Genomic DNA, 50,665 nt, shown 5'->3' on the forward strand with positions numbered 1-50,665 from the left:
ATTTTCGGAACTTTTCACCTCGATCGTAGGCTTCGGTAGAGGGCGAAAGAACCTCGACAATCAGTAAAGGATTGAGAATTTCATCCGTGCGAGATCCATTGAATTCCGGTTCGCCATCAATTACCATAACATCGGGATAAGTTCCGTGATTGAAGCTAGGAATCCAAATTCGCAAGTCGCCGTTATAGGTTTGAAAATTGGTGTCTCGGAGAGCCACATTGAGAAAAGTCGTAGTGTCTACGGCAATACGGCTGTGAGCGGGGGAACCTCCGGGCATAGCAATAATCTCTCCGTTACAATATTCGTGACGTTCTTCGGCGGTTTCCTCCATCGCCCGGTATTCATCTGGAGTGCAGCGAGTTGTGGTATCTGAAGCAAGGTTTGGCGGATTGGTTGAAGCAATGACCACGATCGCACCTCCTAAATAATTAGACCTTAAATAATTATGACTTACAGCTAGATAATTGTCCTAACCCAGAGGCGATCGCTTTTTCGGGATTTTAAGAATCTGAGCGATCGCACAATCTCCTGACATCGCGTCATAAAAGTTTAGTTTCTTCGTGATTTGACTGCTGGCGCTGTGCAATCTGGATTAGCATCTCAATTTTGCAAAAAGCATTTTTTTTATTTATTATAGTGCTGTCCCCGCTCGCGTCTGCTACCAATCGCGAGCGGGGACAGCACTATAAATGCAAAACAGAGATGCTACCATCTCGATTAACATCCTCAATGCCTCATTCACTGCTGCATCATTGGGAAAAGCTTGCACAATATCTGGATCTAAAAGCACTAAGTTTGTCCCTGCACGATATCGCTCAACATACTTACCTCTAACACCTCCTTTCATCTGAGTAAAGTCATACTCAGCAAGTAATTCGTCTTCCATTTCGTTCTCAATATCCTTCTTCATAAAACTTCTGCTGCTAACCTATGACAGATAAGAAAGCTAGATAAATCGCCCTTAAAGACTAATCCGGCGGTAAATTTCAGCCATCGGCAGTTCTATATTTAAGCTGTGCAGGACGATCGCCCCTTCAACCCGATCGTACACTTGCCATTGCCAGCGATCGCCCGACGGGCGATCGAGATTGTGATATTGTTCAATATATGGTTCAGCTTGACTGACCAGCAGATATTCACAGGCTTCGGTAGAGGGCGAAAGAACCTCGACAATCAGTAAAGGATTGAGAATTTCATCCGTGCGAGATCCATGGAATTCCGGTTCCCCATTGACAACCATCAAATCAGTGTAGGTTCCGCAGTTATATTCGGGAATCCAAACCCGCAAATCGCTGTTATACAAGCGAAAATCGGTGTCTCTGAGCAAAAATCCCAAGTGAATTAACAAGTTACAGGCGATCGCGCTGTGGACTTCTGAACCTCCGGGCATAGCAATAATCTCTCCGTTACAATATTCGTGACGTTCTTCGGCGGTTTCCTCCATGGCCCGGTATTCATCAGGAGTGAAGCTAGTCTTTGTTGCATCTGAAGCAAGGTTTGGCGGGTTGGTTTGAGCAATGACCACGATCGCACCTCCTAAATAATTAGACCTACAATAATTATGATTTACAGCAGCTAGATAATTGTCCTAACCTAGAGGCGTTTTTCTGATTCCATTCAAATTATATCAAGAACTCTCCAGGGAGCATCTCATTTTGGTAAAAAGCTTTTTTTCTAGTGCTGTCCAAGCTCGCGATCTATATAAAACTCGCGATTTCCCGACAGCAATACAAATCAAAAACTGAGATGCTCCCGCTCTCCATGCCTTTATCCGCTGCTGCTTCACAACCGCTAAATTCTAGCTTTCCTTTTACTTTTCACATTCAACTGCTTAGTGATTGATGTGTAATAATGCAAAGCAAACACCATATTGATTCCAAAGAATACCAAGGTTAAAACAAACACAAAAAAAGACGTAAACGACAGCCCGTAAATCATCGTAAACATCGCCAAAATGATTGAGCAAAAACCAAAACCGGAAGCAAAAGAACTTAAAACCAGTAACCGCACCTTAGACATAGTTTAATGTAAAAATTTTCAGTAAAATGCACTCTTGGCACCTCAAGATGAGTGCCAAATGATACTTATTACTATATAGCCAAATTACTCAGTTCCGCTAAGGGCAGAACGGCTATTTTCCTAAAAAGGTTTGAATTCTACGAAAAAATACAGCCCGCGCTCTTGCCAACTCCTCTCGCCCGATTTGATGCCAATCAAAGGAATGCCCCAGCCGAACCGAGAATTCTACCTCTCGCCGTACTGCCACCGCAAGCCCTATCCCGCTGATAGCAGAGTATTTGCTTCCAGAGCCACCCTTCCCCCGCTATTCCAAACATTGCCAGCATCCACAAACGGCGTCACCTGCAAAAGACCTTTTTTGTCCCCGGTACGCAAAATCGGATACCGCAACTCGGCGGAAGCAAAAAGTCCGCTATCCGCAAGCATTGCATCCTGACGGTAGCCCCGCACTGTATCCGGGCCGCCCAAACCAAATTGTTCGATCGGCAAAAGCTCAGCGATTGCCAACTGCGCCTGGGAGCGCACAACCAGCAGCGTCTGGGGAGCCAACAACCGCACGTACTGCAATTGACCGCGCCACGTCAAAAATTGACCGTCAGGCTCCCTGTTGCTCGCGGTAGCGCCAAATGCTGAGACTCCCAGATTGAACTGCGATCGCGCCGCCAAGACATCCCTCTCTCCCCGCTGAGTAAAATCCTGAAACAGTCTCAGCGCCGAAACCCGAGTTCTACCGCGAGCATCCGCCCCGGGCGACAGTGGAAAACCGCAAGGGTTTGTGGGGGAATCAGGGCATCCGAAGTGATAAAACCTTTGCTGATGTAGAGTTGGCTCACCACAGAACGAGCTTCCAGCAGTGCACCCGAAGTGATAAAACCTTTGCTGATGTAGAGTTGGCTCACCACAGAACGAGCTTCCAGCAGTTCGGCGAAAGTCAGCGGGCGGCCTACAAAGTTTTTGAGTGCAGCATCTAATTCTTGTTTGCTAAAGACGGTACTGCCAACTACTTCACATCGATCGACCGTTATTGTACCGGAATATTCGGCAATTCTTCAGTCCGTCTCGGTACGGGGACGGGTGGCAAAAGCTGTTCTATCGGAGGTAGGGGCTTTCTTGGCGCGGGTTCTGGGAGGGGAGCCGGATTTGGCAGTACAGGATTGGGAATGGGAATTTCTTGTCGGTTGTCTCCTCGGTTGGGCAATTGGGCGAGAGTTTCAGGTTCCTGACTTGGCGCTGCTGCTGCAAATTCCGGGATGTCGGTTTCTGGCTCTTTACTGTATCTATCTAATTCTGAGCCTGAGTATAAATCGCCAGAAAGTCGATCGCGATCGTCTGCTGTTTCTGGATTAAGTTTTAATTGAGACTGTAAATTGTTATTAACAAAAGGCGATCGCCCGCCTGATTCACCAGCAACGATCGGATCGCCAACACTTTGAGCTGCTGACGATGCGAAGCAAATAGCTGTAATTGAACAACCAAGTGCTATTGCGCTAAAAAACTTGATTTTACAAAACCCTCTGGAATGTGGCAGGGGCATCATTGATTAATAATAATTGATAGTTATTTACACTTACGAGCAGGGGTTCCTGGCGCAATTACAAAGATTAAAGTAACTTTATCACTTTTGTTTAAGACTTAAGTCATTAAATTCAACATAAATATACTTGACAAAAAATATTTTTTGTGATTTGCTAAAAAATCCAGAAAAAAGCTCCGACTTACCCAAGCTAGCGCTGTAGGTAGGCGGAGCGTTCTATCAAAGTTATCAGTCGATTTTAGATTTTGGATTTTAGATTTTAGATTTTAGATTTACTCTCTCATGCAATTTGGGAGCTTGAACCTTAGTCTAAAATTTTGAACTCGACCCTAAACGAGGGTCGGGGGCTGGTACCCATTGTTGGGCGGGGTTATCTGAGAAATCGGTGAATTTTGATAGAAATTACTACATTTTATTGAGCTGCGATCGCAATTCTTCCAACTCCGCGTCAATCACCGGACTCGACTCCGAGCTACTAGGAGCCGCAGCAGTTTTACCCGCAGCCGGCAATTGACCTTGAGACACAGAACCTCCGCTCAGTTGAGCCTTCATCTGAGCTAACTCGTCGTCAACATCGCCACCACTTTCAAGCAAGCGGAACTGTTCCTCTAAATTGCTCCCGCCAGCCGCCAGCTCTGCGGAAGCTCCCGCGCGGGCTTCTATCTGCAAAACTTTTTCTTCCATGCGCTCGAAAGCTGCCATTGAACTGCCAGTATTCAAGGTGCCAATGGTATTGTTGAGCTGTTCCTGAGCCTTAGCAGCAGAAATCCTCGCCTTGAGCATATCCTTCTTAGTCTTGGCTTCGGAAATCTTGCTCTCCAAACCGATCAAGTTGCGTTTGAGGCTTTCCACTTGACCCGATTGCTGTTCCAGACTCGCTTTCAGCGTAGCAGCCGTTTCAGCGTGAGACTTTTTGCGTACTAGAGCTTCGCGGGCTAAAGTCTCGTCTCCTTTTTGCAGGGCGAGTTGAGCGCGCTGCTGCCACTGGTTAGACTGGGATTCAGCTTGATTGTACTGAGTCTGGGTGCGTTTTTGAGTGGCGATCGCGCTGGCAACGGCCTGACGCAACTGCACCAAGTCTTCCTGCATATCCGTAACGGATTGTTCTAAAATCTTTTCCGGGTCTTCAGCTTTGTTGACCATATCGTTAAGATTGGCTCTGACGACTCGGCTAATGCGGTCAAATAATCCCATAATGCTATTTTTCCTGGGTGAGGTGTACGAAGTAGGCCCAAAGCAGGCTTGATAGCGTTAGCCCGCGATGGTGAGACTCAGTTGGTCAGATTTTTAGTGCGATCGAGCATGAAGCAATTTTGCAAACATAGTAAATACAGTTTAAAGCGATCGAGTCAGTGGTGCAGCCAAGCTAATTGATGCACCTATCTATTGAGTTTAACTTCGATCCGGGAATTCCCCAATACGCTGATGGGCCATCTGTTGAGAAGTTTGGCCAATTATCCCAACTATTGTTGTGTTGAGTGGGGTTTAGGATGTGGGTGGCTCGCCCGACGGCAATTTTGGTGTATTCTTGCTCGGAAGCATTTGTGTTTTCATCGCCGCCAACTCGGCATCGACATCGCCGGCAGCTTCGAGAGAGAGAAACTTCTTTTCTAAATCGTTTGTTCCAAGTTCTGCGATGGCTTCGGAACGAGCTTCTAGCTGCATAACTTTCTCTTCCATTTTTTCAAAGGCGCTCAAAGCACTGCCGGTACTGAGATTTCCCATCATTTCTTGCAGCCTTTCCGACGCTTTGGCCGATCGAGCTCGGGCAATGTACATATCTTTTTTTGATTTTGCCTCAGAAATTTTACTTTCGAGCGATCGCATATTTTCTTTAAGTTGAGTAACCACAGCGTTTTGCTGTCCGAGACTGGCTTTCATCGCCGTTGCCGTTTCTTGATAGGATTTCTTGCGCGTCAGAGCTTCCCGCGCTAAATTTTCCTCGCCTTTTTGCAAAGCTAGCTGCGCCCGCTGGTACCATTCTGCGGCTGTGGACTCAGCTTGGGAACACTGGCGTTCGGTGCGTTTTTGAGCGGCAATCGCTCCTGCTACGGCTTGTCTGAGCTGGATTAAATCTTCCTGCATATCCATTACAGCTTGTTCCAGAATTTTTTCTGGATCTTCGGCTGCTCCGACCAAACTGTTAATATTGGCTCGAATCACTCGCCACAGGCGATCGAATAATCCCATTTTACCTATCTCCCGATTTTCTTAAATTTTAGATTTAGGACTGGAAATTAATATTATTATTTGCGATTTTCGATTGACCAGCCCAAAAATAGGTACAAGCCCCCAACGCGAGCGTCAGGGTCGATTCCCAAATTTTAGACTAAGAGTTCAATCTCCCAGATTCACTGCGCTGTCAGCAAATCTAAAATCTAAAATTTAAAATCTCAAATCGATTGACTGGTCAGCGTAAGGTTTGGATCGGGCGTCTACAGTTGCATTCTGTGTGGGAACTTGTCTGAGTTAAAAAACCAATTGTGTGTTAGACAAAACATTCATCATTGTCTAGCTTTGTCTAACAATTTCGTTAAAGTTTTTGAACCTTTACCAGAAATAATTGGTTGAAAGCCCGCCCGCCTGCTCGGGAGAAATTAAAATCAGACTATTCATTACTCCAATCCTCGGACTTAAGGGTAGAAGTCGCTCTCAAACTGTCAAACTGTCAAGCGGTCAACTGTCAACTGTTGAACGAGTTTACGGCTGATAGTATTGCGGCTTCATCCCTTTGGCTTGGAGTTCCTTTGCCAAACGTTCTGCTGAGGCAGCATCGTTCAAAGCCCCCATTTGAATTTTGACACCCTTTGAGAAGTTCCGCACGTAGGCATCGGGAACTGCGGTTCTGGCTTGTTGCAGCGCTTTTTCATTGGTGTAATCGGTGACAACGTAGTAAAAGCCGTCGCTAGCCCGTGTCGGTCTTCCTAGCGGGGCTGCTGCGGCCGGGGCTGCTGTGGCTGTCGGGGCTGCTGTGGCAGGGGATGCGGCGGCTGGCTGGGCTGGGGAGGGTGTGGGAGGCAGTGTCGGCAGTGTCGGGACTGTCTGGGTGGCGCTGGGGCTGGGACTGGGAAGCAAAGCGGTACTAATATTGTTGAGTCCTTGTTCCCTACCTCTGGCCGGGTTGCCGTCTTCTGTCGGAATTGGGACAGCGCCGATGGGGGCAGGAGGTGCTGGCGGATTGGGGGGGATTGATGCTTTGGGCGACGGGGAAGCAATGGGGCTGGTTGTGGGATTGACGTTGCTGAGAGTGTTCAAATCTAGCTCGACAAATTCTTTGGATGCCAGATTTGGAGCTTTCGGCAGTTCCTTGCTGCTGCTACTGCTATCTATGGTTGTAGCTGCCGGACTTTCGTTAGTAGAGGGGGTTGTGCGATCGAGAAAACGGTTCAGGCCTGCCATTTTAACCAGACTTGACGGGTGCATCACTGCATAACCCAAAGCTGTGCACGACAACAGAAACAGCAACATCGAACTCAGTCCCAAGGGAGTTAACAGACTCGCGGCCAAACTGCGTTCTTGGGCAGGCTCAGCTTTTGCTTCGTCCAAACTTTCGATCAGTTTTTCGCTGGATTCGAGATAATTGTTGGGTGCAAAGGTATTGCTAGATATTTTTGTCCCACCCACGGTAGTTGCTAGCGGGGAATCGCCCTGGACGCCGCCAAGGGATAGGGGCAGCGACAGCGGTTGCTGGGCTTCCTCCGCAGCCTGCGGTAGGTTTTGGCTTTTTTGTGGCTCGGTTGTGGCTGTTGGCTGGCCGCTGCGAACTGATGGCGACACCCACTGTTCGGCGCGCCGCCTGTGTCTTCTGTATGTTGTCAGTTCTGCTTCTAGGTTGACATCCAAACACCCGAGGACTGCTTGCAAAGCAGGTTTGATTGGGGTTGATGAGGATTGACTTGGGGATTCCACTGAAGAACGCTTACTCATTAGCAAAACTCCTACCGCCTCTGAATTGATTTTAATGTTTTGATTCTAAAGTTGACACTCTCAGCGCTCTTGGCGACTGAGATTCTTAAGAAATTTCGTTCTTAATATCCCTATTACTAGGGTTCTTGGGCGCAATCCTCTTGCCAAAAAATGGTGGGCTGCTATCCTTGCCTTTCAGCAAGCTCCTCAAGCGTTTAAGGGGCTTAGCCCTTGGTTCCGTGGAGTCCCCGCGTACCTTGAATATATGGTAGGCATTTGCTTCCCAGGTTTACACCTGTGTATTCATCCCAACAATAGAGTGTAACGGCAAAAGCCCTTTTTACACTGCTAAAAATTTTAAAAATCAAGAAAGATTCACGGCGGTTTGAACCGCCCGTGCCGCTTTCATGGAAGGTCTAAAGACTCGCTCGTTTTCCGCTTGCCGAACTTTTTTTATCAACAAGAAGCTTTAAAACTTGCTTATTCTAGGATTAGCTGCTTTTGGTGTCAAGGCAACTGCTGCCTTTGGGCCCGAAGTGTCGATCGCCATTTGCTCTGTTTTCATTTTCGTTTGACCATAAAGAATTGGTTTAAAGCCCCAAGCCCGATCGCCCTTGATAAATTAAAAGAAGACGATTCATTACTCTAATCCTCTTCCTTCCAGGTAGAGGTCGCTGTTAATTGTCAACTGTCCCTGGTCAACTGTCAACTGAAACCTTAATTCTTACTGTGTCCCGGAGGCTGCTTACCCGACTCTCAGCAGATTTTGGCATCGGAGCAACCGTTTATTTAGAAGATCTCATAGTCGTTCCGTATTTGTCCTTTTGCTTGATCCCTGACCCTTTATAAACTTTTAACCTGTCTTTTTCGCTACAAAATGAGGAAGGACTGAGGTGATTGTTTCTATATATAACAAGATTATAAATAAATCATTAAGGTTTATTATGCTTCGGGGATCGCTATAACCCAGACAGGATAAGGGCTGGGATGCTCTAAAACCTCCTAGCTCTACACAGGAGAATTAGAGATGAAACTGATTTCCGCCAACACTTTTATGAAAACCCCATTAATTTCTGCTTGTCGTCACTGCCGCCACTATACCCCTGAGGGGAGACGCGGAGGAATTTGTGCTCTGTTGACCGTGCCGGTGCAAAGTCAGTGGAAAGCTTGTTCTTTGGCAGTTTCGCCTTTTGGGGGATCTTGGGAAAACATCACAGAAATTGAACTGTGGCAAGAACAGACTGCGACTCCGCATGAGACCGCTGTTCCTGTTTCTGAACGCAACGCCTGCCAGTTAACAGGCACAACATTAACCGAAAAATCAGCAGCAGTCTCGGTTTAGTCCGTCGGCAACAGGACAGATTGTATCATTTTCGATTGGCGATTGGGAAATCACTGATAACTATTATCTATTATGATTTGGATCTGGCAAAGCAGTTTCATTCTTTTTGGCAATTGGTATCCATACTGATACTTTTGGACGATCGACTAAACTCGGGTCATTCAACTCACAGCAATCAATAATATCTGTAGCTTGAATGAGGGAATCCCAAAACTTATTTCTCGATCGAGCTACGGCAGCCAAGGATATTGACTAAAATCGGGTTCCCGTTTTTCCAAAAAGGCTTGTTTGCCTTCGGCGCCTTCCTGGGTCATGTAATACAGCAAAGTGGCATTTCCAGCCAGTTCTTGGAGACCGGCTTGACCGTCACAGTCGGCATTAAAAGCGGATTTTAAACAGCGGATCGCGATCGGACTTTTTTCCAGAATTTCCTGGGCCCACTGCATCCCTTCAAGTTCGAGTTGTTCGACGGGTACGACGCAGTTGACTAAACCCATTTCTAGAGCTTGCTGGGCGCTGTACTGACGGCACAAAAACCAAATTTCTCGGGCTTTTTTCTGGCCGACAACTCTGGCGAGATAGCTGGCCCCGAAACCGCCGTCGAAACTGCCGACTTTGGGGCCAGTTTGCCCGAAAATAGCATTGTCAGCAGCGATCGTCAAGTCGCAAATTAAGTGTAAAACGTGACCGCCGCCGATCGCATATCCTGCAACTAAAGCAATCACAACTTTGGGCATCGATCGAATCAACTTCTGCAAGTCGAGCACGTTCAACCGGGGTATGCCACCTTCGTCTACATATCCCGCAGAACCTCGCACGCTTTGGTCGCCGCCGGCACAAAAGGCGTATTTGCCGTCTGTATGAGGCCCCGCACCGGTGAAGAGGACAACGCCGATTTTGGTGTCTTCACGGGCATCAGTAAAGGCATCGCACAATTCCTGCACGGTTTTGGGACGGAAAGCGTTCCGTTTGTGAGGTCGATTGATGGTAATTTTGGCGGTGCCGCCACTTTTTTGATACAGAATGTCTTCGTAGGTTTTGGCGGTTTGCCATTCAATTTGCATAATCAATCAGTCGATTTTAGATTTTAGATTTTAGATTTTAGATTTACTCGGCAGATGAATCACCGGAGTAGGAACTTTGGTCTAAATTTGGGGGAGCATCCACTCGCTCAACAGCGTCGGGGGCAAGGTACCCGTTGATGCGGGGTTAAGTTGAGATTTGAGAGCGAGCTGGGGCGATCGATGCAGGAATAATTCGCTTTTAGGATCGCGAATTAAATAATTTACACTCTTAAAAGTGGGATGGGCGTCCCGCCCGTCTATAAAGGACGGGCGGGACGCCCATCCCACAATAATTAAAATTGTAAGTTATTTAATTCTCATTCCTTAGATTTTAGACGGATTCGGTTCAATGGGATACGAAGGTCGATCGACTCTTGGGAAAAAAAATTAAGCGGGACTCGTGGCCCAAACCGACTTCCCCAAATCAACTGTGAAGCGCTCTTGTTGCCGGTTAAACAACCCGGTTTTTAATACAAGAGCGCGCAATTCCCGTCTCCCATCCCAACAGTCTCAAATTTTGACGCAGCAAATAATTTGCGTTGCATTATTTGCGCGTTAACAGAGACAGCAGGTGCTTTGCTGCTTTGGCAAATACCGGATCGCGGGACTCAAATTCGCTGGGAGCTAGTAAAGCTTTAACTTCGGCAAAGTCTTCTTGGTTGAGGGTTCCTTCTTTGGTAAATAAAGTGTCTACGACTGCAATGTGTCTGGAGTCGAGGCCGAGCCGATTGCCGATCGACTGTAAGTACATTTGCTCCCTCAAATCGATGTGTCCGTCTACCGCTGACATTTCGTAGCCGGAACCGATGAGCAACAGCTTTTCTGATTCTGAGAAGAAAGCTGTCAGGGTTAGCAGTTCCGTGGGGTTGAAGTAAACCTGCTGTTTGGAGACTCCTTTGACAAGGCGCTGAATTAGTTCTATCCGATGTGGATCGCCGCTGGCAAAGGCTTTGAGAGTCTTTTGCAGCCGTTCTTCTTCTTCAACTGCGATCGTCCTGTCGATAATCATCACTCCCCGCAGGATGGAAATCAGAGCAGTCACAAACACTACCAAAGGAGTGATATCTTGTTCGCGGAGCTTTTGGCGGCTAATCCGGGACAACAGCTCAACAACTTCAGTGCTAATCAGGGTGGTGTCCATAATTCAAAATTACTCTGGATGGGGCTGTAGTGTAACTTTATTTCTCGATCTTAAGTGTTTTCAGCTAGGTAAGTATGCCATGAATTCCGTAAAAAACTTGTTTTCTTAGCGATCGCACTTACTTCTCTCCACAGCAAGTGGATAAATAAGATTATATTAAGTGTTTTCAGATACTTAGGTATACCGTGAATTTGCCAACAGAGCCGTTGTGTAGTAGTGATTCTAATTATGCTATTCACCGACACTGGATGAGTAGGGCTGTGGAACTGGCACGAGCAGCCGGTGATGCGGGCGAAGTGCCAGTGGGTGCTGTCATTGTTGACGGTGCTGGCAAATTGATTGCCGAAGCGCAAAATCGGCGAGAGCGAGACTGCGATCCGACTGCTCATGCTGAAGTCTTGGCGCTGCGGGCGGCGGGCAAGGTTTTGCAAGACTGGCATCTCAATCAATGCACGCTTTACGTGACGCTGGAGCCGTGCCCGATGTGCGCTGGTGCGATCGTACAAGCTCGGATCGGTTTGCTGGTATACGGAGCAGATGACCCGAAAACTGGCACAATTCGGACGGTGGCTAATCTTCCAGATAGCGCGCCTTCGTGTCACCGCTTACAGGTGCTCGGCGGTATTATGGAGTCTGTTTGTCGAGATCAGTTGCTTGCTTGGTTTGAAGCCCGCCGGCAAATTTAACAGGTAAAGTTTTTTACTCTCCCATAGCCGATGTTTAGTCTAACTTGGCTCTTTAACTGAAATAATAGATCGGTAATTGCCCGATCGAGCTTTCTCGGCGGTTGACCCCGCCTAAAAACGGATACTTGCTTGCCGACACTCGTCGCGGTGAACTCCTGATTTTAGACCAAAGCTCCAATTCCCAGATTAATCTGTGGCATAAATCTAAAGTCTAAAATCTAAAATCCCTTGACGGCTGTGCGGTAGTGCTGTCGGCTGGGATCGTATTTTACCTGCTTACAGATTATCTGTTTTGGGTGCGATCGCTTGCGGAGGCAAAGGCCAATAGCAAAAGTGTCCCCATCGAAAGACTAAAGATTTGCCAAGCAACATATCTTTAGCTAGAACAGACGGGAATCCATCGCGCGAAACGGAGTACCGTTATCCCGCGATGGATGAAAGGCGAGCTTTGCGACGATTTCACCCCACCGGAATCTGACTCTTCGTCGCTCGGTGGCGGGCGGTTGGGTGGATGAGGAGATGAGCAAATCTTCACCCTTTTCTTTGTGCCTGTATTATCATAGGTATGCCGATTGTGATAAATAATATCGTGTTAAAAGCAGTCAAAGTCAGAATCTATCCAAGCGTTGAACAACAGAGCCATCTAGCGCAAGCTTTTGGTTGTGTCCGTTGGGTATGGAATCAGTCATTGGCTACCATGTCCCAAACCTACAAAGAGACTGGGAAAGGTATTTCTGCTTTCACGATGAAGAAACAGATTCCCGTCTGGAAAACTGAGTTTGAATGGCTCAAAGATTGTTATTCTCAATGCCTTCAGTCTTCGGTTTTGAATTTGTCTCAAGCGTTTATCAACTTCTTTGATGGTCGAGCAGCATACCCAACTTTCAAAAAACGTCACGGAAAACAATCGATTCAGTTCCCACAGAACGTTAAAGTTTTGGGAAATGACGAGATTAAATTTCCGGGTAATCTTGGAGTGGTTAAAGCTAAAATTCATCGCGAATTAGTGGGTAGTTTGAAGACGGTTACGGTGTCTAAGATGCCTGATGGTCGTTACTACGCATCATTGCTGATGGAGGATGGTATTGACAAGCCCGCTACAAACAAAGACGGCAAAGCCATTGGTATCGACCTCGGATTGCTTGACTTTGTTGTTACATCTGATGGCTCTAAATACCAAAATCCTCGACATCTGAGAAAACACGAGCGCAACCTGAAGCGCAAACAGCGTAAGTTATGTCGTAAACGGGACAAAACTACCAACAAGCGGCGCAAGGCTAAATTGGCTGTTGCCAAAGTCCACGCCAGAATCTCTAGAGTTCGAGAAGATTTCCGGCATAAACTATCCCGTAAGATAGTCGATAAAAACCAAGTCATTGTCGTAGAAAATCTGGCAGTAAAGAACATGGTAAAGAATCATAACCTTGCCTTATCCATCAGTGATGCTGGCTGGGGAATGTTCTGTACGATGCTCAAATACAAAGCAGAGGCAGAGGGCAAAGTCTACCTAGAAGTCGGTCGATTTTTTCCGTCATCGCACCTTTGTTCTGAGACTTTACTGTTGTTGCCGAAAATGGATCTGTCTGTTCGTGAATTTAATTGTCCCCACTGCTCTAAGCGGCACGATAGAGACATTAATGCGGCAGTCAATATCAGAAATGAGGGCTTACGGATATTGACGTTGGGAACCAGCGTTACTGCCCTTGGAGGCAATGTAAGACCAAAGCGGTATGGGCAAAAATCCACTGTCGCCGAGGCTGTTGCCATTGAATTGGGAAGCCCCCAGCATATCGGTACTCCGATTGCTGGCGGGTAGTTCACACTCTATATATCGATATAGCAGGGTAATTGCCATGCATCATACTGCCGCGATCGCCGTTGAGTTCAGTAAATCCTCTCTAGTGAAGCCAATGCCTGCCAAGGTAGCATCTAATACCTCTCGCGTTTCTCCTTGGTTAACCTCCTTGTTCTATCCGCTAGGTCACTATATTGTCCTACCGTTTTATTTTGGCAAGATTGAGATAACCGGACAGGAACACTTGCCGAAAGACGGGCCTGTAATCTTAGCCCCGACGCATCGTTCCCGGTGGGATGCGCTGATGATGCCCTATTCAACGGGACAGAAGGTGACTGGACGCGATTTGCGGTTCATGGTAACTGCTGATGAAGTCAAAGGAGTGCAAGGTTGGTTTATCAGACATTTGGGAGGCTTTCCTGTCGATATCCGGCATCCGGCAATTAGCAGTCTCCGTTACGGGGTGGAATTGCTCCTCGACAAGCAAATGTTGGTAATTTTTCCCGAAGGTGGAATTTTTCAAGATGGTGAAGTTCACCCTGCGAAGTCTGGATTGGCTCGTTTGGCCATGCAAGCGGAGTTGAACACACCGGGTTTGGGGGTGAAGATTGTACCGATGAGTATTCGCTATCGCCCGCGCATTCCTCGATGGCGTTCGAGGGTTAAAATTGCGATCGGTTCTCCGATTTCTGTGGCAGATTATGCTAATGGTGGTAGTGGTAAAAAAGAAGCAAAATTGTTGACGGCCCAACTCGAAATGGCTCTTAAAACTCTTGATGACAGTTGACAGTTGGCAGTTGGCAGTTGGCAGTTGGCAGTTGGCAGTTGACAGTTGATAGTTGATAGTTGGCAGTTGATAGTTGGCAGTTGGCAGTTGGTAGTTGGCAGTTGGTAGTTGATGGTTGACCGAAGGAAGAAGGAAGAATTAATTAATTGTGATATAATATTTTTTGGTGCTGTTGAGAGTTGCGGCACTTATTTTGCTTGGTTGTGTCTGTATTAAGAGTCAGCATTAATGGATTGTGGTTTGAACTTTAAGCCTGGTCAAATTGTTAGTTTGGAATGTGGAGATGCGTGCCTGCATTCAGAGGTAATTCAAGTGGTTGAAGCACGTCAAATTTGTTGGGTGCGCCCTTTGATGTTGGTTGGATTGGTTTCGGGGAAGGATTTCCCCCAAAGGTGGCCGGAAGAATACACTTTATCAGATTTGCGGGATGGTGCGGATTTGCTGTGGCCACTGAGTTTGTTTCGGGCGGCGCTGGATACGGAGGTGATTTCGCTGTTAACCCAGTTGCAGTCTCTGGACTCCGATCGCAAGGATAGCACGATCGCCTCTCGGCAACTTAGAGATTTTGTCGATCGAGTTTGGGCAGCTTTTCCGAGCGCTTTTCATTAAAAAGACGGGGCGATTGAAACCGCAAAAAGACACGGCGATTGAAACCGTAAAAAGACACGGCGGTTGAAACCGTAAAAAGACACGGCGGTTGAAACCGCAAAAATACCGGGCGGTTGAAACCGCGTCTATACAAACAAAACCTGCCTCCGCAGGTTGAAGAAAACACGGCGGTTGAAACCGCGTCGAGACAAACAAAACCTGCCTCCGCAGGTTTGAATAAGACACGGCGGTTGAAACCGCGTCGAGACAAACAAAACCTGCCTCCGCAGGTTGAAGAAGACTATTATTTTAGTTTAAAATACTTAAAACACCGCGTGCGAAAGTTCTGCCGGATTCAGATTATTATGAATAACTTCACCGTCGCGGAACCAAACAACCCGGCGAGTTTGTCGCGCAACTTCCGGTTCGTGAGTTACCATCACAACAGTCATGCCGGCTTCATTAAATTCTGTAAAAATATCCATTACTTCTTGAGTAGTTTTTGTATCCAATGCACCAGTCGGTTCATCTGCAAGCAACAACACGGGACGGTTAACAATTGCGCGGGCGATGGCTACGCGCTGCTGCTGTCCTCCTGATAGTTGATTTGGTTTGTTTTTCATGCGACTTTCCAGCCCTACTTTGGTTAAAGCTTCCTCTGCGCGTTCGCGTCTTTCTGATGAGGGAATGCCTGCATAAACCATCGGTAACATGACATTTTCTAATGCTGTTAGTTGAGCCAATAGATGAAATTGTTGGAAGACAAAACCTAATTTTAAGTTGCGAATTCCGGCTAATTCTGATTCGGGCATTTGGGCGACATCTACGCCGTCTAGGTAGTAACTGCCGCTCGTAGGTCGATCGAGACAACCGATAATATTCATAGCTGTAGATTTGCCTGAACCGGATGCGCCCATAATTGAGCAATACTCTCCTTGCATTACCGTCAAGCTGATCCCGTTGAGGGCGCGCACTTCGAGGTCGCCGATGCCGTAGACTTTGGTTACGTCTTTGAGACCGAGGATGACGGGTTTTGAGGTGGTTTGCAGGTCGAGGTCTTGGTGGGTCTCGGTTTGTAGTTCAGGCATTTGTTTTTATGTGCGATCGACACAACTTACTACTAAGTTAACACTTCTGAGCGGTTTTCGGGGGTGGAAGGGCGATGTTTGGACGGTTGCGGGACTTACGCACGGGTAGTCAGAAACCGGGTTTTTTGACGAAAATAATTCGTTAGAGCGCGCAGAAACGATAAAAACCCGGTTGCTGTGGTGTTGGTGAGTAAGTCCTAAATTAAACAATTTGTGGCTTAAATGCGATCGGGATCGATGTTCAATTCGCGCAGTTTTGCTGCTAAACGTTCGGCTCTTTGAACTGCTTGTTCGGCACGCTGTCTTTCAAAATCCCTTTCTTCTCTCAATTCTTCAGGAGAAACGAATGCTTCTCCGTCGGGTTGATATATTTCTAGCCCATCCTCGCCCAACTCAAATCGTACTCCCAATCTAGGACTGATCCATCCCTCCATCGGCTCAATTACTTCTAAATTACCTTCAATTCTTTGCCAACCTTCCAACTCATTTCTTTCTGGATCGTAAAGGTAATATTCCTCAACTCCATGACGCTGGTAAAATGAAAGTTTTTTATTCATTTTAGTTTGGCGATCGTTGTGGGAGCGAATCTCAAAAACGACTTGGGGAGCAATATTATCTTCGAGAAATTGCATATAGGAAGGCCGCTCGCCCTTTGGTCTACCAAATATTACCATCGTATCCGGTGCTTGAGAAATGTCTGGTCTACCTTCAACTGGATACCAGAGTAAATCGGCGGCCACAAAAACGTTTGGGTCATTTTTGAACAACGATTCGCAACCTTCTTTGATTTTGACAATTAATTTGTATTGAATTGTGCTTTCTGCCATTGGTTGACCGTCGCTGGATGGATAAATGATTTCTGCGGTTGTGACTTGCATAGTGGTTGTCTCCGAGAATTATCTAGGTTTAATTATACTATTTTTGAGACCGATCGCACTTTTTGCTGTTGGTATTGTAGCAGAGTGTAAAATGGAATCATGTTAACTCCGATCGATTCCGTTACAATATAATGCCAGGTCTTGTAGGGGCGGGTTCACCGACAATAATTGCCTAAAATTCACAATCTCATAAACCCGCCCCCACCCAACGATAAATCCCTAAAATTAGAGGTAAGCATGAGTGGAATATTTGACATTCTAGAAAAGATTAAAGCTAGACCGGGGATGTACATTGGGAAAGCTTCAGTTAGCGATTTGTTTGTATTTTTGGCGGGCTATAAAACAGCTAGGCGAGAATTTGGGATTGAGCCAACTGAACAGGAAAATGAGTTTTATGGGGAGTTTCAGCCTTGGTTGCAGAAACGGTTTCAGGTACTGTCTGTGAATTCTTGGGCGAAAATTATCATGCTTTATTCAGTGGACGAAAAAGAGGGATTTGAGTATTTTTTTCAGTTGCTGGATGAGTTTTGGCGGCGGAATGAAAGTTTACAGGTTGATGAGGTTGAAGTTGAGGGAGAAAGGGCGATCGCTAATAAAGGCGATCGCTCATTTGCCTTCTAATTCAGCCAATTTTTGCTGTGCAAATTCGCGGAGTTTTTGGTCGCGATCGCGTACAATTTCTAGCGTTTCCGGGTCATCTTTCCACCCCCGTGCTAATTCTTGGACTGCTGTACCTCGCACAGTCGAATTATCGTTAGATTGAGCGCATTGTTTGAGCCAAGGTAAGGTTTCCGGGTCATATTTCCACCCCCGTGCTATTTTTTTGACTGCTACACGTCGCACAGCCCAATTATCGTCAGATTGAGCGCATTGTTTGAGGATAGGTAAGGTTTCCGGGTCATCTTTCCACCCCCGTGCTAATTCTTGGAATGCTGCTTGTCGCACAACCGAATTACCGTCAGATTGAGCCAAGTGTTTGAGGATAGGTAAGGTTTCCGGGTCATCTTTCCACCCCCGTGCTAATTCTTGGACTGCTGTACCTCGCACAACCAAATTACCGTCAGATTGAACCCATTGTTTGAGGATAGGCAAGGTTTCTGGGTCATCTTTCCACCCCCGTGCTATTTCTTGGACTGCTGTACGTCGCACATCCAAATCATCGTCAGATTGAGCCCATTGTTTGAGGATAGGTAAGGTTTCCGGGTCATCTTTCCAAGTAAAGGCGATCGCACTTACTGCTTTAGTGCGAATTTTCCTAACTAAATCTGCCTCTTCTTCATAAAACCGATAATGGTAATTTAGATCGTACTTCGTTAACTCTTTTAATCGCTCCAGCAATTGACTATCAACGGCAGCAATCTCCTTTCTATCCCTCACCTCATCCAAACACTTCGCCGCCAAAAACAGATTTGTAAACTTTTGCGCTTCCCCATCTTGCTCAATCAAAAATTGAATCAATTCCCCTGTCAACTTTCCCGCAATCAATCCCGCAATCAAACACAAAACTTCCTGCCAAGATTCATCATCCCAGTGCGGGCCAAAAACTTCTGCTTTCAACTCATCCAGCGATAGTTATAAAGCCTGAACCCTATTCACAACTTGCGATGCACAGAAATATTCCAAAAAAGTCCGGTGTATAAATCCGTAACTATCCGCACCCAAATAACATAAAATAAAGTTGCGAGTTCGCAGTTGATTAATGATTAACTTCGCCCGATTTCTCGGTTGGTCAAAATCTTTATTCTTCAGATATGCTGTCAGAATATCTTCCAAATCTCCCGCACTAATAATATTGCCAGCCAACCCTTCAGGTGCTGCTTGCATTTCCCAAGCAACTCGCCGCAGCATTTCTTGCTTGTCTTTAGCATCAATCGTTTTTGGATCGAGCCTGCTATCCTCTACTAAAGACCTTTCCACATCCCATTGATACAGCAATATCCGCGAAGCTTGATTGTAAAGTTCTGCCCTGTCTCTTGGCAATTCTTGACTGCGATTCAAAATTGCCATAATCGTTAACAATAACGGATTTCCGGCTAAATCTTGAATTGTTGATGAATACTCTAGCGCTCTTTTCATCCGATCGCAAATTCGCACTTTTTCCCTAGCATCAGCAAAAGTCAACTCATGCCAGCGGTGCACAAAATCCTGAATCTGTGCCGGATTCAAGTCTTGCAGGATAAAGTGATGAAACTGGGCATCTTGCAACCGTTGAGGTTTGTAACCAATAATCCGAGACGTGACAATCACTCGCACGCGCGGATACTCGTTGGTAAACCGATGAATCGCGGTAATTAAATCTTCTCGTTTCCCCGAATCGAAAATTTCATCTAATCCGTCGAACATCACTACAGCGTCGCCGGCTTTAAGCTGTTCGTGCAATTGATGCTGATTCAAGTCACAAATAAAACCGGAATCTTTATGGCAAAATTCCAGGAAATTCTGGCAATGTTTTGATTCCACGTTGCGAATGTAAATCCGCAATTCTATTAGCAGCGGAATCGGGAGAGATGTTACGCTATTTAAAGGCGATCGCGCCCAGGTTAATGCTAAATATTGTAACAGAGTAGATTTGCCCGAACCCGGATCGCCTAAAATCACAATGTAGGGATAATTTGACTTGTCATTGATGACATCTACCACGGATACGATGGGCTGAGAAAAATAACCGCGTCGATATTTCTCTAAATTTTCAAGTGCGATCGCCTCTAGTCGATCGCTGTCTTCCAACCGCCGTTGATGTTCCTTGGGAATTTCGTAAGCTTGCGGCAGAAATGACTCGTAAATTAAGCGCACATCTTGGAAAATAAAGATTTGCCAAACTTTCAGCTTTTCGCGATAATCGTAGGTATTGCTATCGACGCTGCTTAAATCCAGATTGCTGTAACGTTCGCACAAAGCCTCTTGATATTGCCTCAAATCAAAATCGGGGATTATCCCAGCAATTTCTTGAGTGTTTTTCTGAATGCTGTCCAGATTTTGAGCATTCAAGATATCCCGCAAGTCTTTTGAGTCAAAAAGAATTTCTTGAACTTCGGCGAGATACTGATTGGCGATGGTTTGCCACTTAAATCTGGCGGGTAAAGCAGCTAAATCTAGTTGAGTCCAGGTTTGTTCGAGAAGTTCTGCATCGAGGGATTCGCGATCGCTCTCAAAGGCCTTACCCAAAATTTCCTTAACTGACTTGTTGCCGATAAACTTTTTAACATCTTTAATATACAGCTTAATCTGTTCTGGGGAAAGTCCGCTGATTTTTAACTGCTGTTGCACTAACTCCAAAAACTTTTTCAGCGCTTTCCCCCCTGCGACTTGTCGCGGATCTTTTTCGCCAAATAAGACGTTTTTTAGGGAATCTTTAAAAAAATCTTTTACTAAATCCTTCGCGCCGTCTACTGCCAACTCTTCTAAGATGGGTTTGACGAGAATGCCGACTCCTTGCGTTACTCCCCACAGCAAAAGCCAATCAATCATAAAGCTAGCCCGACAAATAAATTTATCTCTATAATATAGCAATTTTCAGTGAGTCGTAAATTTTTGACTTCCCCCAACTCTCCCCGTGACTTCGAGGAGGTGGATAGTTTTATTATCAGGATAGGAAATATAAAACTACCAAAAGTATAGCTCAAAGGTCGGCTCGCGCTTGGGCTAATGTACGTTGTTATGCTCTTTGCACTCTTTCCTAATATTATAAAGAGCGCTTAAGCGCAACTACGTACCTAATTTGTTTGACTGCAATAAAACTGCCCTAGCGGCCACCCAAAAATAGTTACATTTTTATATATTTTTTGCCAGTTGCTTGTGCTATACTCTAATAATGGGAGTGTGAGTAATTTTAAATTTAATGCACATATTTCCATTATTAAATGATATCATGTCAACTGCAAAAAGTAAAGCAATCTCCCTCTAAAAAACGAAATTTTTTTTGAGATATCATTAAAAAAAGTAAAGCACAAAAACCGTAAAACTGAGATAGGCAACTAGCGACAATTATGACATACGATTACGACTTGTTTGTGATAGGTGCAGGCTCCGGCGGATTGGCGAGTTCCAAGCGGGCGGCATCCTACGGGGCGAAGGTGGCGATCGCCGAAAATGACTTAGTAGGCGGCACCTGCGTCATTCGCGGCTGTGTACCCAAAAAACTCATGGTGTACGCTTCAACATTTTCGCACCTGTACGAAGATGCGATCGGCTACGGTTGGAGCCCTGTAGAAACCAGCTTCAACTGGGAAAAACTCGTCACCACTGTAGACACAGAAGTGCGACGACTCAGCAAACTCCACATCAGCTTCCTCGAAAAAGCCGGAGTTGAATTAATCTCAGGATATGCCAAATTTATCGACCCCCACACTGTCGAAGTTGGTGACAAAAAATACACCGCTGCTAAAATCTTAATTGCTGTCGGCGGCGAAGCTCACAGAATCGATATTCCTGGCATCGAACACGCGATCACTTCCCGCGAAATCTTCTTGTTAAAAGAGCAGCCGAAACGGTTGGCAATTTTGGGCGGCGGCTACATCGGCGTTGAATTTGCTTGCATCATGAATGGCTTGGGAAGTGAAGTAACTCAAATCATCCGGCGCGATCGCATTTTGCACTACTTTGACGAAGAACTTCGCGCCAACGTCCAAGAAGGAATGGTTAAACACGGCATCAATTTCGTCACAGGAAGCTCGATCGAATGGATAGAGAAAACTCCTGAAGGCTTAAAGTTAAAATTGTGGGGAAAATCTGAAGAAACCTTGACAGTAGACGCAGTTTTGTGCGCTACCGGACGATCGCCCAATTTGGAAAAACTGGCTTTGGAGAATGCCGGAGTTGAAACCGAGAAAGGTGCGATCGCAGTTACCAAAGACAGCCGCACCAATCAACCGCACATTTTTGCTGTCGGAGATTGCACCAACCGGATTAATCTAACGCCAATTGCGATCGCCGAAGGACGCGCTTTTGCAGATACGGAATTTGGCAACAATCCGAGAGCAATTAGTTACGAAAATGTCGCATCAGCCGTATTTTCCCAGCCGGAAGCTGCTACAGTCGGCTTAACTGAAGAACAAGCCAAAGCTAAATTTCCCGACTCAATTAAGTGCTACACAGCCAAGTTTCGGCCGATGTTTCACGCTTTGACAGGTGCAGATGAAAAGACTTTTGTCAAGTTAGTTGTTGAAACTAATACTGACAAAGTTTTGGGCGTGCACATGGTTGGGAAAGACGCGGGCGAGATTATTCAAGGAATGGCGATCGCCGTTAATATGGGAGCTACCAAGAAAGATTTCGATTCGACGATCGGTATTCACCCCTCGACTGCTGAAGAGTTTGTGACTCTGCGATAAATAGGGTATTTCATAATTATGAAAAACGGGCAAGATGCCCGTTCCACAAGAGAGTTTATCTGTTGTGGCACAGGCATCTTGCCTGTTTTTTGTGGCACAGGCATCTTGCCTGTTAATTTTGTGGCACAGGCATCTTGCCTGTTACTGACCTTCTAAGCGGATTCATGCTCAAAATAATATTTTAAACAAATTGAACCTTTTTTGAACTTGTCCTGTCTAAACCCCTCAGATAACGAACAGGTGAGGGATACTTCACAGGTGTTAGGTGTGCCAGCCAATGTTTTAATCGATGATTGTTCCGACTCCGACTTAGTTGATAAATGCTTAAAGGGCGATCGCACTTGCTTTCGTCACCTTTACGGGCGCTACCAACAAAAAGTCAGGTCAACCCTTTACCAACTCTGCGGTTCATCACTTCTAGACGACTTAACCCAAGAAGTATTTCTGCGAGTCTGGAAAGGATTACCCAAACTCAAACAACAGGAAAACTTTTCAACTTGGTTGTATCGCATCACTTGGAACGTGGCATCCGACCAAAGAAAAGCATTTGCCAAACAGCATTCTTTTGACTCCCAACTCAAAAATCAAGAAACAATGGATCGCGTTATTCCCAATAATAACACATCAGACTTGATGCAGTTGCACTATCAAGATTTAGTGCAGCGAGGACTGGAGCAATTGAGCTTTGAACACCGCACTGTTTTGGTGCTGCACGACTTAGAAGATATCCCGCAAAAAGAAGTAGCCCAAATCCTGGGAATGCCAGCGGGAACTGTTAAATCTCGCGTGTTTTATGCCCGAAATGCCATGCGACAATTTTTGCAAAAACAGGGGGTAGACGAACTGTGAACGATGAAAATAGCGACAAAAGATTAGTGAATTTCTTGAAGCAAAATAGCCCAAAAGTTCCGGATGCTACCCCCGATCTTGAGCAAAGAGTTTTAGCAGCAATAGATAGGAATGACAGGGCGAGAGAGCTAAATGGTCTCGGCTATTTGCGATTTACAGAGTCTAGTAAAAGCTCAAAATTCCTCGGTTTTCCCAAGTGGGGTTTTCCGGCTGCAATCTTCGCTGGCCTGCTAGTTTTTGCTTCGGGCTATCGCGTCCTAGTTACCGCACAATTACAGGCGGATGAAGCGGCTCACTTGGAAGCATTTCTGGTCAATAATTGGGAGGGTGTATTGAACGATTCCCGCACGGCAACTATGAGCGATCGCCCACAAACAGATTTATTTGATTTCCCTGTTACTGCTGACACCGAACCGCCAACAAATTAACTAATCTTAAAGAGGTAATTTTTCATGTCAATGCGCCAATTTTCGGCTATGGCAGTTTTAATGTTAACCCTCGGTACTACAGCCGCTGCAACCGCCGCTCCCAGCCCCGCTCAACCGGAAACAATTGCCCAAAACCAGCGTCCCAATCGAGCTGGTGGCAAAGAGAACGGGCTGTTTGACAAACTAAATTTAAGCGCCGATCAAAAGCAGAAAATGCAGGCTGTTCGCGATCGCTACAAAGACCAAGTTTCTCAGCGAATGCAAGCAATCCGCCAAGCCAGACAAGAATTGGAAACAATGATGTCGGGTACGACGGCAAATGTCGGCCAAATGCGCGACAAACACCGCCAAATCATGGGATTGAGGCAGCAGTTAGAAGAGGTACAATTTGAAAGTACATTAGCCATGCGAGAAGTGCTGACACCCGAACAGCGCAGCCAGTTCTCGCAAATGATGCAGCAGCGCAGGGAAGCTGCTAAAACCCGGAAACAAAACAGCCAAAAATCCCAATAATCTACACCGCTACCGACTGCACACCCTACTAAAAAATAAACTTGTCGGGTGTGCACTCGCCAGTTCGATAATTTAAGTTAAAATAATTAGTTGGTAAATCTCATCAAATTTTCTGGATGAATCTACAAAACGATTCTAGTTACATTTATTTACACGGATTTGCGTCAAGTCCAGATTCAACTAAGGCTAAATATTTCCGCGATCGCTTTTATTCCCTAGGAATTGACCTCAAAACTCCCGATCTCAATCACAAGGATTTTTCGCGCCTCACTCTCACGCGCCAATTAGACCAAATAGAAACAGAATTTCTGCAAGCCCAATCCTCCGAATCTGTAGAAAATGTAAAAAATTTAGGGGAAGTTACCATCATTGGGTCGAGTTTTGGCGGGCTGACAGCGGCTTGGCTGGCCCAGCGACAATTATCAATAAAACAAATAGTTTTGTTAGCACCGGCTTTTCAATTTCTCTCCCATTGGTTGCCACAGTTGGGACAGCAACAGTTAGAAAAGTGGCAGTCTGAGAAATATTTGCCAGTTTACCACTACGGCGAACAGCGCTATTTGCCGTTGAATTATGAATTTGTGACAGATATGGCTCAATACCCTGAAGAAAAATTAATGCGCTCAGTCCCGACGTTAATTCTGCACGGCAAGCATGATACGATCGTACCGATTCAAGCTAGCAGAAGTTTTTCAGAGCATCGTCCCTGGGTGAAACTAATCGAACTAGAGGACGATCATTCTTTGGGAAATGTCCTAGCGGAAATTTGGGAAGCAATGCAAAACTTTTGCAAATTCAAAAATTAAAATTTGACAATCCCCAAAAATGGATACAATCCTCCGACTTAAGTCGTGAAAAACAAAAATTTTAGACAACGTTTAAACTCCAAGATTCCTGTGTGGAGTAAATCTAAAATCTCAAGTCTAAAATCTCAAGTCTACTCACCAACTTGCAAGTTTCAAAAATCAAATGACTGAACAAGATAAATCGACTCGCACCTTAGCCGTTGACATTGGCGGAAGTGGCATCAAAGTTATGGTTTTGGACGCTGAAGGTGAACCCCAAACGGAACGCAGCCGTTTAGAAACGCCTCAACCGCCGAAGCCGGAACCGATACTGGAAACCATAGCCTCTTTGGCCAGCGGACAAGGCGAATTTGACCGAGTATCCGTCGGTTTTCCCGGCGTCGTGTCCCGCGGTATTATCAAAACCGCAGTCAATTTAGATCCATCTTGGATCGATTTTGACCTAGCAACTACTCTCAAAGATCGATTGGGAAAACCTGTGCGAGTGGCTAACGATGCTGACATTCAAGGATTGGGATCAATTGCTGGAACGGGAGTAGAATTAGTAATTACTCTCGGCACCGGTTTCGGTTCTGGTTTGTTTGTCGATGGTATCTTGGTACCCAATCTAGAATTAGGACATCACCCGTTTCGCAAAGGGGAAACTTACGAACAGCAATTAGGGCGAGCCGCCTTAGATACAGTCGGCCCCAAAAGATGGAACCGCCGTCTGGAAAGAGCCCTCGTCTTCCTGCAAAATCTCTTTAATTGCGATCGCCTTTACATCGGCGGCGGCAATACCAAAAAAATTGCTTTTGATTTACCGCCACAAGTTAAAATAGTACCGAATGTCAGCGGTTTGTTGGGCGGAATTGCTTTGTGGCGCGATTAAAATAGTCATTAGTCATTGGTCATTAGTCATTAGCTTATTAGTTATTGATGACAATCAAGGATTTATACGCTAGACATCATAAACTAATGACTAATTATCCTAATAGTGACCAACCAAATCGTAATTATAAAATCTACAATCTCAGAGCAAAAATCATACCATGCTTCCCTTTATCCGCAAAGACTTAGCCGAACTTACCGCATACACTCCCCATCCGGGCGGCGCTTCAGGAGAATCAGCGCACTCGGAAATTGTACTCGATCGCCTAGACACCAACGAATGCCCCTACGACTTACCAGCGGAATTAAAGCAAAAGCTAGCTTGGAATTACCAGCAGCTAATTGAGACAAATCGCTATCCCGACGGAGGGCACGCAGCACTCAAAGAAGCGATCGCCCAATACGTCAACGAATCGATCGCTGAATCTATTCATGTCCCCCCCCTTAAAAAGGGGGGGCTAGGGGCAGAATCTATTCATGTCCCCCCCCTTAACAAGGGGGGGCTAGGGGGGGTTCCAGAGCCAAAAACAGCTATTACAGCCGACAATATTTCAGTCGGCAACGGTTCCGACGAACTAATTCGATCGCTCTTAATCGCTACTTGCTTGGGCGGCGCAGGCTCAATTTTCGTCGCCAATCCCACCTTTTCCATGTACGGAATTACCGCCACCACCCTGGGGATTCCCGTTGTCAGTGCCCGGCGCCGAGAAGATAACTTTGCGATCGACATCAATGCAGCTAAAAGGGCGATAGACCAAAATCAAAATCCCCCCGTCCGCATCGTCTTTGTCGTCCATCCCAACTCCCCCACAGCCAATGCTTTAACAATCAATGAAATAGAATGGCTGTCAAGTTTGCCCGAAAATATCTTAGTAGTAATTGACGAAGCCTATTTTGAATTCAGCCAAAATACCTTAGCCGACAGATTGCACCAACATCCGAATTGGATAATTTTGCGAACATTTTCCAAAGCATTTCGCCTAGCGTCAATGAGAGTCGGATATGCGATCGCCCATCCCGAACTCACAGCCACCTTAGAAAAAATCCGCCTCCCCTACAACCTTCCCAGTTTCTCGCAAACAGCAGCAGAGTTTGCCCTCGCCCAGCGGCAGTTATTGCTAGCAGTAATTCCTGAAACTATCTCAGAAAGAGCCAAATTAATTGCAGCGCTAACTCAGCATCAAAAACTGCAAGTTTGGCCGAGTGCAGCTAACTTCCTTTACCTGCGGGTGAAAGCTGCTGAGGGCGAATCGGCAGAACAAAAACACCAACAAATCATGCAGCAGCTAAAAGCTCAAGGTACTTTAATTCGCCACACAGGCGGAGGTTTGCGAATTACCGTGGGTACTCCCGACGAAAATGTGCGAACTTGCGATCGCCTCGCTGCGATTTTGACTTATTAACAAATTGGTTCGATCGTTCGGACTTCAGTCCTCAGGAAACGAGAGAGAACTGAAGTCCGAACGATCGAACTTATCGGGATTATTTTGCCGGACAGGATATATGTAATTTTTAATTATCAATCTGTCGCGCCGCGCGAATGGTTTGGGGAAATACGCCTACTAAAAGTGCCAAAGCTCGATCGGGAATTTGTGCCACCGTTTCCAAATCAAAATATTGTTCAAACTGAGTTAAAATCATTTGTGCGCGTTCCGCAGCTACAGACTTTGCCGTTAACTGTTCCGTTAACCGCACCCAATGCCGCCTAATTCCGAAAGCTTTCTGTCTTTCTGCGGGAGATAGAGGGCAAACAAAACAAAAATCCCCCACAGGAATCGCCTGCTGCGAGTCAGCATCAAAAGCACCTCCAACGGCAGCACCAGGCCCGGCAAACTCCGCATGGAAGCCTTTAATCAAAATTAGACCGTTTCGGCGACGGCTATCTACCATCAACAGCTTGCCGCCGTTGATTTCTGCGAGAATGTCAGATGAGTGGGGGTGTTCAGTCAAATCTGTGCCAAGGTTTCGATGTCACAAGTCCCGATCGGCCCAAAGGCGGGATCGGACAATATAATTAGATTTATCAAGTTTTGGATGCTCTTGTTGTCGATCGAGATTATCCATTTGAACTTACAGATAATACTGTCACAAGGTGGTAGCTCCAGCGCTCTCAAATAATATCAAATGCAAGCCAAACAAATAGTAGATATCCTCAAAGCAGATCTCCCGACGCTTTTTGAGAAAGACATTTCCTACGACATCTACACAAAAGATGTTTTTTTTCAAGACCCTGTTAACAAATTTAAAGGAAAAATCAACTATCGCATTATCTTTTGGACTCTGCGATTTCACGGGCAGCTATTTTTCACCGAGATTTACTTCGACCTGCACGACGTAAGTCAGACAGCCCCTGATACTATTGTGGCAACTTGGACTGTTCGCGGGATACTGCGCGTACCCTGGAAAGCTCGGATCTTCTTCAACGGCTATTCTACATACAAGCTGGATCCAGAGGGCTTAATTTACCAACATATCGATACCTGGGACAGAGATCCCGGAGAGATTCTCCAGCAGTTTTTGGGCAAAGGCGAGGATGTCACCCCAAGATAAGCCAAAAAGGTCGATCGCTACGCCTCTAATTGCCAATTCACTCTCTCAATAGCGGAAAACGCATACATATAGCCATCATTGCGGTGTATTGCCCTACAGTATTTGTAACGAACTGGACTGACTTTTCCTGTGGCACACATCATTTCAAAAACTCCACTCGCTCTGACAATCAGCCTGCCTCTATGAGTACCCGCAAATTTTCCTGCGGGCAAAGTTGCTTGTACCATGTCCCCAGTTTTAAAACCAAAAAATTCCTTGCACCGTGGTAACTGTTCAGAGGGGTAACGAGATCGTGCGGATTCCAGCCATTTCAACCAGGTAGTTTAGACCTATTTCTTCAATTTTTCAGGTCTGATGGCACCTCAAACCCATCAACTTCGTACCCCCTCCTGAACAGCTACCATTTTTGCTTGTGGAACGGGCATCTTGCCCGTTCCAAAATTTGATTAAAATGACTTTTGCAAGAGGTATAATGGGGACTAAAGTCCTCTGATTGCGGACTAAAGTCCTCACTACAAACCTATCTTAACAAAGCAATCCGCGCCTTGCACCTTAGCGGACATTTTAAACTAATTATCCGAACCTAAAATCAAGCCCGATCGCGCCGGCAGCATCAATTCTAACTGCCGAGTTTCCCCTTCACCTTTCCAAACAAACTCACCTTTACCAAACAGCAATTTCTCGTGAGGAGATTTCAAAGTAGCTGCTTCAAAACTAACATTTGCCTCTTCAGTCGCTACATTGACAGCAACAACTATTTCCTCATCCCCCAAAATTCGGGCAAAAACGTAAACCGTTCCCTCAGCAAATATAATTTGGTAGTCTCCGGTGCGGAGGGCAGCGTATTTGTGCCGCAAAGCTATCAACTGCTTGTGGTAATCTAAAACCTCAAGTTCCCAGTGAGCTTCTAAGGGAAAACCGCGGCGAGAATCGGGATCGAGGGCACCCGGTAAACCAACTTCATCGCCGTAGTAAATGCTGGGAGCTCCAGGAAAAGTTAACAGCAGCAAATTAGCTAGTTCTACGCTAGCTTTATCGCCTCCAGCAATTGAGATCAACCGGGCTGTATCGTGACTCGCCAACAAATTAAGTTGAGTTAGCTGTATCGGCCACGGGTACAGTTCCAAAACGTGCTGGATTTTGTCGCCGTACTCTTGAGCAAACAGCGGCGGATATGGATGGTAAGAACGACCTTCAATTTGAGCTAAATCTACTCGGTCGCCCGCTGCAAAAGCAATAGTCGGCGCCGCAAACAGATAATTCATCACTCCGTCAAATTGACTGCCGTCTAGCCATTCTCTCGCATCTTCCCAAACTTCGCCGACAATGTAAGCTTCGGGATTAATTGCTTTGACTCGCTCTCGAAATTCTTGCCAAAATCCGGGAGTTTTAATTTCAAAAGGAACATCTAGCCGCCAGCCATCAATGCCGAATTTAATCCAGTATTCGGCAATTTCCATGATGTATTCTCGCACTTCTGGATTGTCGTGATTGAATTCCGGCAAGGCTCGATTGCCATCCCAACCTGCGTAATTAGCAGGAAAATTACCGTCGTAGGCAGATAGCGGCCAGCCTTCTATTTTAAACCAATCTACCCAAGGAGAATGGGGGCCGTTTTCGAGGATATCGTGAAAGAAGAAAAAGCCGCGGCTGGCGTGGTTGAATACGCCGTCGAGGACGATTTTGATGTTGCGAGCGTGGGCAGCGTCTAGAAGCTCTTTAAACGCTGGATTGCCACCCAACATCGGATCGACTTGATAGTAGTCGTGGGTGTGGTAGCGGTGATTGCAGGCCGACTGAAATATCGGGGTGAAATAAATTGCGTTAATGCCTAAGTCTTGCAGGTAGTCTAGCTGTTCCATCACGCCCCACAAGTCGCCGCCTTTGTAGCCTTGGAGGGTGGGGATTTCGTGCCATTCTTCCCAGATGAAGTTTTGCAGCAGGCGTTTGCGCGGCTGTTTGCTTTTAGCGAAGCGATCGGGGAATATTTGGTAGAATACCGCGTGTTTAACCCAGTCCGGCGTTTGGATTTGCATACAATTTTCCTGTCTTTTACGGCTTAGGCTACATTAGCAGATGTTTCTAGGAGATCTAGCTTTTGGTAGAGAATAGACGCTCGATCGAGTTTTGTCGATCGACCGATCGCAAAATATCACACAAATTTGCAGTCTATCTCACAAAATTGACAACTGATTCTAGCCCTAACCTGATTCTTTCATTAAACAGCCCTTATTTATTGATAGGTATTTCAACTCAAAACTGCCAACTTTTTTAAATATCCATGATTGATCGATGAGTATTTTAACTCACAACTCAAAACTCATAACACCAGTCCCGGACGCACTCCAACTCTCATAAACCTCGTTTTTTAAGTTTTGTTGAGGGTTTGAACGAAGTATTTGGATTAAACAACCCGGTTTCAGCGCCAGCGACTGAACTCCTAACTCAAAACTTCCTCGCTCCCCCCCTTGTCAAGAAGCCCTCACCATCCGACACTGGACTTGGAGAGTTCATAGATCCTAGGGAGAAAGTTCCTTGAAAAAAGTCTTAGCCATCATCCTCGGTGGCGGTGTCGGCACCCGCCTTTACCCCCTAACCAAACTGCGAGCCAAACCCGCAGTTCCCCTCGCAGGTAAATATCGCCTCATCGATATTCCTGTGAGCAACTGCATCAACTCGCAAATAGTCAAAATTTACGTCCTCACCCAATTCAACTCGGCATCCCTCAACCGGCACATCTCTCGCACTTACCAGTTTTCTGGCTTCACCGAGGGATTTGTCGAGGTACTCGCCGCCCAGCAAACTCAGGAAAACCCCAACTGGTTTCAAGGGACAGCGGATGCAGTTCGCCAATATCTTTCGCTGCTAGAACAGTGGGACGTTGACGAATACTTGATTCTGTCAGGCGACCACCTCTACCGCATGGACTACCAAAAGTTTGTGGATAGACACCGCGAAACCAATGCCGATATCACCCTCTCCGTTTTGCCGATGGACGAGAAGCGGGCCTCAGATTTTGGTTTGATGAAAATCGACGACAACGGCCGCATTATTTCTTTCAGCGAAAAGCCAAAAGGCGATGCGCTCAAACAAATGCAGGTGGATACTACTAAACTGGGACTGACAGCGCAGCAGGCTCAGGAAAGTCCTTACATTGCTTCGATGGGGATTTACGTCTTCAAAAAAGAAGTTCTGATTAAACTCCTGAAAGAATCTCCCAACCAAACTGATTTTGGTAAAGAGATTATTCCGAATTCTTCAAAAGACCACAACGTTCAAGCTTATTTGTTTGACGATTATTGGGAAGATATCGGAACGATTGAGGCTTTTTATGATGCTAACTTGGCGCTGACAAAACAGCCTAAGCCTCCTTTCAGTTTCTACGATGAAAATGCGCCGATTTATACTCGCCCGCGTTTCTTGCCGCCGACTAAGCTTTTAGATACTCACGTGACGGAATCAATTATTGCTGAAGGCTGCATTCTCAAACAGTGCCGCATTGACCATTCTGTGTTGGGAGTTCGAGCGCGCATTGAAGCTGGATGTACGATTCAAGATAGCCTGCTTATGGGTGCTGACTTCTACGAACCCGACGCGGAACGGCATTCGAGTTTAGACCACGGTGGCGTCGCCCTCGGTATCGGTGCAGATACTACAATTCGTCGCGCGATTGTGGACAAAAATGCCCGCATCGGCCGGAACGTTCAAATCATTAATAAAGACCGAGTGGAAGAAGCCAACCGCGAGAGCCAAGGTTTTTACATCCGCAGCGGCATTGTCGTAGTTCTGAAAAACGCCACGATTCCTGATGGAACTATCATTTAGTTATTAGTCATTAGTCATTAGTCGTCAGTCATTAGTTTTTTAAGTTAAAATCTGTTATCTGCCAGCCAGTGACTGATGATAAATAAATAAATTAGTGACAGATAACCAATGACCGATGACTGATGACTGATGAAGAAAATATTTTTTTTACTTCATTATTAATTGCAACTGTTGGTGCAAGGCTGTCGAAATATTTGGCTTCATTCAAACTCAGGCGCATTAATAAGGAACAGTCTCTGTTACGGTCTGCGGTGATACGCGTATGTTCGATCGCCTGCGTCTGGCGGATTGCTTCTGATTCTTGTATTTGCGATCGTAGCACGACTGACAAATGCGCTGCCCGTTTCTTAGCATCACACAACTTTCGGAACTATCTTTCCAATCGTCGCAGCAGCCGCAAGGCCAACTTAGCAAATAATTCATGATGTTATCACCCTCGTAACGTTAACAAGTTATTGAGCTACCATTTTATCTTAATTTTTTTCAAAGTGTGTGTTCTAGTTAACAGACAGCAGATAGATTCTGGTATATTTTGTGACTTAAAGCTATAGATGTGCTGTTAAAATAAAAAAGTATAGCACCAGTAGGGTAAGAAAAAAATATACAGAAGGGTTGTTGAATTAATGTACGCTTTATGGTAAAATATTCTCAAAATTAAGGCGGCAGATTGAACGGGAGTTGCTGATGAGAACCTGCTAGGATTTGCATTGAGCGAAAAGCTAAAGAAAGAAAAGTTCGTAGGCGTAAGCCGGGGCGTAGCCATCGCACGGCGCACCGTAAAAAAAAGATCGATCGTCAGTGGCAGTCAACCCAACGGGCGATCGCGCCCACAACCGCAGCAGCTTTCCCGGGTTCGCCTCAGCTATCGCAGCCACACCAAAATCGCGAAGACGTAGCACTCCTCAAAATCTCCAACAGCAGCGGGGTGCGGAAATTGCGATGTCCCGCAAGCAACAACCGAACTCGATCGAGTCCAAAACTTTGATAACCTATAATTTGAAGAAGGAAGAAGGAAGAAGGAAGAAGGAAGAAGGAAGAAGGAAGAAGGAAGAGGTGCAACGCGAGAACGTCCTCACCGTCAGGCGTGGTTGCTATAACTCGCCATCCTGCTAATTTGGGATTTATTCTTTCTAACAACTAACAACTAACAACTAACAACTAACAACTAATAACTAATAAAGAGAGGATTACTTAATGGCTGCAACAGATTTTAAAGACTATTACGCTATTTTGGGACTCAACAAAACCGCCAGCGCTGATGAAATAAAAAAAACTTTTCGCAAACTAGCCCGGAAATATCACCCGGATATGAATCCGGGGAACAAAGAAGCCGAAGCTCGTTTTAAAGAAGTAAACGAAGCTTACGAAGTGCTTTCAGATCCAGAAAAACGCAAAAAATACGACCAATACGGCCAATACTGGAAGCAAGCGGCGGCAACTCCCAGCGGATGGCCGGGCGGGGGCGCTACGAATGTAGACTTTGGTGGCGTTGACTTCAGCCAGTACGGCAGTTTTGACGAATTTATTAATGCCTTGCTGGGGCGCGCAGCTAGCAGTGGAGGTAGTAGTAGCAGCCGCAGCAGCAAGTGGAATTACAGCAGCCAGCGCACCGGCACCGGCGGGCCTACTGGTTTTGGCGGATTTGAAGATTTCGCTGGCTACGAGAACCGCAGCGCCGGAGGTACTCGCGACACTGAGGTGACAATTTCGCTGACTCTGGGGGAAGCATTTCGGGGAACTTCCAAGCGAGTTGCTACTGGTGAGGTTTCGATTCCTGCGGGAGTGAAAACCGGCAGCAAAATTCGAGTGAAAGGCAAAGGTCAAATTGACCCGTACACGAAGCAGCAGGGAGATTTGTACCTGAAGTTAGAAGTTTTACCTCACGCTTTCTTTCAGTTTGAGGGAGAGAATTTGATCTGCGAAGTGCCGATAACTCCCGATGAAGCGGTTTTGGGAGCTTCTATTGAACTGCCGGCGCCTGAAGGTATGATAACTGTAAAATTTCCGGCGGGAATGCGATCCGGTCAGTCTTTGCGGTTGCGGGGGAAGGGATGGCCGAAACCGAAGAAAGACGAACGCACGGATTTGTTGGTCAAAGTTGCGATCGTCCCACCGAAAGAACTAACCGCTGTAGAACGCGAATGCTACGAAAAAATCAAGGCTAATCGCACTTTTAATCCCCGCAGCACTTTAAACCAGATGGGGCTTTAATCTTCAATATCAAAAGCAACTACTGGTGCGATCGGCTAATACCGTTTAGAAAAAAGGTTGCTACAAAAAAATGTTGGGTTTGTTTAGTTCACCCAATCGGTAAGGTGCGTCGCTATTAGATTGTAGGTGAAATGCCAGAGATTTAAGAATGGCGGCGCACTCTACGAATTGACTCGTGACACCTAGCTTACACCTAACTTTATATTATACCTTTAAAAAAAGCTGGCGACAAGAAAATTGTTGGGCGGAATGAACGTCCGGGCTGTTTAGTCCACCCAATGTGTAAGGATCGGGAATTAAATAATTTACACCTATTTGTGGGATGGGCGTCCCGCCCGTCCAGATAGGACGGGCGGGACGCCCATCCCACAAGAACAATAAAAATTGTAAGTTATTTAATTCTCATTCCTAAGGTGGGTTGCTATTAGATTGTAGTTGAAATGCCAGAGATTGAAGGATGGAGCCACACCCGCTCACTTACCAGAAAGAATTGGTTGAAAACCCGCCCGCCTTTGAGGCAGAAATTAAAATCAGACTATTCATTACTCCAATCCTCCGACTTCTAGGTAAAGATCGCTCTCTGGGAGTCAACTATCAACTGTTGAAGGCATTGCATGATTTTGAAAAAATGGCATTACTCATCAGTAGCTCTTAGCTGACTTGGTTGGCGACCTTGCTTGATGTTAATGCTAATTTTTTTAGCTCCTTTCTTCTCCAAGTCTTTGATGTAGCCGTTGGTATTATTAGAAGCTTCATCCTTGCTTTCGTAAGGACCAAAGTAATAGGTGCGTTTGGGTGAATCTGTGTCAACTTCTACCCACCACTCGCGACCTCTACTGCCGCCAATCGGTTGAGTGAGTATCCAGAAAGCAGCGACGTACATACTGAATATATAAAGTCCAAACATAGTAGGTGTCCCCGCAGTCAAGTAGTTTTTACTGTCCTTAAGTTAGCAGGACAAATAGCTCGATCGACTCGTCCTCAGTGCTGATTTAACGGTCGTAATTGTTGAGAGTCAATGCTGGCTAACATCAGCATTTTGGTGGAGAAGAGGCTGAGTTTTAATGACATCTACCAAAAAATCCGCAAAGCAAGAACTAGAATCAAACGATGCTTAATTTTATTGTTGAGGCTTGAGTTATACCAACCACGCCCGACGATGAGGAAGTTTTTAATTGCTGAAATCGTTGCGGAAGATTTCGCCTTGCTTCTTCCGATTTCTATTTCTCTTTTTAGATAATTGAAAAGTCACACAGAACGGATATCTGTACAGTTTTGTTGGTAGCGCGGACTTCAGTCCGCTCTCTGGCTGCGGACTGAAGTCCGCACTACAAACCGTTTTTGTTCGTAGCGCGGACTTCAGTCCGCTCTTTGGCTGCGGACTGAAGTCCGCACTACGAACCTTTTTTGTTATGGTATCGACATATGATATGACGAACTATTGACGCGGAAAAACCGAGATGTTTAACTGATACTTCTCACGATAGAGGGAGTATTTCAGTCAAAAAACCCGGTTTCGGCAGTCTGAACTATCAAAATTATTAAGCAGCAATACCCTCTGAGAATTCACTTTCGCAGATGGTGAGATCGGAAGGATGACACCGTTTGATGCGGATGCTAAGTCTTTTGGCTCCCTCGCTTTCCAAGTCTTCGATGTAGCCTGGAGTGTGGCTGGAGGCTTCTTTGTCGGTGTCGAAGGGGCCAAAATAGTAGGTACAGTAGGGAAAATCTGTGATGATTTCTACCCACCATTTATCCGGGCTGCGGCGGCTGGGCCCGGCAAACACGGACAAGACTGCGAGGTAGAGACCAAATAAATAAAATCCAAGCATTTTTCCTCTTTATGGGTTATTTATTTTGTAATAGGACTTGCGTCCTTGCGACTCTTATTTACCGGGTTCTCCCATCTTTGCGATCGCCCCACCAGAGAATTTTGTCTCTCAAACCCGGTTTCTGTCTCCAAGACACTCTAAGTTTATCAAGACTATTTGGGCGATCGCCTCAACCTGAGTGCTGATTTTGAGCAGATATCTAGAATCTCCGTGAATAAGCTACTTTGCACAGGTACGTAGTTGCGCTTCAGCGCTCTTTCATATAAACAGCGCCGAAGTGTAACAACGTACTTAACAATTAGTCCGCATATTATGCGTTGTATAAGTTCTGTTGCACTTAAATTTAAGCTTGATGGCGCGCTATGAATTCTCGCTCAAAATAATTTAAGTCAGCAGTTGCTGACATATTAAATCCGCGACAGATTAGTTCTGGAAATACGCCGGAATACAGAGAGACTTTAGGCTAGCAACGCCATAGCTGAAAAACTGTGGCTAAAATAGCAAAACCCGCCGGGGCGGGTAGTTTTGTTAAGCTATAAAATTTTTCCCACTAATCTGATTGGTCGGCTAAGCTCAGCACGCTGAGGCTTAGCGCTTGCCTTTGGGGAACTGTTCGATGCCAGCCCAGCCGTAAAAAACCAGCTCGTCGTTTTGAACTCGACAGCGGTCTACTCGCAGTTGAGTGCCCTCTAAAGCAAATTTGTCTAAGTCTAGCAAGTTATTTACGTGGGCAATTATAGCTTGAGCCAAGTCTACTGCTTGCCCGTCACCGCCGTAAGTAACGCTGACAAATTGGATTTTGCGCCGGTCTTCTACTTGCAATTGAGCTGTAATATCTATTTTGACTGGTTCGCTGTCCTGGCCGATCGTAATCTCGGACTGAAGCCGAATTGATTTGTCTGTTCCGAAGCTGACTTCAGTGTTTTGAAAGTACAGAGATTGCTCTTGGTATTTCAGCTTTTGGAGTTTTTCAACTACAAAAGGTGTATTGAATGAGGTGGTTAAATCCGATCGGCTTAAGACTACTCGCATATTTGCCTGGGTAGGCTGCCGCAATTTGACTTGACCTGCAAAAATCGCCCCAAAATCAATGGAGAGTGCTTGCAAGTAGAGTTCCATCACTTCTATACGCAGGCCGTTATACATCAACATACCTTTGCCAACGAAGTCGAAACCGTCGATGCTTCCCTGCAAGAGTTTGGCTACAGGTTCGACTCGGATGTTGGCTTCTGCCTTTTCAGAACGTTTGAATAAGGCTGCGATCGCAGCTCCTGCTACTTTGCTGACAAGGCGATCGCCACTTTGACCTTGAAAGGATGTACCGCTAAACAAAGCTGCTACCATTTATTCGTTTGCTGATCTACAGTCGCTATTATAGCCTCTCATTAAGAAATGTTAAAATAGCTTGTGCTTATTCACTTTATAAGCAGAAGTTGTTTTTTGTCTGCCTTGAAAGTAACATTTTGGAAATTTAAGGACTCAGGGGCGTGCCTTGGAGACAAGCGCGATCGAGCAAAGCTCCATCCCAGACGGTATGTTCGATCGCAGCACAGAGCAAATTAGCCCCCGTCAGGTTAGCACCGCGCAGTACGGCTCCATTCAGGATAGCTTCTTCTAAATCAGCTCCCGACAAGTCTGCGCCGGACAAATTGGCATTGCTCAAATCTGCCTGCTGCAAGATGGCGCGAGCCAAATTAGCACCCCGCAAATCGGCTCCCCGCAAATCGACACCGCTCAAGTCCAAATTGCCGATCGAGGCCGCCGTCAAAAAAGCACCCCCAAAACTTGCATCGCGGACTAAAGCATTAGCAAAAGAAGCACCGCGCAAGTCAGCATTCCGAAAATCAGCCCCGCGCAAGTCAGCACCGCTCAAGTCTGCGCCGCGGAGGTTTGCTCGCAGCACCGCCCGCTGCAAGTTAGCACCGGTGAGATTAGCTCCTGTTAAGTTGGCTTGAGATAAGTCGGCACCTGCGAGATCGGCTCCCGCTAAGTTTGCGCCGGCTAAATCTATGCCGGCCAATATATGAATTTTGCCTTGGCGTATGGCTTCGAGGTCATGAGTCATTAGTTTTTAGTCATAAGTCATAAGTCAGTTGGCAGTTGGCAGTTGGCAGTTGTCAGTTGGCAGTTGTCAATTACTAGGGTACACACCGTAAACAGAAAATTAGGTTGCGGAATTCGTACTAAATCCGTAGTCCTGACGCACCATACAATAACTGTCCACTGTCCACTGTCAACTGTCCACTGAATTACCCAACTTATTTTACAATGCCGGAGTTGCCGCGATCGTGCGATCGCCCAAATCCTCCAACCAGATATTAGGCAGTTGGCTGGGGCGGGTGGGTAACTCCATCAAACCCATATCTGCGAGTCTGACGACATTCCCGAGAGTTTCCACCAAAGCCGGATCGAAGCGAGTACCCGACAGTTCGCGGCACTTTTCCAAAGCTTCTGTCAAACTCAAAGCCGGACGATCGCCCCGCGGTTGAGTCAAGTCTTGGAAACAAGCGACCAAACCCAAAATCCGCGAAGCAACGGGTATCCCTTCACCTCGCAAACCCTCGGGCCTGCCGCTGCCGTCCCAATTTTCGAGTTTGTGCTTGACAATTTCGGCGACTGGTGCTAATTCCGGCATTGCTTGGAGGAGTTGGGAACCGATGAAACTGCGATCGCGCCAAAATGATAGAGTTCCTTGGTCGAATTTATCGGAAGTGCGATCGAACACCTCATTCGGCGCCGAAACCAAGCCGACTCGAAACAGCAATCCCGCCAGCCGCAGCCTTCGCAGTTGCAAAGCCGGCAAATCCAACAATTGACCCAAAGTTTCCGACAAAGCCGCCACCTGCAAAGAAGCTGTGGGATTTGAGGTGTCGCGTTCGTCTACGCGCTGGGCCATCCGCAGAAAAGCTTGCAGTTTGTTGGCGTTCAAATTGCGGCTGACGCGCAAAGCTTGACCTTCCAATTCCCACAAATCGCGAGTTTGGCGGTTAATTGCCACCATTTGCTGCTGAGAACTTTGCAGGTAAGTAACGATGCGGGATACTACGCCACTAATGTCTGCCAAGGGCGGGCCTTTGGTAGCAAGAATTTCGTGATGAATTTCTAGCAAACTGTCGGCTAGGGAGGGATTATAATGTCGTGTTTGTTCTATAAAAATTTCTGCTGACGCCGACACCAACGACTGGTCAAACGACCACAAACCGTAGAATTTTCGCTCTGTATCGACTTCTGGCTTGCCCTCTGGCAAGTATTCCTGGGCCGTAAGTTCGCGACAAAGCACCATTGCTTTGTATGTGGGGGCCAGGATGATTAAATTCCATTCTTGGATAATGGGGTCGATCTCATCAAGTTCTATTAAAGATACATTTTCTAATTGACCGGTTTTGTGGGTAGCGAAACCGCTGTCGGCTACTGCACCGATGACAACTTGTCGAGAAGCCTTAGCAATATCGAAGTAGCGATCGGCTTCTTGCAAATACCATTTTCCCTGCTGAAACGTCACCAAAACCAGCGGTTTGAGTGCGAGATCGTCCCCGCTGCTGGTTTGCAAGATGTGGTCTTCTAGGGCGTGACACAGGGCTACTAGGGTGTTTTTGAAGTATACCCCGTAGCTAGAAGGCAGTTTTCCGTCGGGAAGTGTAGCTTGTAGTCTGGCGAGAGTTGATTCTGGATTCATAAAAATTAATACGGGATGCGGGAAACTCAACGGCTTTAGCCTTGAGAGGGAAGCGACGCGGGGGACTTCAGTCCCCGTCAATCCTAATATGCGTAACTGTAGCCATCTTTTTTGTGAACTATTTTGCAGTATTTATGGCTAATTCCTTGCACCAATTCTGATGCTGAGATGTTGAACGAACCTGTCGTTCTAACTGCAACCCGACCAACATATTCACCTATTTTCTTGCCACTGATGACGATTGCTTTTACGATGTCACCAGTTTGAAAGCCTTTAACAAACTTGTTTCGAGGAACGTACCGAGATGGAAAGCCAAATTTGTCTGTGCGACACATTTGACGGGTTCCGTGTCCAGTTGCCTTGATTAGCAGTGGCTTATTTGTTAATAATTCTAGCGCTTCAACTTGACCGACACAAGCAGCATCAAGCCAATGAGTTTTAGGTAGTTGCAGCCGACTACGATTGAACTTGGTCAGTCCACCTGAGCCAGTTAAAACAGGCAACCCCGTTTCTTTTAAGCGACCAAATAACGTCCATCGAGTCGAATTTACCGCAGCAGCATCCTTTAGGGGGCGCTTGGATTGTGTAAGAATTCGACTCAGAATGTCAGGTTTCTTTGCTAAGAATTGTTCAATGTTCTGAGTACCTTTCTTCTGGTTGCATTTCTGACAAGCAAGGCAAAGATTAGAAATTCGATTGCTTCCGCCTTGAGATTTGGGATGAATATGCTCAACTTGCAATGGTACATTTTCGGCGTCGCAGTAAGCACATTTTCGGTTCCATTTGTTAAGCAAATATTGCCTAACTTCGTAACCCTGTAGTTCGCCTTGGTGGTATTCAATAGCTGAAATTTCAGGATTTTCTAATTGTTGCAAGTCAAATCTGACCAGCTCTTGAACAATTAAACCGATAGGTGCAAGCCTGCGTAATTTTTCAACCCAAGTCAGGGTGGTTTCTACCCGGTGCTGCAAGGATGGTGCCAACCAACCTTTTTTGCGGGTACGGTTTAAAAACCTTGCTTGGCGGTAACGAGTATGACGGTTTCGCCTTCCTCGACGCAGTGAACGACGGGACTCAAGACTTGCTTTGATAGTTTGACCGCGATGAGTTAATTCAGCACCAAAAATTACTTTTTCACCTTGCAATAATGCAATGCCTGTAGTTTTGGAACCTGGATCTAATTTGAGAGTAATTGATTCAATGGTTGCTGTTACTGCCTTTTTGAGGATAATGGTACACGGGAATCTTCTGAAGATAGCCGCTTTACCAGCCGTCAGCAACTTACGAGCCATTGACGACTTGCAAGGTGTGAGTGGTTTTTTGTTTGTGTCAACTACGAAAATAAAATTGGACATTGTTGTGTCCCTCCACTTGCGTGTAATGTTCGCTTCGACCTGGTTATAAAGGCTTGTTAAGTTTGCAGCACTAACGAGAGTGACTTTAAGTTTGTTTGACTGCAAACGATAGAGCGGAAAACTAGCGTCGCATTCTCCGGTATCATGACCTAAATAACGTCTCCTTGTAACAGGGGTCTGGTCAGCACAGCTTGCAATTTCTTACAAGCTCAGTCTCTTTAGAGCTGAGTTACTGACTGCAAAAGGCGGTGCCGGCTCTTAACATATTGTAACGTGCGATCGACCTTCTCGAAAATACTTTTGACAAAAATCCGATTTTTTGATGACTTCCGGCTCCACAACCTACAAAAACGGCGATGTGATGGCGATCGATCCGGCTCTTTCAATTTATATCGAACTCAACCGCACCGACAGCGATTTCTTGCTCTTCAAAAAAAACGACCTTGCTTATATTAGGGTATGAAAATGAATCACTTGAAAATTCAGCTATATTGACTGACTGGCTTGTTTCATTTTTTCACATTGAGTCTTTCATGCCGTTGCAGCAGCAACGCCGCATTCGCTAATATAAACTTTTTTGCTTGTGGTTGTTCTACCAGACAGGATATCAGAATATTTATTAATATGTTCTTCATTACAATATAAATACAGGACTTGTGCGAAAAATGGAAAACCCAGCCCTTAAAATTGCAGCGTTCTGGGTGCAACGACAAAGTTTTCTCATTAATTCACAAGTCCTATCTCAGTTTTTCTTCGTCTCAATAAACTTTTTATTATTTACCTTTGGACTCAGAAACATCTGCAATCAAATCATCTTTATCAACTTTTGGAACAAAATCAGGCCGTTCTTTGGATTCCCAACCCGGGGGGCGCTTGGAATTATACCACGCAATGGAGCCGATACTAACCGCAGCGACAAATCCAACACCAAGAACTGCGATCGGAATCATTAGGTTGTTCTCTACCATTTGGTTCAAATCCTTATTTACTGTACTTCTCTAGTATTTTATGTGCTATTGGCGATCGTGCAATATATCCGAAGACTGAAAATTTGAGCGAATTGCAGCCATAATACTTAGAGATTGAAATTAAAAATCCCCTTTATGCCGCTGTTGTCGATCGCACTTCTGTTAGCCGCCAGTTTTGCTCTGGGTGCTTTGCCGCTTACTCGCTGGGCGGTGCGGCTGCTGGGCGGTAAAGATTTGAGGCGGTTGGGCACGGGGAATGTGGGGGTGTCGGCTGCTTTTATTCACGGGGGGAAGTTGGCGGGAATTGCTGCGGTGTTGGCGGAAATTGCCAGGGGTATTCTGCCGGTTTTGGCGGGGAGATTTTGGTTTCCTGATTCACCTGCGATCGCGATCGCCCTGTTAATTCCTCTGGTTGCGGCCAGATATGCGATCGCCCGAGGTGGAGGCGTGACTAACGCGGTTTGGGGTCTTTTGGTATTTTCGCCGCCGGTGGCTGTCTCTTCTGGCATTTGGGGGCTACTGGTGTGGGGTTTGGCACGGCGGTTGTGGCAAAAGGGCGATCGGGCGAGACTCTTTGCTTCCCGCTGCGGCTGTCTGTGCACGCCTATCTGGGTTTGGGTGTGGCGTCAATCTTTGCCGGAATTCTTAGCAGCAGCAGGATTGGGAGTTTTATTAGCTGCAATTAATCTCAGTCAGGGTGATGATATGGCTTTATCTAAATCGGAACAATTGTTTTCTCTCGATGACTCGTTAGATGCTAAAATTTGCGGCGATAAAGCTGCGAGATTGTCTCAACTAAAACGCGCTAATTTTAATGTTCCTTCTGGCTGGATATTATTGAATGAATCGGGCATCGGGCATCGGGCATCGGGCATCGGGCATCGGGCATCGGGCATCGGGCATTCAGAAAACAGTGAAAATTTGTCAATCCCTAATTCTTTAATCGAAAATCTAAAATCGCAAATCGCAAATCGCATGATTGTGCGCTCTTCAGCGGCGGGAGAAGATGGCGATATTAGTTCGGCGGCTGGACAATATGAAACTATCGGGCCTGTTTCCACTGAAGCAGAATTAATCGCTGGCATTCACCGCTGCCGTCAGTCTTATTGGACTTCGGAAGCTGTGTCTTACCGCCAGCAGCGACAACTCCCCGATACTCAAATGGCTGTTTTGATTCAGCCTTATATTGAGGGCAAAGTTGCGGGAGTCATGTTCAGCCGCAATCCTTTAGATGGCGGTTCCCAGATAATTATTGAAGCTTTGCCGGGAGGTGCTGAATCTGTTGTCGGCGGACAAGTTACTCCGTTACATTTGGAAGTTGATTTTACCCAGCCTGAAATTTTACAACAAACTTTAAACGAACTCGAAATTAATTCAATTGTTAACCCAAAACTTCTAGCTGAATTAGTCAAACAAGCGCAAGCTATCGAAGCTTTTTTTCACGGCATCCCGCAGGATATTGAGTGGAGTTGGGACGGGGAAAAAGTTTGGATTTTGCAAAGCCGCCCGATTACTAATTTGCAGCCGTTTTGGACTCGAACTATTGCCGCAGAAGTGATTCCTGGTGCAATTCGCCCGCTAACTTGGTCGATTAATCGGCCGCTGACTTGTGGGGTTTGGGGAGAGATTTTTCGGGTGGTTTTGGCCGATCGCGCTGCTCATCTCAATTTCAACGAAACGGCGACTTTGCTGGGCTCCCACGCCTATTTTAACGCGACTTTGTTGGGCGAAATCTTTCGGATGATGGGATTGCCGGAGCAGGGTTTGGAGTTTTTGCTCAGGGGGCAGAAGATGGGTAAGCCACCTTTGGGGAAGATTTTGCCCTCTTTACCCGGTTTGTGGCGTCTGGTGCAGCGGGAGCGGGCGCTGAATGCAGATTTTGCGGGCGATCGCACTTCTATTTTTTTACCAGCAATCGAAAGTCTGGAGAAGTCAGAGAAGGAAGAAGGAAGAAGGAAGAGGGAAGAAGGAAGAGGGAAGAATGAAGAAGGAATATTAATTCCCAATGCCCAATTCCCAATTCCCAATGCCCAATTCCCAATGCCCAATGCCCCATGCCCCATGCCCCATGCCCAATTCCCCATGCCCAATTACCAAGATTTAAGTGAGTTGTTGGATAAATCTGAGCAAATTCAGAAGTGGCTGAAGCCGATTACTTACTACAATATCTTGGGGCCGATCGGGCTGGCAATTCGCAAAGCAATTTTTCGCGTTGATGATGATTGGCTTGTTAATGATACTGCTCCTGAAATCGCTTCGGTGCGAGCTTTGCAAGAGTTGGCTGAGAAATTGCGAGAAGTTGCTATTTACCAGTCAGGCGAGAATGTTTCAGCCGCACAATTAGCACAGATATTTACTGAAAGTCTGGCTTTGCAAGCAGACTTTGAACAGTGGCTGGATATTTACGGATATTTGAGCGAAGTGGGAACTGATATCGCTGTTCCTACTTGGCGAGAACAGCCGGAAACTTACCGCAAATTGCTGGTAACTATGGCTCAAAAATCTGCTGTTGCTAATTCAGCAGCAACTGGAAAATTAAGCTTGACTTTTGCTCAGAAGTGGCGCTTAAATAAATGTCAGGAACGAGCTATAGTTAAAAGCCAAATTAGTGAAATTTACGCGCGATTGTTGGCTCATCTCCGCTGGACTTTTTTGGCAATTGAAGCTTGCGGATTGGAAATGCAGGTGTTTCAGGAACCAGGAGATATTTTTTATCTGGAATTTGGGGAGATTCAGCAGTGGATTCGCAGCGGTGCGAGTGTTTCTTTTCAGGAGACGATTAGCCTGAGGCGCGATCGCCTGTTAGCCGATCGCGATCGCCCGATTCCCCCTGTAGTCTACGGCAATCTGCTGCCGAATTCTCAGAAAAGGTCGATCGACTCCTCAACATCTGCAACTGGTATCATGCAGGGAATCCCGGCAAGTATCGGCTGCGTCGAAGGTTTTGTGAAGATTTGCCGGAGTGTCACTACAGAATTAGGCGAAAATGCGATCGCCGTAGTGCCTTACACCGATGCCGGTTGGGCGCCGCTGCTGTTAGGAGCAAAGGCAATTGTAGCCGAAGTTGGCGGCCAGTTGTCTCACGGAGCAATTATCGCCCGCGAGTACAAAATTCCCGCAGTCATGAATATTGCTGAAGCTACAACTCGCCTGCGAGACGGTCAAAAAGTGCGAGTAGATGGATATCTCGGCACTGTGGAACTGCTGGAATAGTCAGGACTAAGGATGGCGAATTAAATAATTTACACAAGGGGTGTATCTCAGTTTTGCATTTACAGTGCTGTCCCCGCTCGCACTACAATAAACAATGCTTCTTGCAAAACTGATATGCACCCTTACACAAGCTTGTGGGATGGGCGTCCCGCCCGTCCTTTATAGACGGGCGGGACGCCCATCCCACAATAATTAAAATTGTAAGTTATTTAATTCTCATTCCTAAGACCAAAAAATAGCTTGACGCACTACTGATAGCGGTAAGGTACGCAGTGATTTTTTCATACATTTGCAAAATCAGAGATGCACCCAATTCAGAAAATCGAAAATGGAAAATTTTCCATTTTCCATCAACTCGCCACTTTCCTAAACTAAGAAATTCTGGACAACATAGTTCCCCACATTTCTACCCGCGCTCAAACCGTCTACGTTAGCACTCATGAAATGGATGCCTCCGTAAATGCGACTCATCCCCGATTCGTCGGCCGCTTGGGCAAAGTTGTCAAAGGTTCGCAGACTGTTGACAGACTTGTCTCCCTTATCTGCAAAGCCAAAATCCGAACCAAATACAGAGTTCAAAACTGGTTCCGCTGCACCGCTAAAGGTACTGTGGCCCGATGTGTACTCAGGAAAGGGCGGAGTTATCAGCAGCGGTGTCCACAGAGGATCGGCTGTTGTGTTGGGATTGTTGTCTGTGTCAGCTTGGCGAATAGCTGTCACGGGCCGCCAGAAATCGTACTTATATTTAGCATCCCACGAGTTAATAGCTGCATCGGCCTGGGCAATATTTAGCAGGGCGAACAAGCGGGCGCTATCTTCCAACGATGTACCGCTGAGGGCCGATGCTTCTGAGGCGATTTGGTTCCAGTGGCCGGGGGGAGTAAAAGTACCTCCGCCGTTGGCCCAGAATTTGGCGATCGCAGTTTGATCGGGCGTGCGCGTCAGACTGTCAATTTTGCCGATTTCTTTAGTCTCGTTCAACTCCTCTGCGTACTTGGCGCTATCGAGGGCGGGCGGGCCTGACGGACGAAACTGCGAACCGCTAGTCATCGCAAAGGGAGTCACATCCGGCCACTGGGGCAGCAATGATGCGGCCATGCCCGGAGGAGTCGGCTGCCAATTGCCTGCGTCTGTTTTGGGTGTGTAGGAGACTGTTTTGTTCGCGCCGTCTGTACTGCGCCAACTCATAATTTGGTCAGCAACCTGTTGTCCGATCGCGATTCCGTCTTGTTTCGATTTCCCATCGGGAATTTTTGCTAAAGACGATGCGTATGCTGCATCAAATTTGATGCTTTGTGCAGGGTACAGGCTAAGCAGAGTGCGGTAGGTAGCCGCCGCAGCCGCAGCTTCTTCTGATGCCCCCGCTGGTGCATCTATGTTGACGCGGTAAGGGCTGTATTTTTTGGTAATCGAGTTAACAGCGTCGTAAATGGCCGCGTGAACCATTGCCATGTTGCGGGAGGCTACCGGAGGCGGGGTGCCGGCTGTCCGGATGGCGTCTAGCATCATTCCGTTCGACTCTCTGATGCAGTTTCCCGAAAGGTGAGTTGCGAAGTTGTCGGGGGTGACGGTGCTGCTATTGACTCCCTGCAATACTGCTAAATATTCACCTGTGAGTTTGTCTTGAATTACCGTGCTGTTGCTGTTAGCGTCTGTGCCTTGTTGGATGTTTAAGTCGTTAAATGTGAGACCATTGAGCAACCGAATTTTGTCCTTGCCCTTCTCGAAGTCAGTGATGTAGTCTGCTGTGGCTACCGTTGGGCCGCCGTTGCTTTTGCCGATCGCAAATATGTCATTGCCTTCACCACCGCTGATGGTATCGCTACCTACGCACCCGTAGAGAGTGTCGTTGCCTGAGTCGCCAAATATCAGGTCGTTGCCTTTGCCGCCCCAGATCATATCGTCGTCTAGGCCGCCAGCAATTGTATCGTTACCAGAGTCGCCACAAATTTTGTCTTTACCTCGATCGCCTAGGAGCAAGTCGTCTCCGCTCTTGGCATAAATTATATCGTTACCATCCAAGCCGTTAAGTGTGTCTGGGCCTGAAGTTCCTTCGAGAAAGTCGAATTTAGGACTGCTGGTAAGAGATGCCATTGTTTTTATTTAATAATTTTCATCAAATAGCCAACCTTCATAGCCATCGATCGATGCTATGAGTGTTTGCTCGTAGTTTAGATTATTAGGCCTTTTCTTAAGTAAGTAAATCCCCTGAGTGAAACTTCATTGAATCTTTAATGTTTCACTCATTTTGATAAAGTTTCCGATTAATTTTTTATTTAAACTACATTGTTTTTGCTAAAACTTTACCATCCGACTGGTTTTATTAATTTTTCAACATATATACACCGTGGTTAGCATCAACGAGTAACATTATGTATATACTTGCCTAGGTATATACTTAAGTATGCTATATATGTAATTATTTGTTAAGCACTTCTCAAGGCTGCGATCGGGTCGAGTTTGGCCGCCTGACGCGCCGGGATCACGCCGAAGAAGAGACCGACGCCACCGGACACGCTAACAGCAAGGGCGATCGCCACAGGCGAAATACCAGCTTGCAGAGGCGTAAAATTACCTACAAGCAAGATACCTCCAACTCCTACGCAAGTCCCAACGATGCCTCCAGCGGCAGATAAAATTACAGCTTCGATAATGAATTGAAACAAGATATCGTGTTGGGAAGCCCCGATCGCCTTTCTGAGCCCAATTTCCTGAGTGCGCTCGCTGACAGAAACCAGCATAATGTTCATAATCCCAATGCCGCCGACTAACAAAGAAATGCTGGCCACAGCAGTTAACATAAGTGTCAGGGCCCCGGAAATCGAGCCCATTGTCGCCATTAAATCTTTCTGATTTCGGACAGTAAAGTCATCTTCTGTGGTAATCTTGTGCCGCAATCTCAGCAAGTTTTCCACCTGAAATTGAGCGGCATCCATTTTCGACTCATCTTGAATCGAAATAAACAGCGAAGTGACAGCTAAACCGTAGGGAGACTTGCGCCCGACAATGCGGTTGGCCATTGTGGCGATCGGCACAACGGCTGAGTTATCATAATTCGTACCAAAAGATGTCCCTTTCTCCGCAAATACTCCAATTACTTTCATGCTGACATTTTTGACTCGCACTTGTTCGCCGAGGGGATTGGTATTAGCAAACAGTTTTTCGGCCAATTCTGAACCAAGAATCACAACTTGATTGTTTTGCCTAACATCGAGTTCCGTCAAAAATCGTCCTTTAGCCATTTCAAAGTTTCTGACAGTCAGAAATTCGGGAATTGTGCCAAAAATCAGAGACGAGACATTTTTGTTACCGTAGCGAACGAGTTCTGAACTGTTGAGTTCGGCAGATACACCTTGCACCGACGGGACTTGAGATGCGATCGCCTTACCATCTTCTACTATCAGTGTTTGAGGTGCATTTCTAATCGAACTTCGGCTAGCATTAGGCACTCCAGCTCTCACAATCAACACATTTGTACCGAGAGATTTAACTTGTCCGCCCACAAAATTTTGAGCCCCCTCTCCAATCCCAATCATCGCAATTACCGAAGCATTTCCGACAATCATCCCAATCATCGTCAAGCTGCTGCGAGTTTTGTTTGCTAGCAGTGTTTGACCGGCCATTTTAAAACTTTCAATAAAATTCATAATAGTTTGGTAATTGGTAATTGGTTATTGGTAATTGGTAATTGGTAATTGGTAATTGGTAATTGGTAATTGGTAATTGGTAATTGGTAATTGGTAATTGGTAATTGGTAATTGGTTATTGGTAATTGGTTATTGGTAATTGGTAACTGCCAACTGTCAACTGTCAACTGTCAACTGTCAACTGTCAACTGCCAACTGCCAACTGTCAACTGTCAACTGTCAACTGTCAACTGTCAACTGCCAACTGCCAACTGTCAACTGTCAACTGTCAACTGTCAACTGTCAACTGTCAACTGTCAACTGTCAACTGTCAACTGTCAACTGTCAACAGCTTGTTTTGCCGGTACGATGCCAAAAAATAAGCCTATGCTACCAGAAACACCAACCGCAAGGGCGATCGCCACTGGAGAAACACTAGCTTGCAGAGGACTAAAAGCAGACACCAAAAACACACCACCGATACCGAATCCAGTACCGATCGCACCACCAGCAGCCGACAAAATCACAGCCTCAATCATAAACTGAATCAGAATATCCTGAGGAGAAGCACCGATCGCCTTTCGCAGTCCAATTTCCTTAGTACGTTCAGTCACAGAAACCAGCATAATGTTCATAATCCCGATACCGCCCACAAACAGCGAAATTGCCGCCACAAAAGCCAACATCAGAGTCAAAGCACCAGTAATGCTGCCCAAAGTCTTCATTAAATCCTTCTGATTTCGGACAGTAAAATCATCTTCCTTAGTAATATTGTGACGCAAGCGCAGCAGATTTTCAATTTGAAATTGCGCCGCCCGCATCAACTTTTCATCTTTCACAGAAACCGAAATAAATGTTACCTTAGTACCGTAGGGAGACGAGCGACCGACAATGCGGTTAGCCATCGTTGTCAGCGGCAAATAAACATTCATATCTTGATTGTCACCAAAACTCGATCCCTTAGCCTGCATCACGCCAATCACTTGAAAAGTTGCATTTTTGATGCGAACATATTGACCGACAGGCTGAGTATTGCCAAACAATTGTTCAGCAGCTTCTGAACCTAAAGCAACTACATTTTCTTGTCTTTCTAAATCTAGCTTGTTTAAAAAACGACCTTGAGCAACATCAAAGCTTCTCACCGGCAGAAACTCAGGAGTAGTTCCGACAATCGAAGACGAAACGTTTTTATTGCGGTAAGTAACGATTTGACTGTCATTGAGAGTTGGTGCAACTGCTTCGACAGAAGGAACTTGAGAGGCGATCGCCTCTGCATCATCCAAAACCAAAGTCTGAGGAGGAATCACCGGGCGACTTTGGGCATCAGGACTTCCGGGAATGATAAACAGCAAATTTGAACCCAGAGAGTTAACCTGTCCCGCAATATAGGTTTGAGCTCCTTCGCCAATACCAATCATCGAAATTACGGAAGCATTACCGATGATAATTCCTAACATCGTCAAGCTGCTGCGTAACTTGTTTGCCGTCAAAGTTGTGACAGCCATTTTGACGCTTTCAATAATATCCATGAGTCTATTGTTAGATTGTAGATTTTGGATTTTGATTGTTTGGGTAATTGGGAATCAGTAATTTAAATCCGTTACATTCCAGGACTTACGCAACTGACACAAAATACAAGTTAACTCTTAGGTATGTAGTTGCGCTTCAGCGCTCTTTGCTTATATCTATGAAAGAGCGCTCAAGGGGAACAACGTACCTTTATTTAAAAAAAAGTTAACTCTTAGGTATGTAGTTGCGCTTCAGCGCTCTTTACAGATATATGAA

The 50,665-nt window shown here is 46.1% G+C and carries 52 protein-coding genes; 21 read left to right on the forward strand and 31 right to left on the reverse strand.

Annotation, left to right across the window (positions count from 1 at the left end):
* The 9 genes from JGK16_RS11230 to JGK16_RS11270 all read right to left on the reverse strand — a co-directional run.
* Positions 1–409, reverse strand: a 409-nt coding sequence (locus JGK16_RS11230; protein WP_293177195.1) for a Uma2 family endonuclease, incomplete at its 3' end; no start/stop codon positions are given.
* Positions 410–658: 249 nt separating this feature from the next.
* Positions 659–910, reverse strand: a complete 252-nt coding sequence (locus JGK16_RS11235; RefSeq protein WP_293177193.1) for a hypothetical protein — start codon at positions 908–910, stop codon at positions 659–661.
* Between the two features lie 51 nt (positions 911–961).
* The gene (locus JGK16_RS11240) at positions 962–1,525 is read right to left on the reverse strand and encodes a Uma2 family endonuclease (protein WP_293203075.1); all 564 of its coding nucleotides are present in this window, start codon (positions 1,523–1,525) and stop codon (positions 962–964) included.
* A 749-nt stretch (positions 1,526–2,274) separates the two neighbouring features.
* A complete protein-coding gene (locus tag JGK16_RS11245) occupies positions 2,275–2,775 on the reverse strand; it encodes a ShlB/FhaC/HecB family hemolysin secretion/activation protein (RefSeq protein ID WP_363319720.1) in 501 nt (166 codons plus the stop codon).
* A complete protein-coding gene (locus JGK16_RS11250; protein ID WP_366025764.1) occupies positions 2,727–3,065 on the reverse strand; it encodes a POTRA domain-containing protein in 339 nt (112 codons plus the stop codon). Before JGK16_RS11250 ends, JGK16_RS11245 begins: the two co-directional genes overlap by 49 nt.
* The gene (locus JGK16_RS11255; protein WP_293177190.1) at positions 3,041–3,556 is read right to left on the reverse strand and encodes a hypothetical protein; all 516 of its coding nucleotides are present in this window, start codon (positions 3,554–3,556) and stop codon (positions 3,041–3,043) included. The genes JGK16_RS11250 and JGK16_RS11255 overlap by 25 nt, the downstream gene beginning before the upstream one ends.
* A gap of 402 nt (positions 3,557–3,958) precedes the next feature.
* Positions 3,959–4,747: a PspA/IM30 family protein gene (locus tag JGK16_RS11260; protein ID WP_293177188.1), complete on the reverse strand. Its 789-nt coding sequence runs from the start codon at positions 4,745–4,747 to the stop codon at positions 3,959–3,961.
* A gap of 291 nt (positions 4,748–5,038) precedes the next feature.
* Positions 5,039–5,743, reverse strand: coding sequence for a PspA/IM30 family protein (locus tag JGK16_RS11265; protein ID WP_293190549.1), 705 nt, complete (start codon positions 5,741–5,743; stop codon positions 5,039–5,041).
* 510 nt (positions 5,744–6,253) lie between these two features.
* Positions 6,254–7,480 carry an SPOR domain-containing protein gene (locus JGK16_RS11270; RefSeq protein WP_293177184.1) on the reverse strand — a complete coding sequence of 409 codons (1,227 nt, stop codon included), beginning with the start codon at positions 7,478–7,480 and terminating at the stop codon, positions 6,254–6,256.
* Between the two features lie 1,006 nt (positions 7,481–8,486).
* On the opposite strand from JGK16_RS11270, the gene JGK16_RS11275 reads away from it, so the two are divergent.
* Positions 8,487–8,801 carry a hypothetical protein gene (locus JGK16_RS11275; RefSeq protein ID WP_293177182.1) on the forward strand — a complete coding sequence of 105 codons (315 nt, stop codon included), beginning with the start codon at positions 8,487–8,489 and terminating at the stop codon, positions 8,799–8,801.
* Between the two features lie 63 nt (positions 8,802–8,864).
* On the opposite strand, the gene JGK16_RS11280 is transcribed toward JGK16_RS11275, so the two are convergent.
* The 4 genes from JGK16_RS11280 to JGK16_RS11295 form a co-directional block, all read right to left on the reverse strand.
* On the reverse strand, positions 8,865–9,044 hold the full coding sequence (locus JGK16_RS11280) for a hypothetical protein (protein ID WP_293177180.1): 180 nt from the start codon (positions 9,042–9,044) through the stop codon (positions 8,865–8,867).
* Positions 9,032–9,865: a 1,4-dihydroxy-2-naphthoyl-CoA synthase gene (gene menB / locus JGK16_RS11285; RefSeq protein WP_293177178.1), complete on the reverse strand. Its 834-nt coding sequence runs from the start codon at positions 9,863–9,865 to the stop codon at positions 9,032–9,034. The genes JGK16_RS11280 and menB overlap by 13 nt, the downstream gene beginning before the upstream one ends.
* Before the next feature lie 81 nt (positions 9,866–9,946).
* On the reverse strand, positions 9,947–10,153 hold the full coding sequence (locus tag JGK16_RS11290; RefSeq protein ID WP_293203077.1) for a hypothetical protein: 207 nt from the start codon (positions 10,151–10,153) through the stop codon (positions 9,947–9,949).
* Positions 10,154–10,409: 256 nt separating this feature from the next.
* Positions 10,410–11,006: a TerB family tellurite resistance protein gene (locus JGK16_RS11295; RefSeq protein ID WP_293177176.1), complete on the reverse strand. Its 597-nt coding sequence runs from the start codon at positions 11,004–11,006 to the stop codon at positions 10,410–10,412.
* Between the two features lie 248 nt (positions 11,007–11,254).
* On the opposite strand from JGK16_RS11295, the gene JGK16_RS11300 reads away from it, so the two are divergent.
* The 4 genes from JGK16_RS11300 to JGK16_RS11315 all read left to right on the forward strand — a co-directional run bounded on the left by JGK16_RS11300 (position 11,255) and on the right by JGK16_RS11315 (position 14,883).
* Positions 11,255–11,692, forward strand: coding sequence for a nucleoside deaminase (locus tag JGK16_RS11300; protein ID WP_293177342.1), 438 nt, complete (start codon positions 11,255–11,257; stop codon positions 11,690–11,692).
* Positions 11,693–12,281: 589 nt separating this feature from the next.
* Positions 12,282–13,508, forward strand: a complete 1,227-nt coding sequence (locus JGK16_RS11305; protein ID WP_293177174.1) for an RNA-guided endonuclease TnpB family protein — start codon at positions 12,282–12,284, stop codon at positions 13,506–13,508.
* 37 nt (positions 13,509–13,545) lie between these two features.
* Positions 13,546–14,274 carry a lysophospholipid acyltransferase family protein gene (locus JGK16_RS11310; protein WP_293177172.1) on the forward strand — a complete coding sequence of 243 codons (729 nt, stop codon included), beginning with the start codon at positions 13,546–13,548 and terminating at the stop codon, positions 14,272–14,274.
* Between the two features lie 228 nt (positions 14,275–14,502).
* On the forward strand, positions 14,503–14,883 hold the full coding sequence (locus JGK16_RS11315) for a hypothetical protein (protein ID WP_293177170.1): 381 nt from the start codon (positions 14,503–14,505) through the stop codon (positions 14,881–14,883).
* A 302-nt stretch (positions 14,884–15,185) separates the two neighbouring features.
* Here JGK16_RS11315 and JGK16_RS11320 read toward each other — a convergent pair whose 3' ends face one another.
* Complete coding sequence (locus JGK16_RS11320) at positions 15,186–15,950, reverse strand: ABC transporter ATP-binding protein (protein WP_293177168.1); 765 nt, start codon at positions 15,948–15,950, stop codon at positions 15,186–15,188.
* Between the two features lie 218 nt (positions 15,951–16,168).
* Positions 16,169–16,828, reverse strand: coding sequence for a Uma2 family endonuclease (locus JGK16_RS11325; RefSeq protein ID WP_293190550.1), 660 nt, complete (start codon positions 16,826–16,828; stop codon positions 16,169–16,171).
* A gap of 237 nt (positions 16,829–17,065) precedes the next feature.
* Here JGK16_RS11325 and JGK16_RS11330 point away from each other — a divergent pair, with 237 nt between their 5' ends.
* Positions 17,066–17,449, forward strand: a complete 384-nt coding sequence (locus tag JGK16_RS11330; RefSeq protein ID WP_293190551.1) for a hypothetical protein — start codon at positions 17,066–17,068, stop codon at positions 17,447–17,449.
* Here the strand turns inward: JGK16_RS11330 and JGK16_RS11335 are convergent.
* Together JGK16_RS11335 and JGK16_RS11340 are read right to left on the reverse strand one after the other, a co-directional pair.
* Positions 17,435–18,385, reverse strand: coding sequence for a HEAT repeat domain-containing protein (locus tag JGK16_RS11335; RefSeq protein WP_293190552.1), 951 nt, complete (start codon positions 18,383–18,385; stop codon positions 17,435–17,437). The genes JGK16_RS11330 and JGK16_RS11335 overlap by 15 nt on opposite strands.
* Before the next feature lie 15 nt (positions 18,386–18,400).
* A complete protein-coding gene (locus JGK16_RS11340; RefSeq protein WP_293190553.1) occupies positions 18,401–20,296 on the reverse strand; it encodes an NACHT domain-containing protein in 1,896 nt (631 codons plus the stop codon).
* A gap of 518 nt (positions 20,297–20,814) precedes the next feature.
* Between JGK16_RS11340 and gor the strand changes: the two genes are divergently transcribed.
* The 8 genes from gor to JGK16_RS11380 all read left to right on the forward strand — a co-directional run bounded on the left by gor (position 20,815) and on the right by JGK16_RS11380 (position 27,027).
* Entirely contained in the window at positions 20,815–22,158 is a 1,344-nt protein-coding gene (gor, locus tag JGK16_RS11345; RefSeq protein WP_293177158.1) for a glutathione-disulfide reductase, read from the forward strand.
* An 18-nt stretch (positions 22,159–22,176) separates the two neighbouring features.
* On the forward strand, positions 22,177–22,314 hold the full coding sequence (locus JGK16_RS11350; RefSeq protein ID WP_293203079.1) for a hypothetical protein: 138 nt from the start codon (positions 22,177–22,179) through the stop codon (positions 22,312–22,314).
* 102 nt (positions 22,315–22,416) lie between these two features.
* Positions 22,417–23,007: a sigma-70 family RNA polymerase sigma factor gene (locus JGK16_RS11355; RefSeq protein ID WP_293190570.1), complete on the forward strand. Its 591-nt coding sequence runs from the start codon at positions 22,417–22,419 to the stop codon at positions 23,005–23,007.
* Positions 23,004–23,435, forward strand: a complete 432-nt coding sequence (locus tag JGK16_RS11360) for a hypothetical protein (protein WP_293177156.1) — start codon at positions 23,004–23,006, stop codon at positions 23,433–23,435. The genes JGK16_RS11355 and JGK16_RS11360 overlap by 4 nt, the downstream gene beginning before the upstream one ends.
* A 24-nt stretch (positions 23,436–23,459) precedes the next feature.
* Positions 23,460–23,948: a Spy/CpxP family protein refolding chaperone gene (locus tag JGK16_RS11365; protein ID WP_293203080.1), complete on the forward strand. Its 489-nt coding sequence runs from the start codon at positions 23,460–23,462 to the stop codon at positions 23,946–23,948.
* A gap of 116 nt (positions 23,949–24,064) precedes the next feature.
* A complete protein-coding gene (locus JGK16_RS11370) occupies positions 24,065–24,754 on the forward strand; it encodes a YqiA/YcfP family alpha/beta fold hydrolase (protein WP_293177152.1) in 690 nt (229 codons plus the stop codon).
* A gap of 163 nt (positions 24,755–24,917) precedes the next feature.
* On the forward strand, positions 24,918–25,625 hold the full coding sequence (locus JGK16_RS11375) for an ROK family protein (RefSeq protein ID WP_293177150.1): 708 nt from the start codon (positions 24,918–24,920) through the stop codon (positions 25,623–25,625).
* A 160-nt stretch (positions 25,626–25,785) separates the two neighbouring features.
* Positions 25,786–27,027, forward strand: a complete 1,242-nt coding sequence (locus JGK16_RS11380; RefSeq protein ID WP_293190555.1) for a histidinol-phosphate transaminase — start codon at positions 25,786–25,788, stop codon at positions 27,025–27,027.
* Between the two features lie 109 nt (positions 27,028–27,136).
* On the opposite strand, the gene JGK16_RS11385 is transcribed toward JGK16_RS11380, so the two are convergent.
* The gene (locus JGK16_RS11385) at positions 27,137–27,574 is read right to left on the reverse strand and encodes a hypothetical protein (protein ID WP_293177146.1); all 438 of its coding nucleotides are present in this window, start codon (positions 27,572–27,574) and stop codon (positions 27,137–27,139) included.
* Between the two features lie 174 nt (positions 27,575–27,748).
* On the opposite strand from JGK16_RS11385, the gene JGK16_RS11390 reads away from it, so the two are divergent.
* Entirely contained in the window at positions 27,749–28,174 is a 426-nt protein-coding gene (locus tag JGK16_RS11390) for a DUF2358 domain-containing protein (RefSeq protein WP_293177144.1), read from the forward strand.
* 17 nt (positions 28,175–28,191) lie between these two features.
* On the opposite strand, the gene JGK16_RS11395 is transcribed toward JGK16_RS11390, so the two are convergent.
* A complete protein-coding gene (locus JGK16_RS11395; protein ID WP_293177142.1) occupies positions 28,192–28,401 on the reverse strand; it encodes a hypothetical protein in 210 nt (69 codons plus the stop codon).
* A 342-nt stretch (positions 28,402–28,743) separates the two neighbouring features.
* Positions 28,744–30,210: a glycoside hydrolase family 13 protein gene (locus JGK16_RS11400; RefSeq protein ID WP_293177140.1), complete on the reverse strand. Its 1,467-nt coding sequence runs from the start codon at positions 30,208–30,210 to the stop codon at positions 28,744–28,746.
* A 499-nt stretch (positions 30,211–30,709) separates the two neighbouring features.
* Here JGK16_RS11400 and JGK16_RS11405 point away from each other — a divergent pair, with 499 nt between their 5' ends.
* The 4 genes from JGK16_RS11405 to JGK16_RS11420 all read left to right on the forward strand — a co-directional run bounded on the left by JGK16_RS11405 (position 30,710) and on the right by JGK16_RS11420 (position 34,210).
* Positions 30,710–31,999: a glucose-1-phosphate adenylyltransferase gene (locus JGK16_RS11405; RefSeq protein WP_293177138.1), complete on the forward strand. Its 1,290-nt coding sequence runs from the start codon at positions 30,710–30,712 to the stop codon at positions 31,997–31,999.
* Between the two features lie 122 nt (positions 32,000–32,121).
* Positions 32,122–32,424, forward strand: a complete 303-nt coding sequence (locus JGK16_RS11410; RefSeq protein WP_293190556.1) for a hypothetical protein — start codon at positions 32,122–32,124, stop codon at positions 32,422–32,424.
* Positions 32,425–32,797: 373 nt separating this feature from the next.
* Positions 32,798–33,112 carry a hypothetical protein gene (locus tag JGK16_RS11415; RefSeq protein ID WP_293177136.1) on the forward strand — a complete coding sequence of 105 codons (315 nt, stop codon included), beginning with the start codon at positions 32,798–32,800 and terminating at the stop codon, positions 33,110–33,112.
* A gap of 81 nt (positions 33,113–33,193) precedes the next feature.
* Positions 33,194–34,210 (forward strand): J domain-containing protein, encoded by a 1,017-nt coding sequence (locus tag JGK16_RS11420; RefSeq protein ID WP_293177134.1) that lies wholly within the window; start codon positions 33,194–33,196, stop codon positions 34,208–34,210.
* 634 nt (positions 34,211–34,844) lie between these two features.
* Here JGK16_RS11420 and JGK16_RS11425 read toward each other — a convergent pair.
* The 6 genes from JGK16_RS11425 to iscB form a co-directional block, all read right to left on the reverse strand.
* Complete coding sequence (locus JGK16_RS11425; RefSeq protein WP_293177130.1) at positions 34,845–35,117, reverse strand: DUF1816 domain-containing protein; 273 nt, start codon at positions 35,115–35,117, stop codon at positions 34,845–34,847.
* A 634-nt stretch (positions 35,118–35,751) separates the two neighbouring features.
* Positions 35,752–36,042: a DUF1816 domain-containing protein gene (locus JGK16_RS11430; protein ID WP_293177128.1), complete on the reverse strand. Its 291-nt coding sequence runs from the start codon at positions 36,040–36,042 to the stop codon at positions 35,752–35,754.
* Positions 36,043–36,630: 588 nt separating this feature from the next.
* Positions 36,631–37,386, reverse strand: coding sequence for a DUF2993 domain-containing protein (locus JGK16_RS11435; RefSeq protein ID WP_293177126.1), 756 nt, complete (start codon positions 37,384–37,386; stop codon positions 36,631–36,633).
* 127 nt (positions 37,387–37,513) lie between these two features.
* Positions 37,514–38,107 carry a pentapeptide repeat-containing protein gene (locus tag JGK16_RS11440; protein WP_293177124.1) on the reverse strand — a complete coding sequence of 198 codons (594 nt, stop codon included), beginning with the start codon at positions 38,105–38,107 and terminating at the stop codon, positions 37,514–37,516.
* A gap of 198 nt (positions 38,108–38,305) precedes the next feature.
* Positions 38,306–39,718 carry an HD domain-containing phosphohydrolase gene (locus tag JGK16_RS11445; RefSeq protein WP_293190557.1) on the reverse strand — a complete coding sequence of 471 codons (1,413 nt, stop codon included), beginning with the start codon at positions 39,716–39,718 and terminating at the stop codon, positions 38,306–38,308.
* Between the two features lie 83 nt (positions 39,719–39,801).
* The gene (gene iscB, locus JGK16_RS11450) at positions 39,802–41,073 is read right to left on the reverse strand and encodes an RNA-guided endonuclease IscB (RefSeq protein WP_293177120.1); all 1,272 of its coding nucleotides are present in this window, start codon (positions 41,071–41,073) and stop codon (positions 39,802–39,804) included.
* Positions 41,074–41,395: 322 nt separating this feature from the next.
* Between iscB and JGK16_RS11455 the strand changes: the two genes are divergently transcribed.
* Entirely contained in the window at positions 41,396–41,536 is a 141-nt protein-coding gene (locus JGK16_RS11455) for a hypothetical protein (protein ID WP_293177118.1), read from the forward strand.
* Positions 41,537–41,846: 310 nt separating this feature from the next.
* On the opposite strand, the gene JGK16_RS11460 is transcribed toward JGK16_RS11455, so the two are convergent.
* Positions 41,847–42,041: a hypothetical protein gene (locus tag JGK16_RS11460; protein ID WP_293146752.1), complete on the reverse strand. Its 195-nt coding sequence runs from the start codon at positions 42,039–42,041 to the stop codon at positions 41,847–41,849.
* Between the two features lie 114 nt (positions 42,042–42,155).
* Here JGK16_RS11460 and JGK16_RS11465 point away from each other — a divergent pair, with 114 nt between their 5' ends.
* Positions 42,156–45,254, forward strand: a complete 3,099-nt coding sequence (locus JGK16_RS11465) for a glycerol-3-phosphate acyltransferase (protein ID WP_293177116.1) — start codon at positions 42,156–42,158, stop codon at positions 45,252–45,254.
* A 366-nt stretch (positions 45,255–45,620) separates the two neighbouring features.
* Here the strand turns inward: JGK16_RS11465 and JGK16_RS11470 are convergent, their stop codons facing one another.
* The 4 genes from JGK16_RS11470 to JGK16_RS11485 all read right to left on the reverse strand — a co-directional run bounded on the left by JGK16_RS11470 (position 45,621) and on the right by JGK16_RS11485 (position 50,409).
* Positions 45,621–47,348 carry a phosphatase PAP2 family protein gene (locus tag JGK16_RS11470; protein ID WP_293190559.1) on the reverse strand — a complete coding sequence of 576 codons (1,728 nt, stop codon included), beginning with the start codon at positions 47,346–47,348 and terminating at the stop codon, positions 45,621–45,623.
* A gap of 332 nt (positions 47,349–47,680) precedes the next feature.
* Positions 47,681–48,901 carry an ABC transporter permease gene (locus JGK16_RS11475; RefSeq protein ID WP_293190560.1) on the reverse strand — a complete coding sequence of 407 codons (1,221 nt, stop codon included), beginning with the start codon at positions 48,899–48,901 and terminating at the stop codon, positions 47,681–47,683.
* Entirely contained in the window at positions 48,888–49,013 is a 126-nt protein-coding gene (locus JGK16_RS11480) for a hypothetical protein (RefSeq protein ID WP_366517158.1), read from the reverse strand. Before JGK16_RS11480 ends, JGK16_RS11475 begins: the two co-directional genes overlap by 14 nt.
* A gap of 205 nt (positions 49,014–49,218) precedes the next feature.
* Entirely contained in the window at positions 49,219–50,409 is a 1,191-nt protein-coding gene (locus JGK16_RS11485) for an ABC transporter permease (protein ID WP_293203083.1), read from the reverse strand.
* Between the last annotated feature and the right edge of the window lie 256 nt (positions 50,410–50,665).

Source organism: Microcoleus sp. PH2017_09_SFU_O_A, assembly GCF_020738625.1.
Taxonomy (GTDB): domain Bacteria; phylum Cyanobacteriota; class Cyanobacteriia; order Cyanobacteriales; family Microcoleaceae; genus Microcoleus.

Excerpts from the sequence above, each read along its gene's own strand:
- JGK16_RS11235 (WP_293177193.1), bottom strand. The coding sequence starts at position 910 with ATGAAGAAGGATATTGAGAACGAAATGGAAGACGAATTACTTGCTGAG.
- JGK16_RS11255 (WP_293177190.1), bottom strand. The coding sequence starts at position 3,556 with ATGATGCCCCTGCCACATTCCAGAGGGTTTTGTAAAATCAAGTTTTTT.
- JGK16_RS11260 (WP_293177188.1), bottom strand. The coding sequence starts at position 4,747 with ATGGGATTATTTGACCGCATTAGCCGAGTCGTCAGAGCCAATCTTAAC.
- JGK16_RS11265 (WP_293190549.1), bottom strand. The coding sequence starts at position 5,743 with ATGGGATTATTCGATCGCCTGTGGCGAGTGATTCGAGCCAATATTAAC.
- JGK16_RS11270 (WP_293177184.1), bottom strand. The coding sequence starts at position 7,480 with ATGAGTAAGCGTTCTTCAGTGGAATCCCCAAGTCAATCCTCATCAACC.
- JGK16_RS11275 (WP_293177182.1), top strand. The coding sequence starts at position 8,487 with ATGAAACTGATTTCCGCCAACACTTTTATGAAAACCCCATTAATTTCT.
- menB (WP_293177178.1), bottom strand. The coding sequence starts at position 9,865 with ATGCAAATTGAATGGCAAACCGCCAAAACCTACGAAGACATTCTGTAT.
- JGK16_RS11295 (WP_293177176.1), bottom strand. The coding sequence starts at position 11,006 with ATGGACACCACCCTGATTAGCACTGAAGTTGTTGAGCTGTTGTCCCGG.
- JGK16_RS11300 (WP_293177342.1), top strand. The coding sequence starts at position 11,255 with ATGAGTAGGGCTGTGGAACTGGCACGAGCAGCCGGTGATGCGGGCGAA.
- JGK16_RS11310 (WP_293177172.1), top strand. The coding sequence starts at position 13,546 with ATGCATCATACTGCCGCGATCGCCGTTGAGTTCAGTAAATCCTCTCTA.
- JGK16_RS11315 (WP_293177170.1), top strand. The coding sequence starts at position 14,503 with ATGGATTGTGGTTTGAACTTTAAGCCTGGTCAAATTGTTAGTTTGGAA.
- JGK16_RS11320 (WP_293177168.1), bottom strand. The coding sequence starts at position 15,950 with ATGCCTGAACTACAAACCGAGACCCACCAAGACCTCGACCTGCAAACC.
- JGK16_RS11325 (WP_293190550.1), bottom strand. The coding sequence starts at position 16,828 with ATGCAAGTCACAACCGCAGAAATCATTTATCCATCCAGCGACGGTCAA.
- JGK16_RS11330 (WP_293190551.1), top strand. The coding sequence starts at position 17,066 with ATGAGTGGAATATTTGACATTCTAGAAAAGATTAAAGCTAGACCGGGG.
- JGK16_RS11340 (WP_293190553.1), bottom strand. The coding sequence starts at position 20,296 with ATGATTGATTGGCTTTTGCTGTGGGGAGTAACGCAAGGAGTCGGCATT.
- gor (WP_293177158.1), top strand. The coding sequence starts at position 20,815 with ATGACATACGATTACGACTTGTTTGTGATAGGTGCAGGCTCCGGCGGA.
- JGK16_RS11350 (WP_293203079.1), top strand. The coding sequence starts at position 22,177 with ATGAAAAACGGGCAAGATGCCCGTTCCACAAGAGAGTTTATCTGTTGT.
- JGK16_RS11365 (WP_293203080.1), top strand. The coding sequence starts at position 23,460 with ATGTCAATGCGCCAATTTTCGGCTATGGCAGTTTTAATGTTAACCCTC.
- JGK16_RS11370 (WP_293177152.1), top strand. The coding sequence starts at position 24,065 with ATGAATCTACAAAACGATTCTAGTTACATTTATTTACACGGATTTGCG.
- JGK16_RS11375 (WP_293177150.1), top strand. The coding sequence starts at position 24,918 with ATGACTGAACAAGATAAATCGACTCGCACCTTAGCCGTTGACATTGGC.
- JGK16_RS11380 (WP_293190555.1), top strand. The coding sequence starts at position 25,786 with ATGCTTCCCTTTATCCGCAAAGACTTAGCCGAACTTACCGCATACACT.
- JGK16_RS11390 (WP_293177144.1), top strand. The coding sequence starts at position 27,749 with ATGCAAGCCAAACAAATAGTAGATATCCTCAAAGCAGATCTCCCGACG.
- JGK16_RS11395 (WP_293177142.1), bottom strand. The coding sequence starts at position 28,401 with ATGGTACAAGCAACTTTGCCCGCAGGAAAATTTGCGGGTACTCATAGA.
- JGK16_RS11400 (WP_293177140.1), bottom strand. The coding sequence starts at position 30,210 with ATGCAAATCCAAACGCCGGACTGGGTTAAACACGCGGTATTCTACCAA.
- JGK16_RS11410 (WP_293190556.1), top strand. The coding sequence starts at position 32,122 with ATGACTGATGAAGAAAATATTTTTTTTACTTCATTATTAATTGCAACT.
- JGK16_RS11420 (WP_293177134.1), top strand. The coding sequence starts at position 33,194 with ATGGCTGCAACAGATTTTAAAGACTATTACGCTATTTTGGGACTCAAC.
- JGK16_RS11425 (WP_293177130.1), bottom strand. The coding sequence starts at position 35,117 with ATGTTTGGACTTTATATATTCAGTATGTACGTCGCTGCTTTCTGGATA.
- JGK16_RS11430 (WP_293177128.1), bottom strand. The coding sequence starts at position 36,042 with ATGCTTGGATTTTATTTATTTGGTCTCTACCTCGCAGTCTTGTCCGTG.
- JGK16_RS11435 (WP_293177126.1), bottom strand. The coding sequence starts at position 37,386 with ATGGTAGCAGCTTTGTTTAGCGGTACATCCTTTCAAGGTCAAAGTGGC.
- JGK16_RS11440 (WP_293177124.1), bottom strand. The coding sequence starts at position 38,107 with ATGACTCATGACCTCGAAGCCATACGCCAAGGCAAAATTCATATATTG.
- JGK16_RS11445 (WP_293190557.1), bottom strand. The coding sequence starts at position 39,718 with ATGAATCCAGAATCAACTCTCGCCAGACTACAAGCTACACTTCCCGAC.
- iscB (WP_293177120.1), bottom strand. The coding sequence starts at position 41,073 with ATGTCCAATTTTATTTTCGTAGTTGACACAAACAAAAAACCACTCACA.
- JGK16_RS11455 (WP_293177118.1), top strand. The coding sequence starts at position 41,396 with ATGACTTCCGGCTCCACAACCTACAAAAACGGCGATGTGATGGCGATC.
- JGK16_RS11460 (WP_293146752.1), bottom strand. The coding sequence starts at position 42,041 with ATGGTAGAGAACAACCTAATGATTCCGATCGCAGTTCTTGGTGTTGGA.
- JGK16_RS11470 (WP_293190559.1), bottom strand. The coding sequence starts at position 47,348 with ATGGCATCTCTTACCAGCAGTCCTAAATTCGACTTTCTCGAAGGAACT.
- JGK16_RS11475 (WP_293190560.1), bottom strand. The coding sequence starts at position 48,901 with ATGAATTTTATTGAAAGTTTTAAAATGGCCGGTCAAACACTGCTAGCA.
- JGK16_RS11485 (WP_293203083.1), bottom strand. The coding sequence starts at position 50,409 with ATGGATATTATTGAAAGCGTCAAAATGGCTGTCACAACTTTGACGGCA.